Raw genomic sequence first — 57,671 nt, forward strand, 5'->3', positions numbered from 1 at the left:
ACTGATCCTGAAGTGTGAAATCCATTGCTTTTAGTATACGGTCGTGATATTTGGTCAAATTAATCCAAGCATAGAACAACTCATTATTATTCATGATGATAACCCTTTCTAAATCTTATAGTTTGACATCATTATAACATAAATTATATTATATGTATGCACACGCAAATAAATTGAAAAGGAGATTTTATGTGAGTCATTTATTCAAACCTTACACCATTAAAAATCTTTCACTGAAAAATCGTATTGTTATGTCACCGATGTGTCAATATTCCGTCATAAAAAAGGATGGCGCTCCAAATAATTGGCATTTTGTTCATTATGTCTCAAGAGCGGTAGGAGGAACTGGTCTTATTATTATGGAAATGACTAGTGTTACCCCTGAGGGACGTATTACCAATGAAGATCTTGGACTATGGTCAGATGAACAAATACCACATTATCAACAGCTTATTAATGAAATTAAAAAGTACGATACGAAGGTTGGAATTCAAATTGCTCATGCAGGAAGAAAAGCAGAAGATGCCGACCAGCCTGTAGGGCCTTCTGATATACCTGTAGAAGTTTTACCAGAGGAAACGAAGAACGGAGAACTTAAACCGCCAAAAGCTTTGACAAACCAAGAGGTCAAGGAAATCGTTCAGCAATTTAAGCACGCTGCTGAAAGAGCGGTAAAAGCTGGTTTTGATACGATCGAATTGCATGGTGCGCATGGGTATCTCCTGCACCAATTCATGTCACCAAGCATCAACAATCGTACAGATGAATATGGAAAAGACCTGGCACTGTTTGGAGAAGAAATCGTCAAAGAGGTTAAATCAGTAATACCGGCAGATATGCCATTGATCATGCGCATTTCTGCTATGGAGTATATAGATGGTGGTTACGAGTTACCGCACGCTATTAAAATGGCAAAACGTTTTAAAAGCGCGGGTGTAGATATATTGCACGTTTCAAGTGGCGGGGAAGGCCCTCCAGGTGAACGCAAACCGCTAAACACACCAGGTTATCAGGTGCCTTTTGCACGTGCGCTTAAAAATCAATTAGATATTCCAGTTATCGCTGTTGGGAAATTAAGCAATCCTGAACTGGCAGAAGCAACCATTACCAATGGAGATGCAGAACTTGTGGCCATTGCAAGAGGGATGCTTAACGATCCATACTGGAGTCTGCATGCAGAGAAACAATTAACACGTAAGGTCAACCCGCCTGCTCAATATGAAAGGGGAATAAGATAAGAAATAAAAGAGCTGTTGTACAATCGGTTGCCTGATTGTACAACAGCCCCATGTGTATAAATATTTTCGTGGAAGGCGTCTTCTCTTCCTCGTACGTATGAAGTTTCGTTTTATTAAAATTCTTCATATACAGCTGGATCTTGATCTTTCAAACGTCCATCTAGTTTTGTGAGGTTGTTAATAATGGCAACCTCTTCATCACTTAATTCAAAGTCAAAGATAGAGATATTCTCTTTTTGACGGGATGGAGTAGCTGATTTAGGAATAGCAATTGCTCCTAACTGATAATGCCAGCGGAGAATAATTTGTGAAATGGTTCTGTTGTGCTGATCAGCAATTTTTTGTAATGTTTCATCGTGGAGCAAATCACTTGCTCTGGATAAAGGACTCCATGATTCTGTTGCAATCTTGTGCTCTGCATGGAATTTTAACTGCTCTTCCTGATTAAACAGCGGGTGTAATTCAATTTGGTTCACAGTTGGTAAGATCCCTGTTTCTTCTTTAAGACGTTCTAAATGTTCCGGTAAGAAGTTGCATACACCGATGGAACGGACATAGCCAAATTTCTTTGCATCAATTAAGGCTTGCCAAGCTTCGACATAGTTATCTTGAATTGGATTTGGCCAGTGAATGAGATATAGATCGTAATAATCTAAGTTTGCCCGAAGCAATGATTCTTGAATCGTAACAATGGCATCATCATAATGATGGTAACGTCCAGGAAGCTTAGATGTAACAATTAACTCCTCTCGTGGCACAGAGGTTCTGCGTATTGCTTCTCCAACAGTAGCTTCATTTTCATAGTTGTATGCGGAATCCAGCAGACGATAACCGTTAGTAATGGCATGGTTAATTGCCTGCGCACCACTTTCTCCTTTTAACTTATACGTACCAAAGCCGACAGAAGGAATTTGAAGACCGTCATGTAATGTGATTTCTGGAATGTGATTTGTCATCTGTATATACTCTCCTTTCACTTATACTCAAATCCTACCTTTCTGCTGTGGAAAATTCAAACAATTTGATTTTTTAGAGCTGTTCGATTGTTTCTGTATTGTATCCACCACGATTTGGATTAAAGAATCGAATTCAATTCAATTATAATCATGAAAAAACCCATCAAAAATAGAAAAAAAGCAATCCATTCCAGTTTGCGAAAACCTTTTATAGCAACTCTCTTCTCCGGGGATTTCGGGTTAAAATAGACGTTACAATACATGCCCAAATTTTTTCTCGGTATCCCACCATCTGTACCAGTCAATGAATCTATCGAAGTCACATAATACATTTCTTCGTTATATTCTAATAAAATTTTATAATTATAACTAACCATTCCATGGGTTCCTTTAGCACTACGCACATAACCTACGATTTTTCCTTCCACTAATTTTCCATTTAAAATAGTCTTTACCTTGATGATAATAACAAATAGAGCAATAGCACATAATAATAAACCGATAAAAATCAATGTTTTACTCATCCTTTTTCATATATTTCAAAAAAGCCTCCATTTATTATTACATTTTTTAACTATTATAGGCAATATAAGGTTTGTAGTCCTTAGCCAATAAACATTGGAGTTGTAGAGTTTCAAATTCCTTTATTATACAAAACGGACAGTGAATTTTATTTATGTATATAAAAGTATATAACTTGAAATTAATATTTTACCCTCAGACATTCGCTGCGGAAAAACACTCCGCTTTCCATGGGGATGGCTTCAGCTAACTTGAAAAGAAGACCGCTTTTCAAGTGGATCTTCAGCTCGCCCTGTTCCCATAGGAATCTCCGTGTTTTTCCTCCGCTGGTTACTGTGCTTAAACCCAAAATAAATCCCTTGACTTTTTGAACAACCTTTTTAAGCACAAAAATAGGTTTATTAATTCAATTTATATAGATAGGAAAATTCTGTTTTAAATAAAAAACTCTTATCAAATTTCGATAAGAGAGAAATAAGCTATATTTGATTCTATCTTTTTTAAAAGCTGATTTACAGAGGATGTTCAAAAATTCCAATAAAAATGACGCGGCGAATTTCTGCGTTGACTAGCAAATTCCAATGGGGACTGCGATTATTCGCCCCACCAAAACCGTTACTCACGTATCATAGGGCATACGTTCCGTTTGGATTTTGCTAGTCGCCTTGAACTTCTTGGTACTATTTATCGGACTTTTTGAACACGCAATTACATGCATTCCTCCAGGTTCGTTGAGATTTGCCAGGTGATGCCGAATTTATCTTGCACCTGTCCATAAGACAGACTCCAGTGTGTCTCCTGAAGCGGCATAAGCACTTTGCCGCCAGTTTTTAATTTGTCAAAGACATCTTTGGATTTTACAGCATCTTCTAAAGTCACACAGACATTCACTTGTGAACCTGTGTCAAAAGGTTGACCTGGAAAAGTATCAGACAACATAAAATACGTATTTCCTACTTGGATTTGAGCATGCAGTATACGGTCCTTTGCTTCAACTGGAAGAGCAAACTCCGGGTTCTCAGGTAATTCACCAAATGTTTGGACTCCTGAAACTTTAGCTTCTAGTGCATTTTTATAAAAATCGATGGCTTCTTTCCCTGTACCATCCATTGTTATATATGCATATACTCCTGTTGGCATTGTATTCTCCTCCTATTTTGATTGAGTTTGTTTAATCATGTATGCAGTTACATTTTTTAATTTCTCATTCTTGAAAGTATACCAATCATTAAAATAATAGGTTACAAGTCCATCTTCATTAGTAAACTGCATTTCGCCTTCAACAACAGCTGTATCCCCATCGATCAAGGTCCGGTACACTTGATAGACTTCTGCTTTATAACCCCGCATAGGTTCCATTTTTTCCATGAAAGCAGCTTTTCCTTTGGTGATACCATGTCCAACCTCATTCATGACAATATCCTTTGCAGCTAAATCAAAAATAAAATCCATATCCCCCTTTGCGAAGGCAGTATTAATTTTTTCTATCTGTTGTTTAGAAATGGACAACTCATTACACTCCTTTCTTATTTATCAATAGTATAGCAACAGCTATCCACCAAGGTTTCTTCTCGATTGCTTTAATCTTAAAAATTAATGCGAAATAGGTGAACGCTGCAAGAAATGTTTCATTAGTAAAGGAAGAGAAATGAGTATGGGCGGATCTGTAATTTCTGGTTTTCTCATGATAAGGTGAATTTCAGGCAATGGACGTTTTCCATCAATACTAATCGGATAGGGATGGCGTGCCCGTAATGTTTCATGAGGAAGAAGAATTTTTTTGGAATCTGTTTCCCATGTAACAGCAGTTGCCATCAAAAAATAGGTGCCAACAGGAATATTCGTTATGTGAAAAGAAGTAGATTGCATTAATAAGGTACCGCGGATAGGCAGACCTTCAGGAATAGGTTTTGGGAATAAACCTGCGAAAATAATACCGTTAAAGGCTTCTTCTGTATGAATGGATCCGGATAATTGTTGAAAAGAAGCAGAATTTGTTCTTGTATTTTGCTGTCTATCCTGTTTTAAAGTTGTCATATACTCTTCAGGATGCTGTAGAGACGCACGAAATGAGGCTGGTGTCATTCCAATGCTGTTGGTAAAGCGTGTTGTAAAGGTCCCCAGACTTTGCTGACCAACTTCAAGGCCGATATCCCGGATTGGAAATGCTGTGTCTAATAATAATTTTTTGGCAAGCTGCAGACGCATGCTGGAAATGAAATACATTGGAGACACGCCAACTTGGTTTTTGAACATACGGGAAAAATGATACGGGCTGTAAGCTGCTTCATCAGCAAGTACGGTGAGCGAAAGATCTTTGTCCAAATTTTGCTGAATAAATAAAATAGAATCCTGCACTGTTTTACCAGGTGTCATCATTTTTAAAGCCTCCCTCAGTAAAAGTATAGCTGAAAATACGAAAATAACTAACTATAAATTTAGAATTTTAGATTATTTTTTAGGGGTTTTTCTCTTTTTTCCCAATAATTAATATTCCGAGGCAATCATACAAACATCAAACTGGGAAATGTTGCATGAAGCACAAAAATTCTATATAATGAATATAATTTACGGAAGAAATGGAGGTGTAGAGATGTTTTTAGGACTTGGGAAATCGTGCGGAGACTGGATGGAATTCTTATATTACTGCCGTGCGAAATTTGCGGTATTTGCAGCTGACGGGATACGTCTGTCCTTTTTTAGCAATTTAATAGCAAATACGAAAACAAAAAAGCATCTCTGCATCGGATAAAGTACGGCTAACGAAAATAAAGTGAAGTCTGAAAGTACACAGAGAGGTTCGCTCTTTGTGTGCTTTTTGCTGTCTTTATCTTCTGCAGTGGAGATAAAGGAGAATAAAAATGATTTGTCAAATGAATCAGGTAAAGAAAATGTATGGCGGAAATATCATATTTGAAGATATATCACTGGAAGTAAAAGAAAAGGAACGCATCGGTATTGTCGGAAGAAACGGAGGAGGCAAAACGACATTATTACGGTTAATGGCAGGAATCACTAGACCGGACGAAGGAAATATTCATTGGAAGAAAGCTGCGACTATCGGTTATTTAGAACAGATACCTCAGTCGGGAGAAGGAATATCTGTATTTGATGTGCTGAAACAATCTAACGAAGAAATAGTAGCTTTGGAAAAACAAATGAAAAAACTGGAGAGGGCGATGCAAAATCCGGAATCAGAAGATAAAATGACTGTCAATATCAAGGTATATGGAGAAGCGCAGGAGCGTTTCACGGTTCTTGGCGGATATGAATTAGAAGCAAATATTGACCGGATCACGACCGGATTGCAAATTAATGACTTGTTACAGATGCCTTTTGAACAAATTAGTGGAGGAGAAAAAACAAAGGTCGGCTTAGCAAAAATTCTTCTCCAGGGTCCAGATTTACTGCTCTTAGATGAACCAACCAATCATTTAGACCTGCAGGCAGTGGAATGGCTCGGTGAATTTCTAAATAACTATGAGGGAACGGTGGTCCTTATCTCACATGATCGCTATTTTCTGGATGAGGTCGCAGGAAGCATTTTAGATTTAGAAGATGGAGAACTTGCTGTGTATCATACGAATTTTTCTGGCTATGTGAAGGAAAAAGAAGAACGTTTGCTTAGGGAATTTCAAGCCTATGAAGAACAGCAGAAAAAAATAAAGAAGATGAAGGAAGCAATTAAACGTTTGAAAGAATGGGCGAATCGGGCTAATCCACCCAATGAAGGGTTGCATAAGCGGGCAAAAAATATGGAACGTGCTCTGGAGCGGATGGAAAAAATAAATAAACCGCAGTTAAACCGGAAAAAGATGCAAATGGAATTGGACAGCTCGGACCGGAGCGGCAAGGATGTTGTTGTGATGACGAATGTACGGAAGCAATTTGGGCAAAAGCTGCTTTTTGACAATGTAGATATGCATATCCGTTATCAGGATCGTGTTGCCATTATTGGAGAAAATGGAACAGGTAAATCAACGCTGATTCAGTTGATGCTTGGTAATTTAACTCCGGATCAAGGAGAAGTCATGATTGGCAGCAATGTAAAGTTCGGTTACCTGTCACAGCATGTGTTTCATGATAATGACCCGAATCAGATGGTACTTGAAGCGTTTCGTGAAGCGATTTCCGTTACAGAAGGAAAGGCAAGACATATTCTGGCAAAGTTTCTGTTTTACGGAGAGCATGTTTTTCGGAAAGTAACACAGCTGAGCGGCGGTGAAAAAATGCGTCTGCGCTTAGCACAGCTGATGCATCAGGACATCAATACGCTGATTCTTGATGAACCGACCAACCATTTGGATATTGATTCCAGGGAAGTTTTAGAGGAGACGCTGGAAGGATTTGAAGGAAGCTTGATTGCTGTCAGTCACGACCGTTATTTTTTAGATAAACAATTTGATTATCTCTATTGGATAGAAAATAAACAAATATCTACGTACTTGGGAAATTATTCTTGGGCCAAGGAAAAACGGAATGAGCAGTTAGTAGAAAAACAGGAAGCAGTCTCTTCCTCTGATAAAAAACCAGATAAAAAAACGAAAAAATCGTATAGAACCATAGAAAATCCGTCAATAATGATAGAGAAGCTGGAAAAGCAAATTGAAACGTTAGAAGCAGAGATTCATGCTATAGAGTTGAGCATGACCGGGATAGCAGTAATAGAAGAACTGCAAAAGTTACAAGAGCAAAAGGAAAATAAAGAAAATGAAAGACAAAATGCCTATGAAAAGTTGCTAGTTTTAGAGAATAAAGGAAAAAAATGATGAGCTGAGTAGAGATTCCTGGCGTTTTTTGCGATATAATAAAAGTAACTTAGAAATACAAGGAGAAGAGAAGGTGCCGCGTTGAAATCCGTTAACGATAAAATAGACTTATTTAAACGTTTTTTCTTAAATAATCGCTTTGTTGTATTTTTAGTCATCTTATTGTTAATTGGCTTAAATATACTTATTTTCACGCATATTTCGTTTGTGTTTACGCCATTTGTGGTGCTTTTAAAAACGGTATTACTGCCAATTATTTTATCAGCGATTTTATATTATTTGTTGAACCCAATCGTTAATTATCTTGAAAAGAAAAATGTGAAGCGAATCTATTCTATCTTTGGGTTGTACCTGATCATTATCGCAATTTTAACAATCTTAATCAGCTCTGTCTTTCCATTTTTAAGAGATCAGATTACCAGTTTCATAACAAGTCTGCCGCCGTTTATTTCAGATATTGAGACGATGGTAAATGATTTTGTTGGCGGGAATTTTGTTAATCAATTTCAATTAGTGGAGTATATTGATTTGCAAGGGTTTGCGACGCAAATATCAGATCGCTCGCTTGATATTGTGAATAGCGCTTTTTCCAATATTGGCAGTGTCATTGGGGCTGTAACAGAAATTGTCTTAGCGATTGTAACCCTGCCGTTTATCTTGTTTTATTTATTAAAGGACGGGGAGAAGCTGCCAGGATATTTTCTTAAATTTCTTCCAGTGTCTATGAGACAGCCGACGTTTGTTATTTTAAAGGAAATGAACCATCAAATCAGCAGCTTTATTCGCGGACAAATTATTGTTGCCTTTTGTATAGGTGTACTTATGTACATTGGTTTTACCATTATCAGATTGGAATATGCGCCAGTATTAGCGTTAATCGCTGCCTTCACGAATGTTGTGCCTTATCTTGGACCGGCGATTGCAATCACACCAGCTTTAATCATTGCGATTGTAACTTCTCCGTTTATGGTTATCAAGCTAATCATTGTTTGGACCATTGTGCAGCTTATTGAAGGTAAATTTATTTCTCCACAAATAATGGGAAGGAATCTACGTGTACATCCAATCACTATTATTTTTATTATTCTGACAGCAGGAAATTTATTTGGAGTAGTCGGTATTTTATTAGCTGTTCCGGGATATGCACTTCTTAAAGTATTTGTGACACATGCCTTTGAGTTCTTTAAAATCCGCAGTCATTTGTATGAAGAGGATTTGAATTCGGAGAAAGATAAGGAAAATAATGTTCAAAAAGAGTAAGTAACAGCTAGATAGATGGAGAGCTCAGGTGTGCAGCCTTTTATGTGAATTAAAATAAGATTAAAAATGGCCCGTACTTCTGTGAAATGAGGAAGTACAGGCCATTTTTAAAAGTTCTAAAAATAAAGAGCCCTGTTTTACACGAGAACCCCCTCGACTCATATAAAATATGTACGATCATTTATCATAACTTTTTCGCTTATACCTTTTAAATTCTCAAAATGTTGTTTTGTGATAATATTAGGTGTGTCTACTGCTTCTTTTTTTAAGGTTTAATAGAATATGAATGGTTATTAAATAATAGGGCATTCTTATGGAAAGAGCTATTTTATTAAAATTTTGGTATGAAGATAAAAGCCATATCAAAAGCGGTTTACTTAGGAAAATAATGAATGCCCGTAATTAACATGATGTTTCCACTGGTCAAATACCAAAAATTAAATTATTGACAGCGTTTTAATTTTATTATAAGGTATTGATTGACAAGTTAAGGATTGTGTCGGAGATAAAGTTCACACAGTAAATCGTTTTTTCATGAGAGAGGAGACGATTATATCTGTGTGGACTTTTTTTATTTCTGAAACAGGATGTTCATAAGGTTGCTAATGTTCTCGGTGGAGATAAAAACGCAGTACAAGGTTTTATTTTTGCAGGTAAACGCAGTAGTTACAAGATGCTGGAGGCTTTAGAAAATTGTTTCTAGACAGCAGCTTTTTGAACATAAACTGAAAACTTCTTCATGCTTGTTGAAAATCAAAAGAAAATTCTATATAGAAGGGGGAGATAGAACATGTCTGAATTTTTAGCTGAGCTAATTGGCACAATGATTCTTGTGATCCTGGGTGTCGGCGTTGTAGCCGGAGTAGAATTGAAAAAGTCTAAAGCAGAGGGCGCTGGATGGGTGCTGGTATCTTTAGCCTGGGGTTTGGCTGTGACGATGGGAGTTTACGCCTCAGGAAATGTATCAGATGCTCACTTAAATCCAGCAGTCACATTAGGATTTGCTTCCATCGGTGAATTTCCATGGGCTAAGGTTCCGGCATATATATCCGGTCAATTAATCGGGGCAGTCATTGGGGCCGTTATTGTTTTCTTTCAATATCTCCCACATTGGCGAGAAACCAAGGATAAAGCAGCAAAGCTCGGGGTATTTGCGACAGGTCCAGCTGTAAGGAGCTATCCAGCTAATTTAGTGAGTGAGATAATCGGAACGTTCGTACTGGTTATGGGCTTGTTATTTATCGGTGCAAACGAATTCACGGAAGGATTAAATCCAGCTATTGTTGGTTTATTGATCGTTGCTATCGGCATGTCCTTGGGAGGACCGACTGGCTATGCGATTAACCCGGCGAGAGACTTGGGCCCAAGAATTGCGCATGCTATTTTACCGATTATCGGCAAAGGTGATTCGGATTGGCGCTATGCACTGATTCCGATTGCCGGTCCAATTATTGGTGGGGTATATGGTGCTATTTTCTACCATGCTTTTTTTGATGGCAGTATGGGCGCAGGATTTTGGATTGTATCTGCTGTAGTACTAATCATACTGGCAGCAGCATTCATCAATGAGCAACATCGAGATAAGCATGCTATCTCATAAACAAGAATAGAATACAGGATTTTAGGGTATGCAATAAATGGAATAAAACACCTGAACTTTTGGAACGGGTGAATTTAAATGAATAAATGGAGGAAACAGGGATGGCAGAGAAATATATTCTATCAATTGATCAGGGAACAACCAGTTCACGTGCAATTTTATTTGATAATAAAGGGGAAATTATCGACACAGCACAAAAAGAATTTGAGCAGTATTTTGAGAAGCCAGGCTGGGTAGAGCATGATGCTAATGAAATTTGGACATCAGTACTTGGTTGTATTGCAGAAGTATTAAATAAAACAGGTATTGAAGCGAGTCAAATAGAAGGGATTGGCATTACCAACCAGCGCGAAACAGCAATTGTATGGGACAAGAATACTGGCAGACCCATTTATAAAGCTATTGTGTGGCAGTCCCGCCAGACAGAGCCTATTTGTAAGGAGTTAAGAGAACAAGGATACGAGGATACATTCCGCAGTAAGACAGGTCTCTTAATTGATCCGTATTTCTCAGGAACGAAAGTAAAATGGATACTGGATAATGTAGAAGGAGCCAGAGAAAAAGCAGAAGCTGGTGACCTATTATTCGGTACGGTGGACTCATGGCTTATATATAAGTTTTCAGGCGGGCAAACCCATGTTACTGATTATTCCAATGCTGCGAGAACATTAATGTTTAATATTTACGATTTAGAATGGGACGAAGAGCTGTTAGACATTCTGGATGTGCCGAAGTCAATGCTTCCAGAGGTCCGTCCGTCTTCTGAAGAATATACAAAAACGGTATCTTATCATTTCTTTGGCGAAGAAGTTCCAATTGCAGGTATTGCAGGGGACCAGCAGGCCGCTCTATTTGGACAGGCTTGTTTTGAACAAGGAATGGCGAAAAACACATATGGAACAGGCGGTTTCCTATTAATGAATACTGGAGAGAAGCCTGTTGAATCAAAAAATGGTTTATTGACTACGATCGCCTGGGGCGTTGATGGAAAAGTAACCTATGCCCTCGAAGGAAGTATTTTTGTAGCCGGTTCTGCAATTCAATGGCTGCGGGACGGTTTAAGAATGATTGAATCCAGTCCAGAAAGTGAAGATTTTGCAACACGTGTAGAATCAACGGATGGCGTGTACGTTGTACCGGCTTTTGTTGGGCTGGGTACGCCGTATTGGGATAGTGAAGCACGCGGATCTGTATTTGGATTAACAAGAGGAACTAAAAAAGAGCACTTTATCCGTGCGACATTAGAGTCATTAGCTTATCAGACCAGAGATGTCATAGAGTCGATGGCAACAGACTCCGATATGGAATTAAAAACACTTCGTGTAGATGGTGGAGCGGTGAAAAATGATTTCTTAATGCAGTTCCAAAGCGATATTATGGATGTAACCGTGGAACGCCCTGTGATTCAGGAGACAACAGCACTTGGATCTGCTTACCTGGCTGGATTAGCTGTCGGCTTCTGGGAAAGTCAGGAGGAAATCGCAAAGCAATGGAAAATCGAGAAAACATTCCAGGATAAAATGGATAATGAAGAAAGTGAAAAATTATATAAAGGATGGCAAAAAGCTGTCGAGGCAACACGTGTGTTTAAGCTGGAAGAATAGGATGCTAAGTGTACATTGCTTTTTCTCTATCCAGCACCCATATGTGAAAAAGATGATCAAATACAAATAAACAGTTGAAAAGTCATTTCAAAAAGAGTAGACTGAAAACCAATAGTTAAACAGGCAATGAGAAGGAAAAGTAGATTGGGAAACGTTAAAAGAGAGCTTCTGCTGGTGGAAATGAGGCAGCACAACCCAATTGAACAATGACCTTTGAGCTGCGCACTGAACTCCTGCGTGGATAGTAGGCTGCGACGAGAGGCACTCGTTACAACTGCAACTGTATAATCTGCCAGTTTAAAGTAAAGGCTGCCAGACGTACAGACGGAGGCAGACTGTGTGAGCAGTATGTGAACATTAGGTGGTAACACGGGAATACTCGTCCTAGGCTTTCTTTAGTATAGAAAGCTTAGGGCGTTTTTTTTATTGCCTGAAATTCCTATTTCATAACTGTATCTATTAAATCATTTAGAAGGAGTGTCGGATAATGGCTGTATTTATTGGAGGAGCATGGCCGATGGCCGTATGCAAATGGTTCCTTGCATTTAGGTCATATTGCAAGCTTATTGCCGGGAGATATTTTAGCAAGGTATTACCGGTTGAAGGGAGAAGAGGTTTTATATGTTTCGGGAAGTGATTGTAATGGCACACCTATTTCCATACGCGCAGCCCAGGAAGGAACAACCACCGAAGTAATTGCGGAAAAATATCAACAGGAATTTGTAGAGATCTTCAAAAAGCTGGGGTTCTCCTATGATTATTACACAAGAACGGACAGCACTTTCCATCATCAGGCAGTACAGCAGATCTTTTTAGATTTACTTGAAAAAGGTTTTTTAGAAGAAAAATCAACAGAGCAGACATATTGTGAAAGAGATAAGCGTTTTTTGCCGGATCGTTTTGTCGAAGGACGATGTCCAGCCTGTGGAGCAAATGCAAGAGGGGACCAGTGTGACCACTGTTCGGCGGTTCTTGATCCGCTTGAGCTGAAGGGCAAAAAATGTAATCTTTGTGGAGAGAAGCCGGCAATCCGGGAGATAACACATTATTATTTTGCTTTTGATACCTTTTCAAAAGAATTAGAAGCTTATGTAGATGATGCTGCGGATGATAAACGCTGGCGTGATAATGCCATTCAGTTTTCTAAACGATATCTTCGGGAAGGATTACGGGAAAGAGCGATTACGAGAGACCTTCTTAATGGAATTGATGTCCCTGTGGAAGGATTTGAAGGAAAGAAAGTCTATGTCTGGCTGGAAGCTGTAGCGGGATATTTAACTGCGAGTCAGGCATGGGGAGAGAAGCATCAGCAAAGCATTGATGCATGGTGGAAACAAGACTCTTTCACCAAAGCGTATTATGTACATGGGAAAGATAATATTCCTTTCCATAGCATAATTTGGCCGGCGCTTTTATCAAAAAAAGGAGAGACAACTTCCTCTTCAAGCGCGAAGAGGTAAGGGGGAGATGAATCTCCTATGCATAAAAGATTGCTTTTGGGTGTTTCGATTGTCCAATATTAAACCGAACAAATGTTCCAAAATCATCCTTCTTCTGATATAATAGACAGAAGGAGGTAAGAAGCCATGAAAGTAAAAAAAGCCTTTCGTTTTCGTATCTATCCGAACAAAAAACAAATCACCTTCATCCATAAGACAATGGGCTGTGCCCGCTTTGTCTACAACTATTTTACAGGAAAACAAAAAGAAAAAGACCACTATTGGCATACGGTGAATGAAATGGTACAAAACGGACAGCTCCTTCAACATAATTGGAAGGGCGAATTTTTCAATAAAAATAAGGCAATCAAAGCAGTTCGGGAATTAAAGAAGACCTATCCTTTCCTAAAAGAAGTCGATAGTATTGCCCTTCAAAAAGCGGTGGAAAATTTGAATGATTCCTATACGCGCTATTATAAGAAGCAGAATAAGGCACCTCGTTTTAAATCAAAAAAGAATCCTGTTCAATTGTATACCACGAAACATGTCAATGGAAATATTGCTGTATTGGATCAACATATCAAACTGCCTAAGCTCGGATTGGTTCGTTTTGCCAAAAGTCGGGAAGTGGAAGGACGTATTATCAATGCAACAATCCGGCGCAATCCTTCAGGCAAGTACTTTGTTTCGATTGTAGCGGAAACGGAAGTTGAATACGATGAAAAGACAGGTTCCTTTGTAGGCATCGATGTCGGGTTAACCGATTTTGCAACCCTTTCTGATGGAACGGTGTATGAAAATCCAAGATTTTTCCGGAAATTAGAAGAAAAATTAGCAAAAGCGCAAGTGATTCTGTCCAGAAGACAGGCAGGCTCAGCAAATTGGCAGAAACAAAAACGAAAAGTAGCCCGGCTTCACGAAAAAATTGCTAATAAAAGAAAAGACATGTTGGATAAAATCTCCACCGAGATAATCAAAAACCACGATATCATCGGAATAGAAGATTTGTCTGTAAAAAACATGTTAAAAAATCGAAATCTTGCAAAATCAATTAACGATGTATCTTGGTCAACGTTCCGAACAATGCTGGAATATAAAGCGGCCTGGTATGGAAAGCAGGTTGTTACGGTCGCTAAAAATTATCCATCCAGTCAGCTGTGTTCCAATTGTGGACACCAAAACCAAGACGTTAAAAATCTTGCTTTGCGTGCATGGACATGTGATATCTGTCAATGCCATCACCAAAGAGATAGGAACGCAAGTATCAATCTTCGTAAGGAAGCATTGCGATTAACCGCAGGAACTGCGGGGATAGCCTAATCCATAACTGACCGGTAGGTTGGTGTTCATAGGAATCTCCCACTTCAAGCACCTTGAAGGTTGATAAGTGGGGGTAGTTCAAACGGGAAGCCAATAAATATTTTGACTTTCAGGCGCTTTGGAAGCAGGTGAAAGAAAATCCGGCAGAAGCTGACAAGACATTAGCAACCTGTGTATATATAATTGTAAATACTGCGCAGCTGCTTCATCCATTTTTGCCTTATTCTACGAAGCGGGTTCAGGAGATGCTGAGGATTAAGGAATTGAAATGGGAAGAAATCATTGAACTTCCTGAACAGGTTGAGAAAGTTTCTCCGCTATTTGAAAGAATTGATAAAGGGAGGATTGAAGAGGAGGAGCAGAAGCTGGTACGACAATCTGGTTTGAATTAAATGAATCATCCATTGTTAAAAGATCTTGAAAATTATTCAAGGTCTTTTTTTGAAGAAATAAAAAGTATAAAAATAATGTTTTAATGTTGTGTATATCGTGAATATAGTGTATATACAATATTTTATATTGGTCAAAAAGGAGTGTAATAATGTCTAATTTATTGGAAGTAAGAAATGTCAGTAAATCCTTTGGAAAAGAAGAATTTGTTTTGAATAATATCAGTTTGGATGTACCTGAGGGATCAATTGTAGGATTTATTGGTGATAATGGTTCTGGGAAATCAACTACATTTAAGTCTATTCTTGAGCTGATTAGAAAGGATAGTGGCCAAGTCCGAATTTTGGGAAAAGAGAGTTTAAAAAAACATGTTGAACTGAAAGAACAAATAGGAGTCGTGTTTGATGCAATGAATTTACCGGCTAACCTCACTATTAAACAATTAAATAAAGTATTTATAAATATGTTTGATAATTGGAATCAGGAAAGTTTTGAACGATTATTACAATCATTTAATCTGCCCTTAAATAAAAAAGTTGAGGAGTTTTCTCGTGGAATGTCAATGAAATTATCGGTGGCAGTAGCTTTATCTCACAATGCATTATTATTATTGCTGGATGAAGCTACTGGAGGGCTTGATCCATCATCCCGGGAAGCGCTTCTTGATGAGTTGAAGGGATTTGTTGATCAAAATAAAGGGGGAATTTTATTATCGTCGCATATTACGAGTGATGTAGAGAAAATAGCAGACCAGCTTGTTTTTATCAAAGATGGAGAAATTATATTAAATGTTGAGAAAGAAACGATGCTGAGGGAATATGGTGTCGTCGAGGTGGATAAGGAGCAGCTGGCTTCTCTGGAATCAGATATGATTGTCGCTAAAAGAATAATGGGGGAGTTTATCAATGTACTTATTTCTAATAAAGATAAACTTCCGTACGGTATAAAAGAAAGGGAATTTTCATTTGAAGAAATAAGCGTTTTACTTACAAGGAGTGATAAAGAATGAGCGCATTACTGCTGACAAACTATTACTTAGTTTATAAAAGTCTATGGATGTATATTTTGATAGCTTTAGGGGCTGCAGGTATTATTTTAGGATTCGGCGGAGATGCCATGCATCAATTTATTCCTTTGCTGACTATGCTCCTTATTGCTATGCCGGCATTGGAGGTAATCAAACAGGAGGGGAAATCAGGGTATGATAAATTTGTGATTACCTTTCCAATCAGACGCAGTCAAGTTGTACGAAGTCACTATCTATTTTATTTCCTCGTTATTTTATTGGGAGCTTTATTAATTACCGGGATTTTTACTGGGTATAGCCTGTTGACTGAAGCAAGCTTTGGAGAAACAGGGGTACAAATTGGACTAGCTGTTTGTCTCATTTTTGTGATGGGTTCCTTTGTTTACCCATTACTTTATCTTTTAGGACCTGAAAAGTCAGACGGTATATTAATTATAGCAGCAGGAATAGCACTTGTTTCAAGTTTTGGTATAGAAAAATTATTAGTAAGTCTTATTTCTAAACAAACAACGATAGTGAATTTTGAATATATAGACACGAATGTTCTATTCATTTCAGGTGCGTTGTTTATCGGGATAATTCTATTTATCTTATCCTTTTTCTTCTCTGTTGCTATTTATAGTCGTAAAGAATTTTAAAATCACACTTAGAACAAAGAAAGGAAGTAAATCAAATGAGTAGAAAACAAGGTTCTATAATAAAAGATGTTATAACAGATATTTTGCTAATAGGGGCGGTGAATATTGTATTTATAATCATTGACTTCTCTGGATGGGATTGGAATATAAGAGGTGGAGAGAACTATGAACTGTTTGGAATTCCTCTTCAGGATTTCTTTACAAATGTTTTTGCGCCTTACGATATCTGGGTATTTAATTTTGTATTGGTGTCTATGATTGTGGTCTACGTAATAGCAATTATTTATCGAGCGATTCGGAGGAACATTTAGAGCATAAAGGTATGAAATATAAAATTGAAGGCTGGGTTAATATCCTGGTCTTTTTGAACATCCTCTTTAAGTGAGTGAATTTTTGAAGTTGAGATATACACTATTTATGTTCGAATTTTACTGATTTATAATACTTCTATCTCAGCCTCGATTGGAAGCTGGTAGAGCAATCTGCTTTCGATGAAATGACTTAACTGTTATTAAAAGATCTTGAAAATCGTTCAAGGTCTTTTTTTTGGTTGAAAAAAATATAAAAAGATGGTTTAATATGTATATATTGTTTATATAGTATATATACACTATTGGGAGGTTTGTTATGAGGTATGCTTCAAAGTATCGCGCATGGAAAGCTTGGCTGAGCACTGCATGCGTGTTAATAGTAGTGCAAGTCCTGCTTGTTATTTTTGACAGGATAGGCTGGAGTCCGAATCTGCGTGATGATAATTCCCTGTTGATGCGAATCAGGGATAGTGTCATGGAGTCAACATGGTTCAATGACTTTTTCCACTTTCACACATCTGATATTTTTAATTTTATTACTCTTCTTAGCGTGGTTATCATTGTGTTGCAAACGATTTTTTTGCTATTTTCAAATGTTTTCAAAAGAGACTGATCCATCAGTTATTCTAAACCTGACTATCTACCAAAATGGAGGAGGAAGCGGATGAAAGCGTGGTTAATTCAGATTGGATTTTTTATAATTCTCAATTTAATATTGATAATTATTGATGCTACACCTGTTGTTACAGAATTTGAACTCGGTAAATTTGGAAATGAAATGCTACGGAAAGAGATTTTTACGAAATGGTTTAATTTTTACGAAACATCATTTTTTAATGTAGTTTTACTGTTTGCAACCATTCATATAATATTATTTCCTTTTTACCAAGTTATCTTTAAAGTTCGAAAGGATAAATAAGTATCTGTTTGGGCTTTTTTATAAGGAAATTTGCTGGTAAGGTGCATAAGATGTATATGAATTTTATTCAAACCAATCATTAAGAATGGTTAAAACCAGATGGTAAATGAATGATGAATGTCTAAAATAATGAAAAGAATATCAAATATAAAATTTGGAAGATTTTTCATCGCTTTCATTCTGTTTTATTTCCTCTTTATAACTTTAATAATTCTAATTATAGTATGCAGACGATAATTCCTTTTTTCCTTCTCAACTCGATCCGATATTTTTATTTTAGCTTGACGAAATTATCAAATCCTTTTTATACTGTGTATAATGTAGATATACAATCAGAAAAATGAGGTATGGACATGCAAATAATCATATCAAACAGCTCGAAAGAACCGATCTATGAACAGATTTTAAAACAAATTCAAACAGCGATTCTTTCAGGTGAGCTGGCGGAAGGATATGCATTACCTTCCATCAGGCAGCTGGCAAAGGACCTGAAAATAAGTGTTATCACAACAAAGCGGGCCTATGAGGAATTAGAGAAATCAGGGTTTATCTATTCCATTGTTGGGAAGGGCTCATTTGTAGCGGAGCAAAACTTAGATGTAATCCGGGAGAAGAAATTAAGAGTGATTGAAGAACAGCTGAGTGCAGTTATTTCAAATAGTAAGGAAATCGGACTGCCTTATGAAGAACTGCAGGAATTATTAAAGTTGTTGTACGAGGAGTGATGGGAATGGAAAATGTGATAGAGCTCCGTGGTGTGTCTAAAGCGTTGAAAGCATTTACGATAAATGATATGGATTTAGAAATAAAGCAAGGCTATGTAACAGGTTTTATTGGAGTAAATGGTGCCGGAAAATCCACGACAATGAAGCTCATAATGAATCTGCTGCAGCCGGATAATGGAGAAGTAAGTATATTTGGACTGGATTACGCCAGTCATGAAAAAGAAATAAAAGATCGTATCGGCTTTGTTTACGACAGCAATATCTTTTATGAATCCTTGAATCTGAAGGATATTAGCAGAATTGTGGCACCGGCATATAAGCACTGGGATCAGAAGCAATTTAAAGCATATGTAGACCAGTTTGAACTGCCTTTAAATAAGCCAATGAAGAAACTCTCGAAAGGAATGCAAATGAAAGCTTCGATTGCGATGGCGCTCTCACATGATGCGGAATTAATTGTGATGGACGAGCCGACAGCAGGGCTTGATCCGACATCTCGCAGGGAACTTTTAGATATTTTTCAAGAAGTAATGATAGACGGAAAAAGAACAATTCTCTTCTCGACACATATCACAAGCGATCTCGACCGGATTGCCGATTATATTGTTCTGATTGATGAAGGGGAAATTCTTTTTGATAAACCAGTCTATGAGCTGCAGGAGCAGTATGCGGTAGTGAAGGGGAGCATGGAATTGCTTGATGCAGATACGGAAGCATTTTTTATAAAAATAGAACGTTTGCCAAACGGATTTCAAGCGTTGACCAAGGATGCTGCAAAAGTAAAAGAAGTGTTCGGCGAGCATGTTGTCATTGAAGAAGCATCCTTAGAGGAAATCATGTTTTATATGAAAGGAGCGGATCATCCATATGACTAATTTAATCAGGAGAGATTTGATTATACAGAAGTTTCAGCTGTACTTATTTATTCCATGTATTCTTTTTATAATTTTTGCAGGCTCCCATTTACCTGCTTTTTTCATTTTCGTATTTGCGGGATTCTTCATTCCAATAAATGCTTATTCGTATGATGAAAAGGCAGAAACAAATATCTTACTGAATTCACTGCCTTATACGCGTACGCAAATTATTGCGTCCCGGTATATTGGTGCAATTTTTTATATGGCAGTATCCATCGGTATAGCAATTGTTCTTCTCTCTATGTTTAATCGTACATTTACATGGACAGATATTGGAATTGGAGCAGGGATTACACTTACTCTGTTTGCAATTGCTTTTCCGCTGTTCTATTTATTGAAGCCGGGACATATTGGAACGGCAATCGTGATAGGATTTGTTTTGGTGTTTGTTTTAAGCCAGGTGACAATGACATTTCATCTGACTTCGATTGTTCAATTTCTTTCCAGCGTGTCCACTCCTGCACTTTATATAAGTATTGCGGGTATCATTATCGTGTTATATGCAGTTTCCTGGCTGATTAGCCAAATAATTTATCAGCGGAAAGCTTTTTAAAAAATATAGTGAATTTTGAATAGATAGGGATTAGGGATCTTAAGCATCAAGCTGAGGTCTCTTTTTTTTATGGAAAAATTATTTTAACCGTTGAAAAGATAATAAAATAATGGTTTAATTGTGTATATAGTGTTAATATAGTATATATACAATATTAGATTAATGGTATAAGCGTTATATAAAGGAGAATTCGGATGACGGAGAAAACAGGCTTTTTAAGTAATAAGAAACTAAAAGAAACAGTAGTAACTGTAGGCATTCTTATCTTAGTTCAAATTATTTTTATACTTTTGGATGGAACTGGCTGGGAACCTAATGTTCGTGATACAGATTTTATTAATAACATTTTAAACGCAAAGTTGTTTACAGAGTACTTCCATTTTTATAGTTATCCATTTTTTAATTTTGTTACGTTTTTACAATTAGTTGCAGTAATAATATGTGTATTAGCAGAGATCCTGAGCTTTATTTTTAAGAAAAAGAAGTAAAGAAATGACCTTGAAAGCGGAATTTCATGAACAGGAACGAAACGAAGGAAATGAATGAATTTTAAATTAGGGAGTGAAAAATATGGAAAATATAGTAGAATTTAAAGGAGTAACGAAGCACTTTAAAGATTTTTCAATAGAGGATATTCATTTACAAATTAAACAGGGATATGTAACCGGATTTATCGGGGCGAATGGAGCTGGAAAGTCAACAACCATGAAGCTGATGATGAATTTGTTAAAGGCAGATGCAGGAGACATCAATGTATTTGGTCTGAATTATGCCAGTAACGAAAAAGAAATCAAGGAGCGGATGGGTTTTGTCTATGACAGCAATGTATTTTATGAAAGTTTAAATTTAAAAGATATCCGGCGGATCGTTGCACCAGCTTATAAAAATTGGGATGACAAGCAATTTTACGATTATATCAAGAAGTTTGAGCTGCCTTTAAATAAAGGGATAAAAACCTTTTCCAAGGGGATGCAGATGAAAGCTTCTCTGGCAATAGCTCTATCGCATGATGCAGAGTTTATAATGATGGATGAGCCGACAGCAGGATTAGATCCTGTTTTTCGGAGGGAACTGCTGGATATTTTGCAGGAAATCATGGAGGATGGCAATAGAACATTATTCTTTTCTACGCATATTACCAGTGATTTAGAGCGGATCGCTGATTATATTACATTTATTCAAAAAGGGGAAATTCTTTTTAATGATTCAATAGAAGATGTACAGGATCGTTATGCCTTAGTTAAAGGAAGTATGGATGTAATCAATCGTGATGTAGAAAAAATGTTTATCAAGATAGACCGTTCCTCTTATGGTTTTCAAGCGTTAACAAATGATGCAGCAGGAGTAAAAGCATTATTGGGGGATCGGGTTATTATGGAAGAAGCTACTTTAGAAGATATTATGTTTTATGCAAAAGGAGCTGAGAAGCAAAATGTTTAATCTGATAAAAAAAGATTTTTTTATACAGAAAACACAAATAGGCTTTCTTGTTCCCCTTATTATGATTTTTGCTATTTTCATCAAGGATATACATCCTGCATTTATTTTTCTGATGGCTAGTGTCTTTATCCCGCTTAACGCATATATCTTTGATCAGCAATCTAAATCAAATATTCTTCTAAATTCTTTGCCATACACAAGAAAAGAAATTGTTAATGCAAGATATATTGGAGCAATTGTATATATGATTCTATCGATTGCACTGGCAGGGGGGATTTTGTATATATTTCAATTTGATTATATGATAAGGGATATGGCAATTGCAGCTGGTTTATTTTGTCTCATTGCTTCCTTTGCTTTTCCATTATTTTATTTCTTAAAAGCGGAGTATATTTTTATAGCGGCTTTTATCGGATTTATTGCATCAACCATTATTTTGCCGCCAGTTTTTCGATTTTTAGCAGAACATCTTACAACCATTACTGATTTTATTACAAGCTTATCAACGTCAGCACTTTATCTTAGCGGCGCAGCTATAGCGATTGGTTTATATCTCCTATCCTGGGTAGTCAGTCAATTTATTTACCAGCGAAAAGTATTTTGATACCTTGTACATTAGCAATAAACTTGAAAGAATGGAGTCATGAATATGTTTAACTTGATAAAAAAGGATTTAATTATACAGAAATGGGATCTGCTTGTATCTGTTGCGATCATTGTTTTCTATGCCATTTTTGCCAGGCAGCTCAGTCCATTTTTTATATTTTTGGTGGCGAGTATATTTTTGCCGCTCAACGCTTATATAAATGAAGAAAAGACAAAGATAAATATATTATGGAACTCGCTTCCATACACAAGAAAAGAGATTGTAGCTGCGAAATATGTTGGAGCAGTGCTGTTTATGATTTTATCAATGGGGGCAGCCGGGGCAATTCTGTATATTTTTAACTATCACTATACATTGAGGGATATAGCGATTGCTGCGGGAATGTTCTTGATTTTTGCTGCTTTTACTTTTCCATTATTCTATATACTAAAGCCTGGTTATATAGGAATAGCAATTATGATTGGATTTCTCGTATTTTCATTTGCCTTATCTTTTATCGTACCCTTTGTGACCGAAAATTTCACAGCAATCATTCATTTTCTTGCAGGCTTCTCGACATTAACACTTTATCTTAGCGGTGCAGTTATTGCTATTGGGATGTATCTCCTATCCTGGTCAGTCAGCCACTTTGTTTACCAGCGAAAAGTATTTTAAGGTTACGTTTAAAAATGGAGAAGGAGACAGGAGAGAAATGCTTCTATTAGTAGAACAGCTTTTTTTAATATCCATTAGTCCTAAAACCAACAAAGCTTATGGACATGCATCCACTGCATTACCCTATAGTTTAAGCGGTGCTTTAGTTGCTGAACTTATGATGGAAGGGCAGGTAGAGTTGCACTGTTCCAAACTAGTGGTTGTTCATTCAGAAGTGGAAGATCTACTTTTGAAAGAAACACTGGAGATTATGCAGTTAAAAAAGAAGAAAACACCAAAATATTGGATTTCTGCATTGAAACGTTCACATAAAAATATTCTCCTTATTTATTTGGAGGCAGCAGTTTTACGGGGGATTCTCCATGATAAAAAACAGGCTTAAGCTCCTGGCTTAGCCTGCTTTCATTAATATTTAATCGTCCACTTCCACATGCAGCTGTTCTCCAGACTCCGCATCAATATAAACATCTACTTCTTGAGACTCCATATCTTCAAAATTAATTTCATATACAGGGCTGCCGTTTTCAAATTCTAAGGACCAGCCTCTTGCAGTAATGCCCTCAGTTTCGGAAGCTTCCGATGCTGTAGATAGTGCTTCTTCAGCAGTGATATAGTCGCCTAGTACTAATTCATTATATTGTTCATCCGATTCTATTTGTTCCCTTTCTTCTGAGATAACATCACCACTTTGATCGATTTCAGCAGAGTATTCCATCGTGTCATCATAACCATCTATATCATAGACAAGCTCTCCATTTTCTTCATCCAACTGAATAGAAGAAAGACTTGAACCAGGGAAATGTTCAAGGAAGGCGTCCATGGCATCTTCCGCGCTTAAGGACACATTTGTTAAATCTAAATCATCATTATTCTCCATTGTGTCATTGTTGTCGCTCGTATCTGTGTTTTCGTTATCTCCTTCTGTATTTGTATCCTCATTATTATCATCTGCATTCTCACTTGTGTTTGGATCATTTGTTGCATTATTTTCTGTGCTGCTGTCATCACTTGTCCCACAAGCTGCTAAAGTAATGGAAAGAAGCAGTGTCAGGCATAGAAGTAATATTTTTTTCATGGTTGTTCATCCTTTCCAAGCTCTCTTTGAGAGAGTTATTTAAACTCATAATAACCATTTAAAAAAGAACCAAACCAAAAATAAAAAAATAGGTATTACTATTTTCTTGCATTTTAAGAAAGAATTCAAGGAATAAAGTATAAGAGCAACGGTTTTGATGGGACGAGTAATCGCGGTCCCAGTCCCAACTAAGACATTCGCGAAAGGCTTGGAGAATGCCAAGTTTTCATTAAATATATTTATACATTAATTTGTATGAAGACAAATGTTTTATGCATAAAAAAACACCCATTTCTTTTAAAAGAGATGGGTGCGAGAGTAGATGGAAGCATAAATATTATTTTGCTGATGAATTGCGTTTATGCTTTGATATCATACGGTACTCAATTAAGAGCTCTCCAACAATTGCAAATAAGAAAACAGGAAGAGCGTAAAGGATATTCGTCAATATCCAGATAATAAGAAAGATTCCTATCGTTCCAAGCCATAAAGCTCCTGACAGCATTCCGCGTTTTGTGATTTCATCTGTATCCTTATAATAGCCAGCGTAAGCTTCGTGATATTGTTGATGCTCTTGCAATAACCATGGCTTGAATCGCTTTTTCTCAGTAAGGATTAAAAAGGCGATAATCAATACGCCGGGTAATACAAAAGGAATTAATATACCAAGGATAGCTGCAGGATCGCTGTTTTCCATAAAGTATTGTGAACTGGAGATGGAGATTCCAAATAAGATGACACCAACAGCTAGAGCGTAAGCCAGTGCCCGTTTCCAATTCATCGGATATTTCGCGGCTGTTTCTGTTGTTAATCCTAAATAGGTTAAGGCAGCTCCTGCAGGTACAACAAATGGCAAGAAGGAAGAAATAGCAATGAATAAATGATTTTCTGTTGAAAAATAAGTAATCATGGCTGTAATGATGCCAAACAATAGCACTCCGACAGAAAGTGTATATCCAATCGCGTAGCCTGCAGACAGCTTTGGTTTCGTATCAATGTACATTTTGCCAATAATCTCTTTTCGTTTTTCTCTGCTCAAGCCATCAGCGATCGCTGTAATGTCACCTAATTCTGCGACAGCTTCTGCAAATGCCTCGTCAGATGATTTTCCTTCCTTTTCTAAATCCTGTACGCGGTCTTTTAAATTTATTACAATTTCTTCTTTAAAATCTTCAAGCTCTGGTGTGGGTTCATAACCTTGAAATAAATCATCAACATATTTTTTTATCATCATATTAATTATCCTCCTTTTTCAATAACCGGTTTAAGATACGCTGGGTAAATGCCCAATCGGCAATATTCTGTTTGTATTGTGCACGTCCTTTATCGGTAATCCGGTAATACTTTCTTCGGCCTCCTTGACTTTCGTCTCCCCAATAGGCAACGATACATGCTTCTTTTTCCAATCGTTTATAGCTGGAATACAGGGTGGCTTCTTTTAATTGATACAACCCATCTGTTCGATCCATGATGGTTTTATAAATTTGATATCCATAGGCATCGTTTTCCATTAAAATACCCAATACAATTGTGTCTGTATGGCCGCGTAATAAATCTGCTGAAATTCTTCCTTCCAACAAAATCCCTCCTTACCTTACAACGAATTATCCTCAATCTTAATACATATTAATTATAATACTATGACAGACATAGTATTTGTTTATATAAGTATATTACTATGACAGACATAGTATGTCAACGGAAATATTTTAAACATAATGAATATGTAATGCACGCATATACCAATTTTTTACTGCTTAATTCGAAATAATAGATTTTCCTATTTGTGTGGAAACGTTATAATAGGAAAAGAAGGAAGGGAATTGTATGATATTTTTATTCCTGAGAACGATAGCAATTGGTCTCTTAGGAGCTATTATCTTTTCAGTTATCGGTTTGCCGCTGCCCTGGCTGCTTGGATCCATGCTAGTGACATTATTGTTCCAATTAAAATCATCTTGGAAAATTGTATGGGATCCAACCTTTCGAAATATTGGGCTGGTCATTGCCGGATATACGATTGGTTATGCTTTTACATTAGAAGCGCTGCAGGAAATGATAAACTATTTTCCGATGATGATTATCATTAACATTATTTTCTTAATTTTATTTATCGGTGTCAGCTTTGCGGTTTCGAAGTGGGCACGGCTGGATATCGGAACAGCAATGGCTTGTTGTGCCCCGGGTGGATTACAGCAGGTCATCGTCTTTGCAGAAGAACAAAAAACCTTGAACATAACCGTGGTGACTTTTTACCAGGTCATGCGGCTGCTGGCGATTATTACATTGGTTCCGTTTATTGTTTCCGGCAATAATGGCAGTACGTCTTCCGGTAATATAGCAGAAAGCTATTCACTGGTCTTATTCTGTTTATTGATTGTATGCTACATAGTTGGAATGGCCTGCAAGTTAATTAAAGTCCCTACTGCCTATTTATTAGGCCCTGTTTTCTTCATCATGGTGTGTAATCTATTATCGATTCAGGTCCCTGTGATGCCAGAAAATTTACTGCATATTGCTCAACTTTTTATTGGGATTTATGTAGGCTTATTATTGGAACGGGATAAGCTGAAGAAAATGAAATCACATATTGTGTATGCTGTCGGTTCGTGTGTCATATTAATCAGCGTAGCTTTTTTTATCAGTGAATGGATGGCACATTATTTTATGGATTTTGCGACCAGCTTTTTAAGCGTTGTTCCAGGCGGTGTGGATCAAATGGGAATTATTGCAGCTTCGATACAGGCAGAAGTAACGGTGGTAACCTCATTCCAGCTGTTTCGGATTTTATTTTTATCCATTATTATTATTCCATTTGTAAAATATATGGTTCGAAGGGATCAAAGAAAAGTAAGAGGATAAGAGAGGTGTAAAAAGTGATTCAAATTGGTTTGACAGGATGGGGAGACCACGATTCTATTTATGCAGATGATACAAAAGCGCATGAAAAATTACAGGAATACAGCAGTCATTTTCCAGTTGTAGAATTAGACGCTTCCTTCTACGCGGTACAGCCTATTCATAATATGGAAAAATGGGCGAGGGAGACACCGGCGAATTTTCAATTTATCGTGAAAGCTTATCAAGGTATGACAGGGCACGATCGGGAAGGGAAGGAAAACCCTTTTGAAAAGAAAGCAGAAATGTTTCAAGCGTTCCGGGAGTCCATTGAACCGCTTCAGAGAGCAGAAAAGCTGGGATCTGTACTGTTCCAATTTCCGCCGTGGTTTGATTGCAGGAAAGAGAATGTAAAATACATCCGTTATTGTAAACAGCAAATGAACGATATCCCTGTTGCCCTGGAGTTTAGGCAGCAGTCCTGGTATGAGGAAAGATTTCAGCAGCAAACCCTGGATTTTATGAAGCAGGAGGGCTGGATTCATGCGATTGCGGATGAACCGCAGGCTGGTGAAAAATCGGTTCCGTTTGTACCTGTTGTCACTACAAAGGATAAGGTGATTATCCGACTACATGGTCGAAATGTTCATGGCTGGAATTACTCGGGGAATGCAAATTGGCGAAAAGTCCGTTATTTATATGAATATAATGAAAAAGAATTAACTACTTTAGCGGAAGAAGTAAAAAGATTAGAAAAGCAGTGTAAAGAAGTTATTGTTCTATTTAACAATAACTCTGGAAGACATGCGGCTGGTAATGCTAAACAATTTCAGAAGATGTTAGGAATTGAATTTGATGGACTGGCTTCACAGCAGTTGGGATTGTTTTAATAGTAAGAAAAAAATAACCAAAACGTTTGGTGAGTAGTAATGCTGTCAGCGTTTTGGTTATTTTTTAAGCATAAAGTTCTGTTTTAAAATTCAACCATGCTCCTCAAAACAATGTTAACTTACACTACGTAAAAATGGTATAATTTAAAATGAAATGTAAACCATGGTTGTCAAAATGTCATGTTTGATTTACAATTTCTTAGAGGTGATTGTTTTGAAATCAAATTTAAGAATCTTAAGGGCAAAAATGAATATAAGTCAAACAACTTTGTCGAAAGCTACAAATATTTCACGGCAAACCATCAGCTTATTAGAAAAAGGAGAGTATATACCTTCTTTAAAGACAGCTAAAAAATTATCTTTATATTTTGAAGAGCCTATTGACGATATTTTCATTTTAGAGGAGGAAGATTTAATATGAAGAAAACATTTTTTCATTACGCTCTCATAGGAGTGCTTATCTATTCTATTTATGCTTTTTTCACAAATGAATATAATGCTGGTATCCGAACGATTTTAGCCATCAATATCATTGGTTTGGCAATGTTGGTCATCTCATTAATTAAATCTTGGTCGGTTACGGAAAATAAAGAAGAAAGTGATTCTAAACAGAAAAAATTAGAGAAGACGTATTCTTCTATTGTTTTATTACAAAATGTTGCTGCTGTGATGGTTTTTGTTGTTATTCCAATTGGTTTTGTCCTTTATCGTGAAGCGTATCCCATGATCATTCTCAGTTCTTTCCTATTGATGCTTTTAGCGGGGGCATATGGTTTGAATACATATCAAAGATTGTTCAAGACTGCTTTTCCTGAAAAAGAAGTATTGAATGTTACAAAAACATCTTATAATAATGAAATTGTCGAACAATTGGATGGAACAGAAAAATCAATTTTAGTAAAAAGAATGTATAAAGCAATTCATGGTTTGGCATTCGGTCTTGTTTTGATTGAGTTCACCCTTATGTTCTATTCAGTGATTACCGCTAATTATCAAATTATCAGTATGATTTTAATCGGTTTATTACTTGTAGTTATTACCTTCGTTTATAGTTATATGTTTACATTAAGCAGTAATTGATTAACAAAAAAATTTTTATAGCTCGTTATCGATAATTAACTATATCTTTAAATTTTCAGAAAATAATTATATAATACCATTAACGGCAATTAGAATGGAGGAAAAACATATGATTCGTTATATGGTATGAACCTCTTAACTGATTTCCTTTTTTTAAACCATAACGAAAAATACAAAAGGATTTCAGGAGGGGACAAAATGAATACAGAAAACAAACGGAACAAACTGATGGAAGTACAAAAGGAACTATCTTTTTCAGGAGCTTTCTATGCAGTAAAGCAGGATGAAGTTATAACGGGAAGCAATGGATTCCGAAATCGTGCTGAAAAACTCAGAAATCAAGTAGATACACGATTTGGTATTGCTTCAGGATGTAAGTTGTTTACCGCAATTGCCGTTGCTAAGCTTGTAGAAATGGGGAAAATTGCTTTTGATACAAAATTAAAGGATTGTGTGACAGAGGAATTCCCTCACTTTGATAAGAATATCACTATTCATCATCTATTAACGCATACTTCTGGTGTGCCTGATTATTTTGATGAGGAAGAAATGGATGATTATGAACAGTTGTGGGAGTCTTTTCCGATGTATAGTGTCAGGACGCCAAAAGATTTTTTGCCGCTTTTTCAGCATAGGAAAATGGAAGAACGCCCAGGCAATACTTTTCAATATAATAATTCAGGTTATATTTTACTGGGATTGATTGTAGAACAGGTTGCAAAATGCAGTTTCACGTCATTTGTGGAAAAACATATTTTCGACTCAGCTGGGATGAGCGGCTCGGGATATTTTGAAATGGATGATTTACCTGAACGGACCGCAATTGGTTATATAGAAGAGCCAGGTGATAAATGGAAAACAAATATTTATTCTCTTCCCGCTAAAGGCGGACCAGATGGAGGCGCATACGTTACTGTTGCAGACATGGCTAAGTTTTGGAAGGCTTTGATGAGCTATCAACTGCTGTCAGAGGAAATGACAAAAGAAGTATTGAAATCGCGCGAGTGTGTAGATGCAGAGGAAAATATCTACTACGGATATTCAGGTTATATGGAATTAGATGACAATAAAGATATCATAAAATATATTCAGATGGGCTATGACCCGGGGGTTAATTTCCGGACAGTTCATTATCCGTCCAGTGAAAGGACGATCATTGTTTGTTCGAATGAATCAGAGGGTGCTTATGAGCTGTTAAGAGTGATAGAGCGTATCCTGTAAAACGAAACTTCACTTAGTGGGAGTTTTACGGCCGCTTCTCCGTGATAAAAAGAAAAAGGGATTAACCAGAAGGCGTTAGTCCCTTTTTTATTGAAACAACTTATGTCGAATCTTTTTCGCGTATTTATGAAAAATATTGCTTTTATCAAGTTTCCGTTCTTTAGTTAATGTACGAAAAGCTTCTTGTTTTTCAGATTGATCCGCTTGCTTTTTTCCATCTGTGGCAATGTGCATTAAATCACGATAGGAAATATACTGTTTTTGATTTTCCTGTTCATCAGAAAGATAGCCTGCCCGTTTTAAAATACGGAAAGATTGCTTCACTTCTTCAGGTAATCCTGCAAATTCATCCCGCAGATCCAACTGCTCTCCTTTGCCTGGCAAATCATCAAAATCTCCATCATCCACAGCTTTTTTAATTTGCTCTTCTACAAAGTGATACATAGCGTACCTCCTTATGCATTCTATCTTTAAGTATGCGGGATGAAAGGGGAAAGTTCAACTAAAGATTGTTATCGATATGATTAATAATCTGCTGCACAGCTTGTTCTCCCTTAAGTTTCCAATCATAAAAATCTGGTTTATGAAGATAGGCTTGAAATGAATAGAAATGCCGGTTGTCAGCGTGATGGATAATTTGAGGATTTCCAAATTCAATTTGAACAGATGGCTGGTTATGTTCTTCTTGCAGCACTTGGTAGGGAAGATACAAATATAGTTTTCTCTCTTCCTGACTGGAAAGTAGCCCATTAAAATATCCGTGGTAGTTACTATTTTCTACTATCGTAAACCCAAGCTCTTTTAAATGCAGCTTTAATTTTAGGAAAACCCCTTGCTTACCCGACAAATTAGTATGTAATGCTATCATTTTTAGTTTCTCCTTTTCCATTTTGTTATGACTAGTTTTGCCTTTGGTAAAGCGAAACATACGTTAATAAGAGATCATTCCATCTGTGGAAATTAAATAAATAATGACTTGATTAGAGAATATTTGTTCGGTATACTAGGTTTAGAGAGTCATCTTAGAAACTCACCTTATTATTATAAAAGGATGTGTTTTTATGCCCCAAATATGTCTTCGAAAAGTATACTCCTCATCCGAAATAACCACTTTGCATGTATAAGAAGAATCCAAGTCATACAACAAATATCAAAGAAGAAAAGAACGTACCAAGAAGGCGCTGCATCGTATCCCTGATGTGCAATTAATGGATTTAAAAGTGGACTATGCATTTAAACAACTATTTGGAAACGAAAAGAATAAGGATATCACCGTCGTTTTTCTCAATGCCATTTTAGCCAAATCTGGAAGAAGTCCGATTCAGCAGCTTTACTTTCAAAATATCGAAATCGGCGGCGAATATGAAGAGGACAAAAAATCCAGATTAGATCTCTTAATCAGGACGGAGAATAAAGAATGGGTCAACATAGAAATTCAAATCAATAATGAGTATAATATGATAAAAAGATCCCTGTATTATTGGTCGAGACTTTTTTCAGAACAGCTGAAAAAAGAGCAGAGCTATAAAGAATTGTACCCCGTCATTAGTATTAATATCATGCATTTTAACCTGCTGGATGAAACGGACGCCTTTCATAATATTTTTCACCTGCATGAGATAAAGCAGAAATATCCATTAACCGATATGATTGAATTTCATTTTGTGGAAATTCCTAAACTGATTACTGCCTGGAAGAATAATCAGCTGGATCCATGGGAAGACGTCTTAACGCGCTGGCTGCTGCTGTTAGGAACGGTCGATAGACAAAGAAATCATTTCTCGCAGTGTAACTGGCTGGGACTGCGATTACTCGCCCCATCGAAGGGCTTTTGTAAGACTCCCACATTAAGAATAAAGAAGTCATGAAAATTCTAAATGGGAGATCTAACAGCCAGTAACGGCCCGATTGGTTCAACTAATTGTTCAGCAGGGCGTAAAGAACCCTACTGAACAAAGTTTCACTTTATATGAAGACATCTATCAAGAACTGGAGGAGATTGCGCTGGTGGATAAAACGTTAAATGTTGCGATGCGGGTCTGGGAAGATTTAAGCCGTACAGAAGAAGAACGCCGGGAATATGAAATCCGTTTGAAGCAAATTTTAGATGAGCAATCCAAAAAGCGGGACAGAGAGTTGTTGGAACAGGAAATGGAAGAAGTGAAAGAGCAGAAAGAAGAAATGAAAATAGAGAAAGAAGAGGTTGAAAAACAGAGAGAAGAAATGAAAATGGAGAAAGAAGAAGCAGAACGCAAAAAGCTTGAAGCTGAGTCCGCGCTAAAGGAATCCACAAAACAAACGGCACTCAAAATGTTAGAGCAGGGGATAAGCCAAACGGCTATTTTACAGGTGACGGGTTTAACTCTACAGCAATTTGAGGTTATTCAGCAGGAATTGGGAAATAAGAATAAATAGATTATAACGTACTAGTATAAAACAAGAAGGCACATGCTGATAATGAAGAGACAGCATGTGCCTTTATGCTAAAAATGAAATCGCCGCACAATCTCATTTTTCATTGTTTTTTCCGAAAATAATACCATACCAATTAGTGTCAGCAGAGCGTATAAAGCAGTTGCAGCACTTGGCCATAATACAGTGGACCACGAACTTAAGAATAGAATAACAGGAAGGAATCCGAGAATAACCATTGTAGTCATATAACCGATGTATTCACGCCACTTCATAGGTTTCCGCAATACAATAATCGTTACAAGCAGCGTTGCCAGTGTGACAAGAAACGGAATAACATAGTGAATGGACCATTTAGAACTTCCGGATGCTGCATCTAAAATAAACAGCATAACTGAAAGTGCAATAACTTGAAGTACCACCTTTGAGCCGATGTGTGCTCTGGAAAGAATGGTATGGTTTATGGTTAATAAACTGTATAGTACAGGGCTTAACACATATAAAAACCATAATTCTTCCGGATTAGTCAGTAAATTAATTAATAAACTGGTACTGACAGTGAAGATGGCAATAAATAAGACAAGACGCTGTGCAAAGCGACGTCTTTTGACCCTGGTTTCATAAATAGGATAATATTCATTGTCTCCAGTTTTCTTAGAAAGCTTTTGCTTACATAAAGGACAATATTGCTGTTTTGTATAGGTATTGCAATTACTGCAATAATGTTGCATTGTTTTCACCTGCTGTCATTGGAATATACTTCTATCTCCAAATTATATTTCTTTGAAAGCTCTCTGAAAAAAGTACGGATAATATCCGCTTCTTTAATCATTCTGGAGAATGTAATTACCAGCTCATCACCAACTGCAATCATCGCCCCATTTATTGGACTTTTCTTGGTTGGATATAAAATGAGTTCCATATGTGATATATGTGCTTGCATAGATTCAGGAATTTGTACCTTGCCTACATTTGTCATCGTCATTGTTTTAGTACGTTCACTAAAGCTTCTATATCCATAACGGATCGCACGGTATTTTAGCGGAAGCGGGATGAATCTTGCTGTCAGTCTTGTCTGCCATTTGACCCGATCATTAATGCTTTGCTGTAAACTTTCTTTCCGTACTTTTTCCCGTAATTGCTTCGATATTTCTGAGATAATTTCTTCTAAAGTTGTTTTCTCCGTTACCGCCATACCAATATTAACCACACCAAAAAAATTACGGAGTGTATTGGAAGGAAAAAGGTTTCGTAAATTAACAGGGATAGCAATTTTTATTTCTTCCTGATAAGCTCGAAATTTTAACCTTTCTTTATATATAGCTGCAATAAGAAGTGCTGAAATAAAAGCAGTTATGGTTGTTCCATGTGCTTTAGCAAGCTGGTGTACCTTCTCAGCACTCATCTTTCCATGGACGACAACGGTCTGATCAATTGCACCGCCGCGAATTTGGTAGGAAGAAGCTTCTTTATATTTTTCCGGTTTTTCATCTGTGACATAGTTTTGATAACTATCATCTCTTTCATAATAGCTGGGTTCATCATGAATATTAATGAGTGGACTTTCGTAATTTACATCTTTCCCCAAGTAAACAAGGTAATGATAAATAAGTGCTTTAATAAACTCCAAAGCGCCTGTACCATCCGTTACAGAATGAAAAAATTCTACCGCAATCCTTTTTTTATAATACGTCACACGCATTAAGAATCCATTCGTTTCGATAGGATCAATGGGTGCGCACGGATATTGATTTTCGTATTGTACAAAAAGCTTTTCATTATTTTCTACAAGGAAATCCCAGAATACGCCCTTATTCAGCTTCACTGCAAACATTGGTAACCGTTTGATTACATCGTCCAGTGCAAGCTGGAGCTTATCGGGCTGTACAGTTTCCTTCATAACTGCAGCCATCCGAAAGACGGAAGAATTTGTCTGTTCAGATACAGCGTGAAACATTTTCCCGGCATTATCAAGTTTGTACCATTCATTCATCTTTCGAACACCTCTTGCACATATTTTTGCTCGTATATGGTTAATGTGAGTAAAACGAGATTCTTTTATAAGCTTTATTTTTTACTTTAACAGATGATGTTCTTTAATTATACTATGAAAAATATCAATTTTGAAAATAGGTATATATTTTAAAATAGAAAGGTCTGTTTAATTCTGTTGTGATGGTTAGGAGATAAAAAAGAAAAGGAGTAACGACCATGTAATACATGATCATACTCCTTACCTAAATAAAGAAAATAATATAAACAGAAAAGGCTGCAAACACGATAATATAGAAAAGAATTCTGCCAAGTGTCGACTTTTTGTAACTATCGTATATGGCTGTCCCAACAATAATAACTAATGAAATAATCAGGGTAGCAGTATTTAAGAAAAAAGTCACTAAAATAATTGAAATAATAAATAAGATACTTATTATTATACTCTCTTTTCTGCTCATAACTAATCCCCCGCTTAAACCAATGTTATGTTAACACTGCCAATGTTACTGTAGCTGGCAAGATACTCTCCAGCTTCCGCCTTAAACGGTGAAATAAAAGTTCCTGAAGAAACAATCATTCCTTTTTGAAGATATTGGTTATGCTCAGCTAATTTTTTTACGAGCCATTTCACAGCATAAACAGGATTACCTAATACTGCGTCGGCGCATGCAGTATGCGTTGTTGTACCGTTAAATTTTAAATCCAACCTAATTGCTTCAAGCTTCTCCAAGGAGGGAGCAGCTACAGGGTTACCAACAACAATTCTGCCGGTTGCTGTATTATCAGAAAGTAAATCGATCAATGAAAAATTGGGGAACCAGTCGATATATCTTGCATCCGGAATCTCAATCCCAGGAGCAACAGAGGATTTTTCGATGATTTCTTGCGTATCTGCATCACCAGAAATATCTTCATTAATGAAAAACATCAGTTCAGGTTCAATCAAGGGAGAGAACAAGTTGGATAAGGCGTATTCAGAACCTTCCTGCAACACTTGAGATGTCAGGATCGTTCCATAAGCAGGTTCATTTGTATCAGCAATTGCCTGGGTCTCTTTACTGGTCATACTGATTTTATAGCCGGCAACTGCTTCACCTTCCTGAACACGCTTCTTAATAAAAGCATGCTGCACCTGATATGCTTCTTCTGCGCTGATTGTATAATTTTCACGAATAAATGAAACGGGCTGATGGGTTCGGTAAGCTGCTTCAATATGTGTTAAAATTTCGGGAATAACACTCATAATCAAAATCTCCTTTTAATTTCTTCCATGATTTTACAAAATATAATATGAGTACATAATGAAAGAAAAGAGCGGCTCCGTCAAGAGCCCACTCTTTATATTGGTTAATTATCAGCAACTTTTAATGTAAGCTGCTTCACTTCTTCAATTGTTTTAGCTCCAGATAAAGCCATGGATACAGCAACTTCCTGAGCAAGGTTTGCAAATACCTTCTGGACACCCTCCTCACCTTGAAGTGCCAGCGCATAGGTATAAGGACGTCCGAATAAAATGGCATCTGCGCCAAGCGCCAGAGCTTTGATGACATCTGCTCCCCGGCGGACACCGCTGTCAAATAGCAGAGGGAAGTCTGGGCCGACTGCTTTACGTACAGCTGATAAAGCTTCTAGGCTGGAGATTACGCCGTCCATTTGTCTGCCGCCATGGTTCGATACAATAATACCGTCGATTCCCACATTTATCGCTTGCTTTGCGTCTTCAGGGTGAAGAATGCCTTTTAAAAAGATAGGCAGCTTCGTGTGTTTGCGTAATTCAGCTATATTGTCCCAATGAAGCGATGGATGATGCAGATTTTCAATAATGGAGTCAATCTCATCCTGACCGTCCTTTAAGCTTTTTTGAAACGCCGGATCCTGAACATAGTTTGCTTTTCCATATCCTTTTTTTAAAGGAGAGTATTGATAACGCATATCATCTTCACGCCATCCAAGAATCATAGTATCTACGGTGACAACGATCGCTTCATACCCGGCTTTTTCTGCACGCTCAGCCATACTGTAAGAAATGGCATCATTATTGGACCAATATAGCTGAAACCATTTTGGTCCTTGAGGAACGGCTTCTGAAATTTCTTCGATCGATCTTGCTGTAACGGTACTTTGGATGTACGGAATATTCATTGAAGCAGCAACATTCGCAATCGAAAAATCTGGCTCTTCATGAACCATTTTTAAATGCCCTATTGGAGCAACCATCAATGGATAAGCATATTCTTTTCCTAAAATACGAATGGACGTATCTACCTCTGAGACATTGCGTAAAAACCTGGGAATAATAGAATACTTTTCAAAAGCTGCTCTATTTTTTCTTAATGTTTCTTCCCCGCCGGCACCAGAGTGGATGTGGCCAAATATTTCTTCAGGGAGAACTTGCTTTGCTGCAGCTTCAAGTTGAGCAGCTCCAATTGGAAAGGAATCTTGTATCGTTATATGCTCTAAGAACGAGCCTTCCTTTGATGGTGACATGTTTCTACCTCCGTTTTAATCTTTTTTCAATCGTTCAGCGAGCCGGTTTCCAAGAGACTGAAGCGCCTGTACGATAATTACTAAGAAAATGACAGTTACATACATTACATCTGTTTCATAATATAGGTGTCCATACTTGTAAGCAAGATCACCCAAGCCTCCTGCACCAACTAGGCCAGCCATAGCTGTTGCTCCAATAAGACTGATTGTAGCAATGGTTAAGGCTAACACAATTGCTGGTCTTGCTTCACGAAGCATAACATTCCAAATAATTTGATGTGTTTTTATCCCCATCGCACGATACGCTTCGATAACTCCTTGATTAACATCCAGCAAGGAAGATTCAATCAATCTGGCAATATAAGGGGCAGCATTAACAACGAGTGGTAGAATAACCCCTTTTACACCGATGGTTACGCCTACTACAAATTTGGTGAATGGAAGCATAAAGAATAAAAGAATAATAAATGGAATGGACCGGATAATGTTAATTAACAAGTTTAGAAATTGATAAACAAATCTATTTTGTAAAGGTTGTCCTGGACGCGTCAAAATGAGCAGGATAGCTAAAATAACTCCAATAATGACAGAGAAAAATAACGAGATAGTGACCATTAGAAATGTTTCTTCTATTGCTTTATAAAAAATTGAACCCCATTGATCTATAAATCCCTGCATCTTAATTTACCCCCAATTCTTCTACCTCTACGCCTTGTTCTTGTAAAAAGGAGAGGGAATGTTGCACCTGATGTTCGCTGCCGATTAAATGAACGACAAGGTTGCCGATGATTCCATTCTTTAATTCAATAATATTTGCACTTAGGATGTTTGGTTCTACATAGAACTGCTGGGTAACTTTGGATAACAGCGGTTGTCCAGTACTTTCACCTAAGAAGGTTAAACGAATTACCTTACCTTCTAAATTTAAGTCGTCGATTAAGCGGTCAGATAATTTTCGTTGTGAGATGGTATTTAGAAATTTTTTAGTCGTCGGTTGCTTCGGTTTTGTAAATAAATCGATTGTGGACCCTTGTTCAATGAGGTCTCCATTTTCAATAACATATACATAATCACATATTTTTTGAATCACATTCATTTCATGTGTGATTAATAGAATTGTAATTCCAAGCTCTGCATTAATTTTTAATAATAGTTCGAGAATGGAATTGGTTGTTTCTGGATCCAATGCGCTTGTTGCTTCATCGCTTAAAAGTACTTGTGGTTCTTGAGATAGCGCTCTGGCGATAGCTACACGTTGTTTTTGACCTCCTGAAAGTTGTGAAGGATAAGCATCTTTTTTTTCAGCTAAATCAACAATTTCCAAGTATTTAATGACCCGTTCAGCGATCTCAGATTTGGATATACCGAGTAATTTTAAAGGAATCGCAATATTGTCATAAACAGTAGCCGTTTTTAATAAATTAAAATGCTGAAAAATCATGCCGACTTTTTGTCTTGTTTTCCGGAGCTTTTCCTTTGATAATTTGGTTAATTCAATTCCATCGATCCATACCTCCCCTTGAGAAGGGGTCTCCAATAAATTGGCACAACGGATTAATGTACTTTTTCCTGCGCCACTGTAGCCGATAACGCCATGGATTTCTCCTTTATTGACAGAAATCGTCACATTGTCTAATGCGGTAACATTTTTTCCTTTTTTAGATGGGAAAATCTTCGTGACATTCTCTAACTTAATCATCTGTTATTCTTCCTGCCTTTCTATCTTTAAGCTGCAGCTTTTCTCTCAATATCTAATTCATAAAACGAAACTTCACTCAGTGGGAGTTTTCGACACACAGCTCTTTACGATGGGGTGAGTAATCGCAACCCCAGAAAAACACTACGCTTTCCGTGGGCTTGAGCTCAGCCTCCTCAAAAAAAAGAAGTTCGCTTTTTTTCTGCGGGGTCTTCCCTCCACGCTTTCCCACAGGAGTCTCCGTGTTTTTCCTCCGCTAGTTAACCTTATTGCTATCTACCAGTATCAAACATAATCTTAATGAAATTCACTAACCTGACAACATTGGTAACCGCAGTCCCAGCCCCTGGACGTCGCGAACTTAGTTTGCTGTTCTTTTCCCACTGCATTAGCCTAAGTGATTCAGGGAGTTAGCTCACCTGACCTGCCGTCTAAATAAATTTATTTTACGCTTTATTTTGAGGCGGGAGTTTTACGGACGGTTCTCCGTGATAAAAAGAGCCTCCCTAGTAAAAGAGAGGCTCGAAAATATAATTTTATTTTCTGCTCTCATCTTTCAAGGCATATGCCTTGCTGGAATTAGCACCTTGTTAAGGTTGCCGAGCTTCAACGGGCCAGTCCCTCAGCTACTCTGGATAAGAGGTGTTTCTTTTATAGAATTGTATTACTTAAAAATATCTTATTTTACACGTTTCGTCAATGCTATTTTTGAAAGAGCTGAAGTTTTTCAATACGTTGAATGGCTTCACGGATACGGTCGTCGTCCACGAGTAATCCAACCCGTACATAGCCTTCCCCTGACTTTCCAAAACCATTCCCCGCTGCAACAGCTACATCTGCTTCTTTTAATAAATAATCCGCAAATTCTTCACTTGTATATGTTTTTGGTACAGGGAGCCAGGCAAAGAAAGAGCCTTTTGGTGCAGTGACTTCCCAACCTATGCGTCTGCATTCTTTCATTAAGATATTTCTCCGTTGTTCATAGCGTTCTACAAGAGAGGTGACACAGCCTTGGTCTCCTAATAAAGCCTCTTCTGCAGCTTTTTGAACAGCAGGGAAAAGGCTGACAAATAAGTGATCCTGCAAAATATTAATGGCTTCAATCATATCTTGATTCCCAGCAGCAAAGCCGACGCGCCACCCTGCCATATTATAGGTTTTGGAGAGGGTGTATAGCTCAACACCAACATCTTTCGCTCCTTTTGTTTGCAGGAAGCTTACGGGCTGATACCCATCGAAACCGATCGCTCCATATGCAAAATCATGAACAATGCCAATATTATTTTCTTCCGCTAATGCAACAGTTTCTTCAAAAAATTCTTTTGTTGCTACTGCTCCAGTCGGGTTATTCGGATAATTCAAATATAATAGCTTCGCAAGCTTTTTTTGCTCAGCTGTTAATGCCGAATAGTCCGGTAAAAAGTTATTTTCTTCTAATAAGGCAAAAGTTTCATAAGTCACATTTGCTAACGGAACACTGGACAGATAATCTGGATATCCAGGGTCTGGTAAAAGCATTAATTCTCCTTCGTTCATTACAGCTAAAGGCAATTCTACTAAACCGATTTTACTGCCAAATAAAATAGCAATTTCTGAAGCTGGGTCTAAATCGACATTATATTCTCTTTTATAAAATTGGGCAGCAGCTTGTTTTAATTCATCAGTGCCACGGAAAGGAGAGTATTTATGTGTAATAGGATCCTCAGCGCTTTCCTGAAGGGCACGGATAATATGTGGCGGTGTTGGCTGATCAGGATTTCCTTGTCCTAAGTTAATTATATCTCTTCCTTCTTTGACAGCAGCAGTTACTTTAGCTGCAAGTGATGCAAAAAATTGGGAAGGAAGCTTTTCTACACGGCGGGATAACTTCATCATCTATCGACCTCTTTACACTAGATTGTGAATGTAAATGTGTTTCTATTCCCTCTGAGGAATGGGAAGACCTTAGAGAGAATGAAGTTTCACTTTATAATTATATACAATAGTATAAGTTTATTGAGTAATTGTCTATCATAAAAAAATAGAACAAGGCAGCAAAATAGAAATGTATGGGAATTTTTTCCATGATTCTTATTCGTCCTTTTTTCCGTTGCAATTCATATTTGAAAGTAGTAACATAGAAGTCGTGTCAAATTATGTTAAATAATTAGATAATTCCAAGAATTATAGGTTTGGAGGTAGGAGGAATAAAATGAATACCAAACTGCGTATAGGAAATTATTTAGCAATTGCATTTATGTTATTTGCTTTATTTTTTGGAGCGGGGAATCTGATTTTTCCAGCTCAACTGGGACAGTTATCAGGAGATAACATTACCCCGGCTACGATTGGCTTTTTAATAACTGGAGTAGGGTTGCCATTCCTTGGTATTATGGCAATGGGCTTCTCTGGAAAAAATAATCTGCAGGAGCTTGCAAGCCGTGTTCATCCTATTTACGGTTTAGGATTTACAGCATTACTTTACTTAACGATTGGCCCATTCTTTGCAGCTCCAAGAACAGGGACGGTTGCTTATGAAGTTGGTATTGGACCATATGTAAGTGAAGGATCTCAATCAACGGTTCTCTTGATTTTTACAGGGGTCTTTTTCTTAATTGCCCTGCTTATCTCGTTATTCCCATCCAAAATTGTTGATAATATTGGGAAATTTTTAGCGCCGGCACTGGTTGTCTTATTGCTTATTTTATTAGCAGTTGCACTATTTAATCCGATGGGAGCTATTCAATCTCCGGATGAGACGTATCAGTCTTCTGCTTTTTTTATTGGATTTTTAGAAGGTTACAATACGATGGACGCCTTAGCTGCGCTGGTATTTGGGATTATTATCATTAATGTTATCAAAGGGTTTGGGATTACAGATAATAATCAAATTCTCTCCGCTGTGACAAAGATAGGTTTAACATCAACAGCATTGTTGGTTATTATCTATGTAGGAATCTCTTACTTAGGTGCAACAAGTGTGACAGAATTAGGTGTATTGGATAATGGAGGACCTGTGTTAAGCGGTGCGGCATCGTATTACTTTGGTACACTCGGGTCAATTTTGCTGGCTGCTATTATTATATTAGCTTGTTTGACGACTGCGATTGGTCTGATTACAGCAAATGCAGAGTATTTCCATACCTTGATCCCTGCGATTGCCTATAAGCCGTGGGTATTCTTCTTTTCCATTTTAACATTTGTTATAGCTAACTTTGGATTAGAAAATATAATCGCTTTTTCTACGCCGGTGCTCATGTTCTTATATCCACTGGCAATGGTATTAGTTTTACTGACGTTTGTGTCACCATTTTTCAATCATTCACGTCTTGTCTACATTCCGACCATTGCAGTTACGTTCGTTTTTAGTATTATAGACGGACTTGTAGCGCTTTATGAGTCATTAGAGTTAGGACTGCCCGGATGGCTGGATACGCTTATTGAGACACTTAGTGATGCCCTTCCGCTTTATGCAGAAGGCTTAGGCTGGCTCTTGCCGGCAGCCGTTGTTGCAGTAGTTATGATTATTGTAAAGAAAGTGAAAGAATAACATGAAATAAAACCTGGCTGTTGGATTGCTTTATCTAACAACCAGGTTTTTTAATTGTCATTTTTTCCTGCAATACCATAGAAAAATAACTTCATTAATTCTTCTGTCAGTGGAACGAGCTGTTCGATAGCATCTCCTTTTTGTAAATAATCGCTAAACATCTGCAGGTAGACGAAGATGGCTGTATCGCTGATAGCAGGATCAATGAAGCCTTCATCCCTGCCTTGTTGAACGAGCTGCATCATTGCCGGCAGAGCTTTTTCCTGATAGAGGCGCTCGATAAAATTACCTGGTATTTTATATTGCCCCATCATATAACTGGAAAATTCCTCGTGTACATCATTTACGATTTGTGCTTCAGAGAATATAAGCTGTTTCATCTTCTCTTCATATGATATCGGCTCTTCAATTAGTTTATGATATTTTTCCCACATTTGATTCGTATAGTAGACAAGCACTTCATGTAATAATTTTTCCTTGCTTTCAAAATAATTATAAATGGTTACCTGCGACACATTTGCTTCTTTTGCTATCTTCGAGATGGAAACCTTTTTGATGCCATCTTTTTGAAATAGTGCTGCACTGGTATTTAAAATCTTTTCTTTTTTGATTGATGTTCTGCGTTCAAATCCATCCATAGCTTGCCACCCCCTTAATCATCATATCATATTTAGAAATGAAATATAAATATAATAATATTTCAAAACTTATTGACGGAAGATTGTTTTATCTATATTATGAAATATATAAGGTTGAATATTTCAAAACTTTTGGGGAGGATTTCTTATGACTGTACTACAGCTTGATCAGATATCAAAAAAGTTTGGCAATTTTCAAGCGCTGGACCAAGTATCCATGGAATTAAAAGAAGGAGAAATTTATGGATTTATTGGACCGAACGGAGCGGGGAAATCAACAACGATACGTATTTTATTAGGAATGTTAAAGGCAACAGAGGGACGCGCAACTTTATTTGGGAAGGATGCATGGAAGGACGCTGCAGACATTCATAAACGCTGTGCCTATGTACCGGGAGATGTGTATGTATGGCCCAATTTAACAGGCGGAGAAGTGATTGATGTTTTACTGAAAATGAACGGGAGCTATTCTGAGAAAAAGCGTGATGAATGGATAGAACGATTTCAATTTGACCCGAAGAAGAAAGCAAGGTCTTATTCGAAGGGGAACCGGCAAAAAATTGCTCTAATTGCTGCCTTTGCTTCAGAAGCTGATTTATTTATCCTGGATGAGCCGACCTCGGGACTGGATCCTTTGATGGAGCATACTTTTCAGCAGGGTGTGAGAGAAGTAAAAGAAGCTGGAAAGACGGTACTTTTATCCAGTCATATTTTATCGGAGGTCGAGAAGCTTTGTGATCGTGTTGCTATTATTCGCAAAGGAAAAATCATTGAAAGAGGAACACTGGACGATTTACGTCATTTAACAAGGATGCAAATGCAGGTGGAAACCAGAGAAACTCCTGAAGGATTCGTAAAGCTGTCCGGGGTGCATCAACTGGAAGAAGCCGGACGACAATTTTCTTTCCAGGCAGATACAGATCATATGGAGGAGATTATCAACTATTTAAATAAATATGGGGTTCGGAAGATGGAAAGCACCCCGCCGACATTGGAAGATTTATTTATGCGTCATTATGAGGAACGCAGCGGTGAGGAGAATAACCAATGAGGAAACATATTAAAGGAACGGGGATTCTTTTCCCAATTTTAATGAGACAGCACAGACTGCGGCTGTTGCTGTGGCTGGCAGGGCTTGTTCTGGTGACTTGCTCCGTAGCTTATGCTTATCCAGATATGTATCCGGATCAGGCGTCCAGAGAAGCGTATGCGATGACGATGGAAAATCCGGCAATGGTTGCCATGCTTGGAATAGGGTATGAACATTATCAGGAAATCGGCAGTTTATTTGCGCTGGAGATGCTTTTGTTTTCTGCGATTGCTGTAGCTATCATGAATATTTTGCTAATGTCTAAGTTAACAAGAGATGACGAAGAAAATGGGATTTTAGAGCTTGTTCAGTCCAGGTCAGTCGGACGCTTAAGCTATTTAACGGCTTCTTTTATGGTAATGCTGTCGGCAAATATTTTACTCGTCATTTTGCATATAACAGCAATGGCAATCATGCAAATAGAAGGTTTTGGTTTTTCAGGGGTTGTTCTTTATAGCAGCTTACTGGGAAGCTTTGGGCTTCTGTTTGGCACATTGACAGCGTTCTTTGCCCATTTTGTTGCCTCTTCAAGGGGAGCTAGTTTATTTAGTTTTAGCGCGTTATTTTTCTTCTATCTTTTACGTGCTGTTGGGGATGTAGAAACGGCGTTTTTATCTTGGGTTAGTCCACTTGGCTGGTTATCAAGAGCATATGTTTTTGTGGAAGATAATTGGCTTCCAGTAGGATTATTACTTGTAAGCAGTATTGGATTTGGAATCATTGCATATATTCTGCAGGCAAAACGTGATATAGGTGATGGCTTACTGCCGGAACGTGCGGGGACGGTGCATGCTTCTGCCTTTTTAAAAACAAGGGCAGGGCTGGTTATCCGTTTGCAAAAAACAATGATTGTTATGTGGACGATTGGAATTTTGCTGCTTAATATTGTTTTTGCGCTTATATTAGGAGATTTAGAAACCTTCTTTTTAGAGAATGAAGCGATGCAAGCCTTTTTAACAGAGGAAGGCAATGTCATGGAACAATTTATTGTTTTATTGATGGGTATTATGGCATTATTTATCACGGCGCCGGTAGTTATTAGCTTTTTGAGACTTCGCGGGGAAGAGAAAGCGAATCGAACCGAACTTGTATTCAGCAGGGCAGTATCACGAATGCAGCTGCTGCGGGCTTATCTCATTCCTGCTATTCTAATTGCGGTTCTGTTGCCGATATTGCAGGCGATAGCATTATGGAGTGCTGGAGCAGTCATCAGTGAGGATATGATGTCATTTACAGATGTACTAGGAGCTTCTATAGTATATATTCCAGCTTTGTTACTTGTGCTTGGTGTAGCTGTTTTATTAATTGGCTGGCTACCGAGAATTACTTCACTCGTATGGCTGTTCCTCATTTATGGGTTTATCGTAATCTATTTAGGAGATATTTTAGAACTTCCGGATTGGGTAAGAAATCTATCAGTCTATGAACATGTTCCGGTTTATCCTAGTGAGGAATTGTCTTTTGCAGCGTTACTGATTCTATGCGGAATAAGTGTATTATTGATATTCATTGGTGCATGGGGATATAAGCGGCGTGATGTAGAAGGATAATAGATGGAAAAAATCATGTCTATAGAAATTTCAAACAAATATTTAAATTCTTGTTTGTGAAGAAGACCGGTATATAATTTAATTGAAAGTAATCTCTTTTACCTGATTGTCGTAAGAGATTACTTTTTTATTTGTAAAATAATAGAGTGGAAAGAAATAAATCAGTATGCATTTTGAATGATGCATGGTGTTACGAAAGTGAAAAGCAATGCCGTGGTGTATAAGTTCCGATGGCTCAGAAAAAAGGTTGAGGATGCCTGCGGACGAAATTAGAGATAAGAATGGAAATGGATTTGCAATCAATGATTGGAGAAATGCAGTTAAGATTATACAATGATGGTATATTTATTGAAAAAGTGACATACATATCTCTTTCCCTTTATAATAGAATGACAGAAAAGATTAGAAAAACTTGAGACAGTGGGATTTGGATCAGGCTGCCGTTACATAATCCTTCTTACGAGTTTTGCATAATGAGGAGATCAACAATATGTTTTATTTTCATAAATCAAATAAAAAAGAAAATTTTGAATCTAAAGCAACATTGAGTTTAAAAAGCAAGATGATTATCCTGATTAGCCTGCTGATTTTTGGTATTTTTATTCTTTTTACTTGGTTTCTCTACTCGTTTATTACCAACACCATTGAAGACCAGGTCGGGAAACGTGCATTAAGTGTAGCCCAAAGTGTTGCCAATACACCAGAAATAAGTTTAGCCTTCGAGTTAAATGATCCTGCTTCGGTCATTCAGGAAATTGTAACTCCAATTCAGGAAGAAACTGGTGCTGAATTTATTGTTATAGGAAACAAAGACGGAACTCGCTATTCCCATCCAGATCCAGAAAGGATTGGGGAAAAAATGATTGGCGGAGACAATACTCGTGCTTTACAAGATGGAGAATCTTATGTATCTCAGAGTGAGGGGTCACTTGGATTGTCCATACGCGGAAAAGTACCAGTAAGAGATGAAGCAGGAAATATTATCGGTGTCGTATCGGTAGGTTTTCTAAGTGAGGATGTCCAAAGCATTATAGCGAATCAGAGTAAGTCTTTGTGGCTTACCATGATAGGAGTTGTTATATTAGGAATTGCAGGTGCCATTTTTATTGCACACCATATAAAAAAATTATTGTTCAATATGGAACCAAAGGATATTTCTTATTTACTATTGCAAAAGGAAGCGATATTACAGTCTACTCATGAAGGAATGATAGCGGTTGATCATAATGGAATGATAATCATGATGAACAAAGCCGCAAAACAGATTTTGTTTCGGGAGAATCAGCAGTTTAATTATTCTTCCGGAAAATCGATTGATCAACTCATTCCCCATACTGGTTTGTTTGAAGTACTGGAAAGCGGGAAGAGCCAGTATGACAAGGAAATGATATTTGGTGAATCCATTGTCTTAGTAAATCAAGTACCTGTTTATTTAGAAGGGAAAATAGCTGGAGCAGTTTCTACTTTCCGGAAAAAAACAGAAATAGAGCATGTGACCCAGGAACTTCAACAAATCAAACAGTACGCAAATGCTCAACGTGCTCAAACACATGAATTTTCCAATAGTTTATATACCATTCTCGGTTTGCTTCAGTTAGGAGAACACAAAGAAGCCATCGATTTTATTAAAAAGAAACGAAATATCCAAGAGAAGCAATCGCAAGTCTTAACGCAACATGCAGCCGATCCAGTAATTCAGGGGCTTTTGCAAGGGAAAATCAATCAGGCGAATGAGCTAGGGGTCACTATTTCCATTCACCCGGACAGCCAGCTTAACCATGCTTACTATGGGGATAAGCAGGAGGCATTAATTACTGGAATTGGAAATATGCTAGAAAATGCGTTGGAATCCGTGAAAGGTAATCAGGAGAGGGAGCGGCAAATCAGTCTCTTTTTCACGGACATTGGGGACGACATCGTGGTAGAGGTGGATGATTCTGGTCAGGGTATATCAGAAGAGGCGGCAGCCCGTATCTTTGAACAGGGGTACTCCACAAAAGGAGAGAAAAACCGCGGAATAGGGTTGGCGTTGACACGACACGCCGTCCATAAGCAAGGCGGTCAAATCATGCTGGAAGAGGGAGAAATGGGCGGTGCCTGTTTTGTGATGATTATACCTAAAAATGGAGGAGACTCAGATGAATGATAGCATACAAACTCTTATTATCGAAGACGATTTTCGAATTGCTGAAATCAACCGGAGATATGTAGAGAGGGTAGAAGGGTACGCGGTGCAGGGAGTGGTAAAAACAGGGGAAGAAGCACTTGCCTATCTTAAAGAGTGCACTTCTCTTCCACAGCTGATTCTGCTTGATGTTTACATTCCTGATGTAAAAGGATTGGAGCTGCTTTGGCAAATACGTCATCTCTATCATGAAATCGATTTGATTCCTGTTACTGCTGCTAACGAGACAGTAACCATTGAAGAAGCATTTAGGGGAGGAGCTTTTGATTATATTGTAAAACCTGTTGATACGGATCGTTTTGCGCAGTCCTTGGAACGTTATAAAGAATACCGAAAAATTTTTTCTGCTAAAGAGACGTTAGAACAAACGGAAATTGACGCTTTTACAGGTGTGACAGACGGCAGTTATCCATCTCGCTCCAGTAGTACAAATACGAATTTGCCTAAAGGAATTGATCCGATTACGTTGAATGATATCACACAGCTATTGGGGGCAGATAAAGGGAAAGGGGTTACTGCTGTGGAACTGAGTAAGAAAATTGGGACGAGCAGGTCTACGGCACGCCGCTACCTGGAATACCTGGTGTCTGCGAAAAAGGTTCATACGATTTTAAAATACGGAACTGTCGGCAGACCAGAGCGTGAGTATATACTTCGTGAAACTTATGAACAAAATGATTAATATAAGTAATAAACAACTTATGAGAAGAAGGTTCCGCCTTCTTTTTTTTCATGCTATTTTATTTATTAATCGAAAATATTGTTAACGCTTTCAACGATAGATAGAACTAGCTATTAATCTTGAGGGGTAATAAATAGTATGAAATAAGGAGAGATAGAGATGTTAAGTTTAATAGGATTTTTAACAATACTGACAATTGTTATTTTATTGATTCGAGGTAAGGTTCAACCGATTATTGCTATGGTATTAATACCTATTTTAGGTGCATTTATTGCTGGTTTTGGCTTAGGAGAAATTGGAGATTTTTTTAATGAAGGAATAGATACTGTAATCGATGTTGCTATTATGTTCATTTTTGCTATTCTATTCTTCGGGGTAATGTCGGATGCCGGACTGTTTGATCCATTAATTAATAAAATGGTTGCGCTTTCCCGCGGGAATGTTATTGCTGTAAGTGTAGCTACTGTTTTTATTGCAGCTGTTGCACAATTGGATGGTTCTGGAGCATCGACTTTTCTCATTACGATTCCAGCAATGCTTCCGCTGTATAAACGATTGAACATGAATCCATATTTGCTGCTTCTTTTGATTGCAGGGAGTGCGGCCATCATGAACATGGTTCCGTGGGGAGGACCTTTAGGGCGCTCAGCTTCTGTTTTAGATGTGGATATTACGGAATTATGGTATCCTCTCATACCAGTCCAAATCATTGGAATGGTATTAATGATTGGTATAGCTATATTTCTTGGATTTAGGGAAAAACAGAAAATTGAACGACGCTTTGGAAAAGTAGAGGCTGCTGCTGCACTGGAGAATACTGCAGAGGATATAGATGCTGACAGCACTTATGATGAGAAGAGTTCCTTCAATAAAAATCCAAACGCACGACCGAAATTACTTTGGTTAAATACGATTATTGCAATAGGTGTTATCGTACTGTTAGTAATTGGGATCATCCCGGCTGGTCTTGCATTTATGATTGGACTTGGTTTTGCGTTGCCAATCAATTATCCAAAAATGGAAGATCAAACGGAAAGAATTAAAGCACATGCATCAAGTGCGCTGACGATGGCAACTATCATTTTGGCCGCTGGAACATTTTTAGGAATTTTAACAGGAACAGGGATGATGGATGCTATAGCGGAAGATGGTGTGTCAATCATGCCTGAAGCTGTCGGTCCATATTTACATCTGATTATCGGTTTCTTAGGAGTCCCTCTTGACTTGCTGACGAGTACAGATGCGTATTATTTCGGAGTGCTTCCAGTTGTAGAACAGATTGCATCAGGTTTTGGCGTGGAATCAGTATCTACCGCATATGCGATGATCATTGGAAACATCGTAGGAACTTTTGTTAGTCCGCTTGCACCAGCAGTTTGGCTGGCGCTTGGTTTATCTGGTTTAGAAATGGGGCGTCATATCAAATATTCTCTTCCTTGGTTGTGGGGATTAAGTATTGTATTAGTAATCATTGCAGTATTTCTTGGAGTTATTTAAGAAGATCTGTTTGCTGCTGGGCACTGCTGGTCCTTCCGTCCTACAAATCAATATTTGTAAGAGAGACAATCGCTGCTAGGAGAGATTGTCTCTTTTTTCTATAGAGAAGCATACGTGTCTAATTCTCAGGTAAAACTGTCGAAACCAAATGATGGTAAATTTTATTTCAATAAAAATTTCTTTTGTCATTTTATCACAGAGAACCGCCCGTAAAACTCCCGCCGCAAAATAAAGAGCGAAAATAAATTTATTTAGGCGGGAGATAACGGGCGCTAACTCCCACTGAATGAAGTTTCGTTTTATTACATATCCTGTCAAAATAATTTAGTATATAAATTTCTTAATATAAGTAGTAAAATAGTAAAATTAGAATGTTTACGGACGGTTCTCCGTGATAAATCTGCTTTGAAGTTTTTTAGATGAAACACGTGTCTGAGGCATTCAAGAACAAGCAGCACAGAGGCTTGGTCCTCTAATTGCTGCACTTTTAGTAAAAATCTTAGGAAGAAGGTATGGAAAGTGGCAGAACTGCGCAGCGATATGATTAAAAAAGGTGTGGATCGTGCACCGCACCGAAGCCTGCTACATGCTGCAGGAGTAAAAACAAGGGACTTAGGAAAACCATTTATTCTGGTGGTTAACTCTTATATAGATATTGTTCCTGGACATATTCATTTACAAGAATTCGGAAAAATTGTAAAAGAAGCAATTCGTGAAGCTGGCGGTATACCGTTTGAGATGAATACAATTGGCGTAGATGATGGTATTGCAATGGGCCATATTGGAATGAGATATTCCTTGCCAAGCAGAGAGCTTATAGCTGACTCTGTGGAAACAGTGGCAAATGCGCATTGGTTTGATGGCATGGTTTGTATTCCGAACTGTGACAAAATTACACCGGGAATGCTGATGGCTTCTTTACGTGTTAATATTCCATCTATCTTTGTCAGTGGTGGACCAATGAAAGCTGGTACAGACAGCGCTGGTAATCCACTTTCACTTACTTCTGTTTTTGAAGGAGTAGGGGCATATCAATCTGGTCAAATTGATGAAGCGAGATTACTAGAGTTAGAACAAAATGCATGTCCAACATGTGGATCTTGCTCTGGGATGTTTACAGCTAACTCGATGAACTGCTTAGCAGAAGGGATTGGACTCGCTCTTCCTGGAAACGGGACCATTCTTGCTGTTGCCGAAGAACGGAAAGAATTTGTAAAGCGTTCTGCAAAACAATTGATGGAATTAATCAAAAAAGATATTAAACCGCGTGATATTGTAACGAAAGAAGCAATTGATAATGCTTTTGCATTGGATATGGCAATGGGCGGATCTACGAATACAGTATTACATACGTTAGCTTTAGCACATGAAGCTGGAGTAGATTATCCACTCGAACGTATCAATGAAATTGCAAACCTTGTTCCCCATTTGTCAAAAGTTGCGCCAGCATCCAATTATCATATTGAAGATGTTGATAGAGCTGGTGGAATCAGTGCAATTATTAATGAATTACTGAAAAAACCGGGGGCTTTTCATGGAGATAATCTAAGTGTGTCTGCGAAAACCATCCGGGAAAATGTACAAGATGCAGAAATTCTGGATAAGGATGTTATTCACACATTGGATAATGCACATTCTGAACGAGGCGGACTGGCCGTATTATTTGGAAACCTGGCACCGAACGGTTCTATTGTCAAAGTAGGAGCGATTGATCCGGAGGTCGGCGGATATTTTAAAGGACCTGCTATTTGCTTCGATTCGCAGGAAGAAGCTCTAGAAGGAATCGAATCCGGCAAAGTAGAAGAAGGACATGTTGTTGTTATCCGTTATGAAGGGCCTAAAGGGGGGCCGGGAATGCCGGAAATGCTTGCGCCGACCTCCCAGATTGTAGGCAGGGGCCTGGGTGCAAAGGTTGGTTTAATCACAGACGGGCGTTTCTCCGGTGCATCCAGAGGGATCTCTATCGGGCATATCTCACCAGAAGCTGCGGAAGGTGGTCCCATTGCATTTGTAGAGGACGGAGATTTCATTGAGTTAGACCTTGAAAACCGTGAAATGAATCTGTTGGTTTTGGATGAGGAATTTGAAAAACGCAAAGCAAATTGGAAAGGCTTTGAGTCAAAAGTGAAAAAAGGCTGGCTTGGCCGTTATTCAAAACTTGTCACTTCTGCGAATACTGGTGGAGTGATGGAGATTTAATAAAAAAGGATAAAAAACTTTAGATCGTGTTAATTGAATATCTCGATATTTTTTACGTCACAGTTTACCTTTGTGGCGTTTTTTTTATTCTGTAATAGTGTTAACGATAAACGTCTAATTTGAATAATATAAATAACTTAATATGATTTGTATCGAGAGGTTGAGGGTAAATGGATGAAAAAAAGAATAATCATTCTATCCATTCAGAACAAGAGGTGCAAGTTTCTTACAGCTTAAAATTAGCTTTAATTGGCGGGCTATTAGCTACTTTAGGAGACGCTATAAGCGCCTATGCAGCAGGTTTAGCAATTGATGAATTTTTACAAGAAACTGAAGAGCAAAATGATAAGGACCGGAAGTTGGAAGAAAGAGTTGAGGCGATAGAAAGAAAATTAGATGCTTTTCAAAATGGAACGGAATAAACATAAATGAGTTGTTTAGGATTCTGGATAAACGGAAATTTATTACACAATAGGAAAGTGTGCAAGCATGATCAAAATATGTTCAAGTGGAGATATGAAGGCAATATAGCTGACGGCATCATGACTCTCTCGGATATTCTTTGTTTGTCGTCCGAATTAAAGCAGATTAATCGCAAGGCAGGGCATTTATATGGATAATAATCTAAAGGCGTTGTTTGGCTCGTGGGATGCAGCCATAGGTACACTTCTTTCCGCTATAGCCAGTACCCCTTTCTTTAAATTGAATGAAACCCAGCAAAAGCATTTAGATTTATTAGGAAATATTATGCAAGCTACAGGCAGCGCTTTAGCAGCTGATAGTGAAAAAAAGCTTAGTTTAAATAAAATCGGTAACCAAGTGCAAGCAATAGGAAACTCAACAGTAGTCAGCGGAATATTAATTCCATTAAATGAGGAAACAAAGAGTGAAGTAACAATAAAAGGAAATTTATTTCAAGCTGTTGGAAGTAGTATGGCCCTTCCTGATTTATTGAATGCAAATAAGATATCAATGAATACGTTGTATGAAATCTATGGCGCCTTGCTTCAAGTAATCGGAAATGCCTTGCAGGGTTTATCAGGTATTATGGAGCTGCAAGGAAAACAGGGAGAAAATATTGATTTTACCGGCAGTTGGATACAAACGATGGGTGCCTTTATTCAAGCTTTGGAACAAAGCAACAATCCATAATCAAAACATCATGTATCGATTATGGAAAGCCGTTTTCGAGCATTCACTCCTGCCCGGTTAGTCTAAATACTTGTTAAAGATTACTGTCTGAATTCGTTTACCTTTCAACAAATGAAGCCATAATAGTATGATTAATGAAAATGATTAGAGATATATGTTTTTTCTTGTTATAGTGAATAAAAGGCGTGCCAAAAATGGCTCATGCACAGGTGAAGTATGGAATAGTATGTAATCAGAAAGTTAAGGTAAAGAGGACTAAAGAATGATTACTTCAGGTATTTTTAGCCTTATTATCAATAATTCTGTATAAATGATGTGGAAAGCTAGTATGCTAATAGAAGAAATAAATGTAAATCGATTTCTTACACGATAGAACAGTATAAGAAAAAAGGATGATGACAATGATTCCAGCACAACCAGCTATCACCCGAAAAAGTATTGGTATGTTATTACGTCTTGTTGCAGTCGTGTTTTCCAGTGTAGCAGCTATTTTATCTACAGTCTTGCCGCTTTTATTTTATACGGATTTATCAGCAGGTGCTGTAATGGCCGTTGCTTCTGTATTATTGATTGGCGCGGTGTGTATTCACGGCATGCTGACTCATACCTTAAATGATATTGCAGATTTTCAATCAGGAACAGATCAATATAGTCCCGGTATTCTTTCCGGAGGCAGCAAAGTATTACAGACTGGTGCAATGTCTGTAGGAATGTTGAAACAATTAGGAATCTGGATGACGGTAACCTTATTAGTGATCGCTATCGTATTTGCTTTTCTAGGGCTTACAGAATTTGCCGTATTGACCGTTGTTGGGATTTGGGGAGCAGTATCGTATTCATTAAAGCCATTTCAGTTCGCTTATTATCCGTTTGTAGGCGAATGGCTCAGTTTATTTCCAACGATGCTGATACTGGGAATTGCTGCTCCTTGGATCTTACTTGGACAAGTTCCCGTCTGGACATGGCAAAATGCACTTATTAATGCAATTTGGTGTATGGCTTGGGTTATGGTTCATCATATTCCTGACCGGCATGCAGACCGAAAAGCAGTGCCTTTAAAGCAAACTTCAGTTGTTTGGGGAGAAAATATTTTTGGTGCAAGAGGTGCCAAATTACCTGCTATGCTTTATTTTATATTAATTGGCTTGTTACTTCTATGGACTGCTGTGACACGTCCAGTTGGAGCAATTGGGGCTGGTATTCTCTTGGTCTATGCAATTTATCTTGTTATTAAAATGGATATTGATGATGTGGAGAGCGTAACAAATGATGAGAAAAAACTGCTTATCCTTGCTTTTGCCACGGCAGTGTGGCTTGGGATATTTGTTTAAAAGAAGCGCATGTATAACCGCATCTTAAAAGGTAGAAGAAAAATTCGGCTTTTAAGATGCGTTTTTTGATTTATCATTCTTGAAGCCGGGTATATGAGATTACTTCACTTCCGCTTTCCGAAAGAGAAAAAAACTGGCCAGATAGAAAATAAAAATAAATAGGAAGCTGATTATCACACTCTTTATGATAAATTCACCGCTCATTACTAGCGTTAACCGGGATAAATCAATCCCATAAGGAGTATAAGCCATCACAGAATGAACCGTTTCATTCAGACTTGAGATTGGCCCGAGAATTAAGCTGGTCATATACGTGGCTGCAATGACAAGAACAGCCTTTTTAAATAGGAACATGTAGAAAATGCCGACCATCAGCTGACTGATAAAAATGAGTAAGGACACACTGCTGGTTATTAGGATGTTACCGAATAATCCTGCTGTGAATTCTTGAGTCGCTGCTTCTGATAAAATATTTAAAGTAGATGTCGGAATAAAATTGCTAAATACAGTATCCGTAGAAGAAAAAATCATCGTGATGATTACGTAAGGTAAATACAACAATGCGATGAGAATAAAAAAGGAAACCATTTTGTTTATTATAATTGCGTTTCTGCTATATCCGCCAGACACTGCGTTTTCAATGACTTTATTTTCAAAGTCAGTCGTCAGGCAAATGCCTGCAGCGATACTTCCTAATAAAGCCATCATCTGCGTTTCAGAAAATAAAGACAAGCTGCCCGACGCAGTTTCGAAGCCTAAACGGCCTGTCGCTACATAATGGGAGCAAGCTGCAAAAATAATCGCGCTGACCATAGCTAAAATAAACAGTACCCATGGTGAAATTGATTTGCTTAATTTAAAGAAATCGGCTTTTAATAGTTGCATCAGCTTACACCTCCTATTAACTGAAGGTAATAGTTTTCTAAGGTTTCTTCCTGTGTTGCGAAAGTGGTCACAATAATATCATGTTCTATTAAAGTTCTTGATAATTCCTCTTTTTTATCGATGAAGTCGTATAATTTAACGCTTTGATCAGGCTGCACAATAAAGTTTTCTGTATGAAGGCATTCTCTCAGCACCTCCTGCAGCTTTTCCGGTTCGTTACAATGAATCAGAATATGCTTATCAATTTGTTGGTCTAATGTGTCATGGCTCAGTGTTTTCAGGATTTTTCCTTCATTCACAATAATAAATTCATCCGCAGTTTGATGAAGCTCCGCTAAATGATGGCTGGATAATAAAATTGTCATGTGATAGTTGGCAGCTAATTTCTTTATTAACTGTCTCATTTCCGCAATACCACTGGGATCGAGACCGTTAACAGGTTCATCAAGCATCAATATTTCCGGATTGCCAAGCAGAGTAATTGCAATGCCTAAGCGCTGGCGCATTCCTAAGGAGAAATCTTTTGCTTTCTTTTTACCGGTATGCCCTAATCCAACGATCTCGAGTACTCGCTGCTCCACATTTTCTTCTTTTATCCCTTTCAGGATTTTATGGACGTGGAGGTTATCTTGTGCGTTCATATTACCGAGGATACTTGGATTTTCAATCATACTGCCCATTTGTTTTCTGCCGGCTTGCAATGCTTTTTGACCAGATTGATGAAATAAATATAGCTCTCCGGAAGTGGGGAAGGATAAGCCGGCAATGATACGCATAAACGTTGTTTTACCGGCTCCATTTTGACCAATCAAACCATAGACTTTTCCTTTTTCCAAGGATATCGATACGTTTTCCAATGCTTGAAAACCATGATAGGATTTGGAGATATTTTTTGCTTCCAGTACATATGTCGTCATTTTTTAACGTCCTTTGTATAATTCAAGATACCCTGTGCCATTGTGGTAAAAAATTCTGCCGGAACCAAGGCGATACCAATACTTTCCGGATTCTCGTCACCCAACACCATGAATTGGTCACCTTCTTGCATTTGGACTAAATTCAAAGCCTTTTTCGGCAATTTAACATAACCATCCTTCTCTAATGGAGTTGTGTTAAACATATGCTTTCCTTTTGGAGGGATTGGAAAACCGCTGTCTTTTTGATCGTAATGAATGAAATTGTCTAAAGAAACGTCAAATAAGGCGGCGAGAGCATCACAATTGATAATGTCTGGTAAGGACTCACCATTTTCCCACTTTGCAATGGACTGTCTAGTAACGCCAATTTTTTCAGCTAATTCTTCTTGAGAGTAGTTATTTTCTCTTCTTAAAAAAGAAAGATTCCGCGATAAAGTAATTTTATTCATCTCATGCATCCCTTTCGTTCGGATATACTTCTATTTTACCCGTTAATGAAAAGGAAACAACCAAGTCCAGGTAACCACTTATGTTAACTTTAGTTGCATATAAGATAAACCGATCTTCTTTTTAAAGGAGTTTTTCAGTAATTCTCTGTCATAAAAAATTTACTCTTGCGCCTGACGTTACGTGAGGTGGTATCATAAAGCTATCAATCGAGAGAGGATTTGAGTGAAAATGAAAAACGAAACATTCTCCATCAGTGAATTTGCCAAAGCGACAGGCGTATCTGTACGAACACTGCATTATTATGATGAGAAAAATATATTGAAGCCAAAACGAGATGAACATACGGGACATCGTATTTATGAAAAAGAAGATATGATTCAGCTGCATAAGATCATGACAATGAAATTTTTAGGAATGAGCTTAGATGATATCAAGGACTATATGCAGCCGGATACGTTTGATTTAAGCTTTATTGATACGTTGAGATTGCAGGAATCGAAACTGGTTAAGGATAGGGAACAGATTGATATTGCTTTAGAAGCAATCCAGCGTACGGTGCATCTTCTGGAAAATGAAAAAGAAGTGGATCAGGCCGTTCTCATCAGCTTACTGGCAAGTATGCAAAATGAGAAGAAACAGGAGGAACTATCTAAAGGAATCATTAAGGATGAAGTCATGAAGAAGATGTTTCCGCAGACAGCTAAGGAAAAGATGGTTGTTGAACAGGGGCTGCTGACATTTTATAAGCAGGTGAGAGAGCATTGTGGAAAGCCGGCAGATGATCCAGAGGTGAAACAAATGCTGGCTGACTTTTATCATCTGATATTAGGAATATTTGATATGGATTCTTTAGAAGAATTAGGAGAAATATTTTCCCTGGATTTGGAGGATACTGCAAATGAAGAACGTTTAGATGCGTATGTGGAGGAAATAGAACGTCTTATCCCGACACCAATCACTGCAGAGGAAGAAGCATGGCTTGA

Annotated in this window: 61 protein-coding genes, 2 pseudogenes, 1 riboswitch and 1 other annotated feature (2 of these 65 running past the window's edge); of the genes and pseudogenes, 40 read left to right on the top strand and 23 right to left on the bottom strand. The window is 37.7% G+C overall.

Features of this window, described 5'->3' with window-relative positions; translation table 11 throughout:
* Nucleotides 1–94, bottom strand: the start of a protein-coding gene (locus BN986_RS19175) for a MarR family winged helix-turn-helix transcriptional regulator (protein WP_052400945.1). Its footprint begins 320 nt before the window's first position; 94 of the gene's 414 nt are visible here — the first part of the coding sequence; the start codon lies at nt 92–94; its stop codon lies beyond the left edge, outside the window.
* A gap of 97 nt (nt 95–191) precedes the next feature.
* Here BN986_RS19175 and BN986_RS19180 point away from each other — a divergent pair, with 97 nt between their 5' ends.
* Nucleotides 192–1,238: an NADH:flavin oxidoreductase/NADH oxidase gene (locus BN986_RS19180; protein ID WP_040983165.1), complete on the top strand. Its 1,047-nt coding sequence runs from the start codon at nt 192–194 to the stop codon at nt 1,236–1,238.
* 113 nt (nt 1,239–1,351) lie between these two features.
* Here the strand turns inward: BN986_RS19180 and BN986_RS19185 are convergent, their stop codons facing one another.
* The 5 genes from BN986_RS19185 to BN986_RS19205 all read right to left on the bottom strand — a co-directional run bounded on the left by BN986_RS19185 (nt 1,352) and on the right by BN986_RS19205 (nt 5,095).
* On the bottom strand, nt 1,352–2,194 hold the full coding sequence (locus BN986_RS19185; protein ID WP_040983167.1) for an aldo/keto reductase: 843 nt from the start codon (nt 2,192–2,194) through the stop codon (nt 1,352–1,354).
* Between the two features lie 119 nt (nt 2,195–2,313).
* Entirely contained in the window at nt 2,314–2,718 is a 405-nt protein-coding gene (locus BN986_RS19190) for a DUF3592 domain-containing protein (protein WP_040983168.1), read from the bottom strand.
* Between the two features lie 706 nt (nt 2,719–3,424).
* Nucleotides 3,425–3,856 carry a VOC family protein gene (locus BN986_RS19195; protein ID WP_040983170.1) on the bottom strand — a complete coding sequence of 144 codons (432 nt, stop codon included), beginning with the start codon at nt 3,854–3,856 and terminating at the stop codon, nt 3,425–3,427.
* 12 nt (nt 3,857–3,868) lie between these two features.
* Nucleotides 3,869–4,225, bottom strand: coding sequence for a nuclear transport factor 2 family protein (locus tag BN986_RS19200; RefSeq protein ID WP_040983172.1), 357 nt, complete (start codon nt 4,223–4,225; stop codon nt 3,869–3,871).
* Between the two features lie 84 nt (nt 4,226–4,309).
* Nucleotides 4,310–5,095, bottom strand: coding sequence for a helix-turn-helix transcriptional regulator (locus BN986_RS19205; protein ID WP_052400947.1), 786 nt, complete (start codon nt 5,093–5,095; stop codon nt 4,310–4,312).
* A gap of 178 nt (nt 5,096–5,273) precedes the next feature.
* Between BN986_RS19205 and BN986_RS27160 the strand changes: the two genes are divergently transcribed.
* From BN986_RS27160 to BN986_RS19305, 21 genes and pseudogenes are all read left to right on the top strand, one after another.
* Entirely contained in the window at nt 5,274–5,468 is a 195-nt protein-coding gene (locus BN986_RS27160) for an RAxF-45 family protein (RefSeq protein WP_148417174.1), read from the top strand.
* Between the two features lie 109 nt (nt 5,469–5,577).
* Nucleotides 5,578–7,485: a ribosomal protection-like ABC-F family protein gene (abc-f, locus tag BN986_RS19210; protein WP_040983174.1), complete on the top strand. Its 1,908-nt coding sequence runs from the start codon at nt 5,578–5,580 to the stop codon at nt 7,483–7,485.
* Nucleotides 7,486–7,566: 81 nt separating this feature from the next.
* Complete coding sequence (locus BN986_RS19215; protein ID WP_040983176.1) at nt 7,567–8,745, top strand: AI-2E family transporter; 1,179 nt, start codon at nt 7,567–7,569, stop codon at nt 8,743–8,745.
* Between the two features lie 790 nt (nt 8,746–9,535).
* Nucleotides 9,536–10,345: an MIP/aquaporin family protein gene (locus BN986_RS19220; RefSeq protein WP_040983178.1), complete on the top strand. Its 810-nt coding sequence runs from the start codon at nt 9,536–9,538 to the stop codon at nt 10,343–10,345.
* A 101-nt stretch (nt 10,346–10,446) separates the two neighbouring features.
* Complete coding sequence (glpK, locus tag BN986_RS19225) at nt 10,447–11,949, top strand: glycerol kinase GlpK (protein ID WP_040983180.1); 1,503 nt, start codon at nt 10,447–10,449, stop codon at nt 11,947–11,949.
* A 117-nt stretch (nt 11,950–12,066) separates the two neighbouring features.
* Nucleotides 12,067–12,339: a binding site (T-box leader), on the top strand.
* Nucleotides 12,340–12,449: 110 nt separating this feature from the next.
* Nucleotides 12,450–13,379: pseudogene (locus BN986_RS19230) on the top strand (methionine--tRNA ligase); the annotation flags it as partial.
* 156 nt (nt 13,380–13,535) lie between these two features.
* Nucleotides 13,536–14,708 carry an IS200/IS605 family element RNA-guided endonuclease TnpB gene (tnpB, locus tag BN986_RS19235; RefSeq protein WP_040983182.1) on the top strand — a complete coding sequence of 391 codons (1,173 nt, stop codon included), beginning with the start codon at nt 13,536–13,538 and terminating at the stop codon, nt 14,706–14,708.
* A 101-nt stretch (nt 14,709–14,809) separates the two neighbouring features.
* Nucleotides 14,810–15,100 (top strand): annotated as a pseudogene (locus BN986_RS19240) (methionine--tRNA ligase); the annotation flags it as partial.
* 149 nt (nt 15,101–15,249) lie between these two features.
* Nucleotides 15,250–16,107, top strand: a complete 858-nt coding sequence (locus BN986_RS19245; RefSeq protein WP_040983186.1) for an ABC transporter ATP-binding protein — start codon at nt 15,250–15,252, stop codon at nt 16,105–16,107.
* Nucleotides 16,104–16,763, top strand: coding sequence for an ABC-2 transporter permease (locus tag BN986_RS19250; protein ID WP_040983188.1), 660 nt, complete (start codon nt 16,104–16,106; stop codon nt 16,761–16,763). Before BN986_RS19245 ends, BN986_RS19250 begins: the two co-directional genes overlap by 4 nt.
* 35 nt (nt 16,764–16,798) lie before the next feature.
* A complete protein-coding gene (locus BN986_RS19255) occupies nt 16,799–17,074 on the top strand; it encodes a YfzA family protein (RefSeq protein ID WP_040983190.1) in 276 nt (91 codons plus the stop codon).
* Between the two features lie 316 nt (nt 17,075–17,390).
* Complete coding sequence (locus BN986_RS28125; protein WP_040983192.1) at nt 17,391–17,687, top strand: YfzA family protein; 297 nt, start codon at nt 17,391–17,393, stop codon at nt 17,685–17,687.
* Between the two features lie 51 nt (nt 17,688–17,738).
* Nucleotides 17,739–17,993, top strand: coding sequence for a YfzA family protein (locus BN986_RS19265; RefSeq protein WP_040983194.1), 255 nt, complete (start codon nt 17,739–17,741; stop codon nt 17,991–17,993).
* A gap of 353 nt (nt 17,994–18,346) precedes the next feature.
* A complete protein-coding gene (locus BN986_RS19270; RefSeq protein WP_040983196.1) occupies nt 18,347–18,718 on the top strand; it encodes a GntR family transcriptional regulator in 372 nt (123 codons plus the stop codon).
* 5 nt (nt 18,719–18,723) lie between these two features.
* Complete coding sequence (locus BN986_RS19275; protein ID WP_040983198.1) at nt 18,724–19,593, top strand: ABC transporter ATP-binding protein; 870 nt, start codon at nt 18,724–18,726, stop codon at nt 19,591–19,593.
* Nucleotides 19,586–20,188 (top strand): ABC-2 transporter permease, encoded by a 603-nt coding sequence (locus tag BN986_RS19280; RefSeq protein WP_040983200.1) that lies wholly within the window; start codon nt 19,586–19,588, stop codon nt 20,186–20,188. The genes BN986_RS19275 and BN986_RS19280 overlap by 8 nt, the downstream gene beginning before the upstream one ends.
* Nucleotides 20,189–20,382: 194 nt before the next feature.
* On the top strand, nt 20,383–20,676 hold the full coding sequence (locus BN986_RS19285) for a YfzA family protein (protein ID WP_040983202.1): 294 nt from the start codon (nt 20,383–20,385) through the stop codon (nt 20,674–20,676).
* Between the two features lie 82 nt (nt 20,677–20,758).
* On the top strand, nt 20,759–21,628 hold the full coding sequence (locus BN986_RS19290; RefSeq protein WP_040983204.1) for an ABC transporter ATP-binding protein: 870 nt from the start codon (nt 20,759–20,761) through the stop codon (nt 21,626–21,628).
* The gene (locus tag BN986_RS19295; protein ID WP_040983206.1) at nt 21,621–22,232 is read left to right on the top strand and encodes an ABC-2 transporter permease; all 612 of its coding nucleotides are present in this window, start codon (nt 21,621–21,623) and stop codon (nt 22,230–22,232) included. The genes BN986_RS19290 and BN986_RS19295 overlap by 8 nt, the downstream gene beginning before the upstream one ends.
* A 45-nt stretch (nt 22,233–22,277) precedes the next feature.
* Nucleotides 22,278–22,889 carry an ABC-2 transporter permease gene (locus tag BN986_RS19300; protein ID WP_040983209.1) on the top strand — a complete coding sequence of 204 codons (612 nt, stop codon included), beginning with the start codon at nt 22,278–22,280 and terminating at the stop codon, nt 22,887–22,889.
* 37 nt (nt 22,890–22,926) lie between these two features.
* On the top strand, nt 22,927–23,271 hold the full coding sequence (locus tag BN986_RS19305; protein ID WP_040983211.1) for a GPP34 family phosphoprotein: 345 nt from the start codon (nt 22,927–22,929) through the stop codon (nt 23,269–23,271).
* A gap of 30 nt (nt 23,272–23,301) precedes the next feature.
* Here the strand turns inward: BN986_RS19305 and BN986_RS19310 are convergent, their stop codons facing one another.
* From BN986_RS19310 to BN986_RS19320, 3 genes are all read right to left on the bottom strand, one after another.
* A complete protein-coding gene (locus BN986_RS19310) occupies nt 23,302–23,964 on the bottom strand; it encodes a PepSY domain-containing protein (protein WP_040983213.1) in 663 nt (220 codons plus the stop codon).
* Nucleotides 23,965–24,301: 337 nt separating this feature from the next.
* Nucleotides 24,302–25,198 (bottom strand): permease prefix domain 1-containing protein, encoded by an 897-nt coding sequence (locus BN986_RS19315; protein ID WP_244445052.1) that lies wholly within the window; start codon nt 25,196–25,198, stop codon nt 24,302–24,304.
* Nucleotide 25,199: 1 nt separating this feature from the next.
* Entirely contained in the window at nt 25,200–25,544 is a 345-nt protein-coding gene (locus BN986_RS19320) for a PadR family transcriptional regulator (protein WP_379556156.1), read from the bottom strand.
* Between the two features lie 247 nt (nt 25,545–25,791).
* On the opposite strand from BN986_RS19320, the gene BN986_RS19325 reads away from it, so the two are divergent.
* From BN986_RS19325 to BN986_RS19345, 5 genes are all read left to right on the top strand, one after another.
* Nucleotides 25,792–26,826: an AbrB family transcriptional regulator gene (locus BN986_RS19325; protein ID WP_052400951.1), complete on the top strand. Its 1,035-nt coding sequence runs from the start codon at nt 25,792–25,794 to the stop codon at nt 26,824–26,826.
* Between the two features lie 14 nt (nt 26,827–26,840).
* Nucleotides 26,841–27,692 (top strand): DUF72 domain-containing protein, encoded by an 852-nt coding sequence (locus tag BN986_RS19330; protein ID WP_040983219.1) that lies wholly within the window; start codon nt 26,841–26,843, stop codon nt 27,690–27,692.
* Between the two features lie 205 nt (nt 27,693–27,897).
* The gene (locus tag BN986_RS19335) at nt 27,898–28,113 is read left to right on the top strand and encodes a helix-turn-helix transcriptional regulator (RefSeq protein WP_316244936.1); all 216 of its coding nucleotides are present in this window, start codon (nt 27,898–27,900) and stop codon (nt 28,111–28,113) included.
* Nucleotides 28,110–28,772, top strand: coding sequence for a DUF3169 family protein (locus tag BN986_RS19340; protein WP_040983224.1), 663 nt, complete (start codon nt 28,110–28,112; stop codon nt 28,770–28,772). The genes BN986_RS19335 and BN986_RS19340 overlap by 4 nt, the downstream gene beginning before the upstream one ends.
* A gap of 198 nt (nt 28,773–28,970) precedes the next feature.
* On the top strand, nt 28,971–29,993 hold the full coding sequence (locus BN986_RS19345) for a serine hydrolase domain-containing protein (protein WP_040983226.1): 1,023 nt from the start codon (nt 28,971–28,973) through the stop codon (nt 29,991–29,993).
* Nucleotides 29,994–30,080: 87 nt separating this feature from the next.
* Here BN986_RS19345 and BN986_RS19350 read toward each other — a convergent pair whose 3' ends face one another.
* Nucleotides 30,081–30,437: a DnaJ family domain-containing protein gene (locus BN986_RS19350; protein WP_040983228.1), complete on the bottom strand. Its 357-nt coding sequence runs from the start codon at nt 30,435–30,437 to the stop codon at nt 30,081–30,083.
* A 58-nt stretch (nt 30,438–30,495) separates the two neighbouring features.
* Nucleotides 30,496–30,861, bottom strand: coding sequence for a YugN family protein (locus BN986_RS19355; RefSeq protein WP_040983230.1), 366 nt, complete (start codon nt 30,859–30,861; stop codon nt 30,496–30,498).
* A gap of 340 nt (nt 30,862–31,201) precedes the next feature.
* Here BN986_RS19355 and BN986_RS19360 point away from each other — a divergent pair, with 340 nt between their 5' ends.
* A complete protein-coding gene (locus BN986_RS19360) occupies nt 31,202–31,861 on the top strand; it encodes an Rpn family recombination-promoting nuclease/putative transposase (protein WP_052400953.1) in 660 nt (219 codons plus the stop codon).
* Nucleotides 31,862–31,901: 40 nt separating this feature from the next.
* Complete coding sequence (locus tag BN986_RS19365) at nt 31,902–32,408, top strand: hypothetical protein (RefSeq protein WP_040983232.1); 507 nt, start codon at nt 31,902–31,904, stop codon at nt 32,406–32,408.
* A gap of 68 nt (nt 32,409–32,476) precedes the next feature.
* Here BN986_RS19365 and BN986_RS19370 read toward each other — a convergent pair whose 3' ends face one another.
* The 8 genes from BN986_RS19370 to BN986_RS19405 form a co-directional block, all read right to left on the bottom strand.
* Nucleotides 32,477–33,136: a DUF6320 domain-containing protein gene (locus BN986_RS19370; protein WP_040983234.1), complete on the bottom strand. Its 660-nt coding sequence runs from the start codon at nt 33,134–33,136 to the stop codon at nt 32,477–32,479.
* A 5-nt stretch (nt 33,137–33,141) separates the two neighbouring features.
* Complete coding sequence (locus tag BN986_RS19375; RefSeq protein WP_040983236.1) at nt 33,142–34,398, bottom strand: phthiocerol/phthiodiolone dimycocerosyl transferase family protein; 1,257 nt, start codon at nt 34,396–34,398, stop codon at nt 33,142–33,144.
* A 244-nt stretch (nt 34,399–34,642) separates the two neighbouring features.
* Nucleotides 34,643–34,858, bottom strand: coding sequence for a hypothetical protein (locus tag BN986_RS19380; protein WP_040983238.1), 216 nt, complete (start codon nt 34,856–34,858; stop codon nt 34,643–34,645).
* Nucleotides 34,859–34,872: 14 nt separating this feature from the next.
* The gene (locus BN986_RS19385) at nt 34,873–35,643 is read right to left on the bottom strand and encodes a 2-keto-4-pentenoate hydratase (RefSeq protein ID WP_052400956.1); all 771 of its coding nucleotides are present in this window, start codon (nt 35,641–35,643) and stop codon (nt 34,873–34,875) included.
* 104 nt (nt 35,644–35,747) lie between these two features.
* Entirely contained in the window at nt 35,748–36,887 is a 1,140-nt protein-coding gene (locus tag BN986_RS19390; RefSeq protein ID WP_040983240.1) for an alpha-hydroxy-acid oxidizing protein, read from the bottom strand.
* A gap of 15 nt (nt 36,888–36,902) precedes the next feature.
* Entirely contained in the window at nt 36,903–37,571 is a 669-nt protein-coding gene (locus tag BN986_RS19395; RefSeq protein WP_148417175.1) for a methionine ABC transporter permease, read from the bottom strand.
* Nucleotides 37,567–38,586 (bottom strand): methionine ABC transporter ATP-binding protein, encoded by a 1,020-nt coding sequence (locus BN986_RS19400; protein WP_040983243.1) that lies wholly within the window; start codon nt 38,584–38,586, stop codon nt 37,567–37,569. Before BN986_RS19400 ends, BN986_RS19395 begins: the two co-directional genes overlap by 5 nt.
* A 543-nt stretch (nt 38,587–39,129) precedes the next feature.
* Nucleotides 39,130–39,225: riboswitch (SAM riboswitch) on the bottom strand.
* 60 nt (nt 39,226–39,285) lie between these two features.
* Complete coding sequence (locus BN986_RS19405) at nt 39,286–40,455, bottom strand: pyridoxal phosphate-dependent aminotransferase (protein WP_157037096.1); 1,170 nt, start codon at nt 40,453–40,455, stop codon at nt 39,286–39,288.
* Between the two features lie 319 nt (nt 40,456–40,774).
* On the opposite strand from BN986_RS19405, the gene brnQ reads away from it, so the two are divergent.
* Nucleotides 40,775–42,112, top strand: coding sequence for a branched-chain amino acid transport system II carrier protein (brnQ, locus tag BN986_RS19410; RefSeq protein WP_040983247.1), 1,338 nt, complete (start codon nt 40,775–40,777; stop codon nt 42,110–42,112).
* Nucleotides 42,113–42,162: 50 nt separating this feature from the next.
* Here the strand turns inward: brnQ and BN986_RS19415 are convergent, their stop codons facing one another.
* Nucleotides 42,163–42,750 carry a TetR/AcrR family transcriptional regulator gene (locus tag BN986_RS19415; RefSeq protein ID WP_040983249.1) on the bottom strand — a complete coding sequence of 196 codons (588 nt, stop codon included), beginning with the start codon at nt 42,748–42,750 and terminating at the stop codon, nt 42,163–42,165.
* Nucleotides 42,751–42,898: 148 nt separating this feature from the next.
* Here BN986_RS19415 and BN986_RS19420 point away from each other — a divergent pair, with 148 nt between their 5' ends.
* The 9 genes from BN986_RS19420 (at nt 42,899) to BN986_RS19460 (ending at nt 54,436) form a co-directional block, all read left to right on the top strand.
* Nucleotides 42,899–43,801, top strand: coding sequence for an ABC transporter ATP-binding protein (locus tag BN986_RS19420; protein ID WP_040983251.1), 903 nt, complete (start codon nt 42,899–42,901; stop codon nt 43,799–43,801).
* Nucleotides 43,798–45,390, top strand: coding sequence for an ABC transporter permease (locus tag BN986_RS19425; RefSeq protein ID WP_040983253.1), 1,593 nt, complete (start codon nt 43,798–43,800; stop codon nt 45,388–45,390). Before BN986_RS19420 ends, BN986_RS19425 begins: the two co-directional genes overlap by 4 nt.
* Nucleotides 45,391–45,880: 490 nt before the next feature.
* Nucleotides 45,881–47,536 carry an ATP-binding protein gene (locus BN986_RS19430; RefSeq protein WP_040983255.1) on the top strand — a complete coding sequence of 552 codons (1,656 nt, stop codon included), beginning with the start codon at nt 45,881–45,883 and terminating at the stop codon, nt 47,534–47,536.
* Nucleotides 47,529–48,257, top strand: a complete 729-nt coding sequence (locus BN986_RS19435) for a response regulator (RefSeq protein WP_040983257.1) — start codon at nt 47,529–47,531, stop codon at nt 48,255–48,257. The genes BN986_RS19430 and BN986_RS19435 overlap by 8 nt, the downstream gene beginning before the upstream one ends.
* 159 nt (nt 48,258–48,416) lie before the next feature.
* Entirely contained in the window at nt 48,417–49,754 is a 1,338-nt protein-coding gene (locus BN986_RS19440) for a CitMHS family transporter (RefSeq protein ID WP_040983259.1), read from the top strand.
* A 528-nt stretch (nt 49,755–50,282) separates the two neighbouring features.
* Nucleotides 50,283–51,953: a dihydroxy-acid dehydratase gene (gene ilvD, locus BN986_RS19445; RefSeq protein WP_040983767.1), complete on the top strand. Its 1,671-nt coding sequence runs from the start codon at nt 50,283–50,285 to the stop codon at nt 51,951–51,953.
* A 170-nt stretch (nt 51,954–52,123) separates the two neighbouring features.
* Nucleotides 52,124–52,375: a hypothetical protein gene (locus BN986_RS19450; RefSeq protein WP_040983261.1), complete on the top strand. Its 252-nt coding sequence runs from the start codon at nt 52,124–52,126 to the stop codon at nt 52,373–52,375.
* A 190-nt stretch (nt 52,376–52,565) separates the two neighbouring features.
* Nucleotides 52,566–53,105 carry a DUF6944 family repetitive protein gene (locus BN986_RS19455; RefSeq protein WP_052400958.1) on the top strand — a complete coding sequence of 180 codons (540 nt, stop codon included), beginning with the start codon at nt 52,566–52,568 and terminating at the stop codon, nt 53,103–53,105.
* Between the two features lie 401 nt (nt 53,106–53,506).
* The gene (locus tag BN986_RS19460; protein ID WP_148417176.1) at nt 53,507–54,436 is read left to right on the top strand and encodes a prenyltransferase; all 930 of its coding nucleotides are present in this window, start codon (nt 53,507–53,509) and stop codon (nt 54,434–54,436) included.
* A gap of 99 nt (nt 54,437–54,535) precedes the next feature.
* Here BN986_RS19460 and BN986_RS19465 read toward each other — a convergent pair whose 3' ends face one another.
* Genes BN986_RS19465 through BN986_RS19475 form a run of 3 tightly spaced genes read right to left on the bottom strand, consistent with a single transcriptional unit; the run spans nt 54,536 to nt 56,687 of the window.
* Nucleotides 54,536–55,321 (bottom strand): ABC transporter permease, encoded by a 786-nt coding sequence (locus tag BN986_RS19465; protein WP_040983265.1) that lies wholly within the window; start codon nt 55,319–55,321, stop codon nt 54,536–54,538.
* Nucleotides 55,321–56,238: an ATP-binding cassette domain-containing protein gene (locus BN986_RS19470; RefSeq protein WP_040983267.1), complete on the bottom strand. Its 918-nt coding sequence runs from the start codon at nt 56,236–56,238 to the stop codon at nt 55,321–55,323. The genes BN986_RS19465 and BN986_RS19470 overlap by 1 nt, the downstream gene beginning before the upstream one ends.
* On the bottom strand, nt 56,235–56,687 hold the full coding sequence (locus BN986_RS19475; protein WP_198136800.1) for a helix-turn-helix transcriptional regulator: 453 nt from the start codon (nt 56,685–56,687) through the stop codon (nt 56,235–56,237). The genes BN986_RS19470 and BN986_RS19475 overlap by 4 nt, the downstream gene beginning before the upstream one ends.
* 229 nt (nt 56,688–56,916) lie before the next feature.
* Here BN986_RS19475 and BN986_RS19480 point away from each other — a divergent pair, with 229 nt between their 5' ends.
* Nucleotides 56,917–57,671 carry the 5' portion of a MerR family transcriptional regulator gene (locus tag BN986_RS19480; RefSeq protein WP_040983771.1) on the top strand. The gene runs 58 nt beyond the window's last position, so 755 of the gene's 813 nt are visible here — the first part of the coding sequence; it begins with the start codon at nt 56,917–56,919; its stop codon lies beyond the right edge, outside the window.

This window comes from Oceanobacillus jeddahensis (assembly GCF_000750635.1).
In the GTDB taxonomy this organism is placed as follows: domain Bacteria; phylum Bacillota; class Bacilli; order Bacillales; family Amphibacillaceae; genus Oceanobacillus; species Oceanobacillus jeddahense.

What these genes read in the sequence shown, in the direction of transcription:
- BN986_RS19185 (WP_040983167.1), bottom strand. Translation starts at nt 2,194, where the DNA reads ATGACAAATCACATTCCAGAAATCACATTACATGACGGTCTTCAAATT.
- BN986_RS19190 (WP_040983168.1), bottom strand. Translation starts at nt 2,718, where the DNA reads ATGAGTAAAACATTGATTTTTATCGGTTTATTATTATGTGCTATTGCT.
- BN986_RS19195 (WP_040983170.1), bottom strand. Translation starts at nt 3,856, where the DNA reads ATGCCAACAGGAGTATATGCATATATAACAATGGATGGTACAGGGAAA.
- BN986_RS19205 (WP_052400947.1), bottom strand. Translation starts at nt 5,095, where the DNA reads ATGATGACACCTGGTAAAACAGTGCAGGATTCTATTTTATTTATTCAG.
- BN986_RS27160 (WP_148417174.1), top strand. Translation starts at nt 5,274, where the DNA reads ATGAATATAATTTACGGAAGAAATGGAGGTGTAGAGATGTTTTTAGGA.
- abc-f (WP_040983174.1), top strand. Translation starts at nt 5,578, where the DNA reads ATGATTTGTCAAATGAATCAGGTAAAGAAAATGTATGGCGGAAATATC.
- BN986_RS19220 (WP_040983178.1), top strand. Translation starts at nt 9,536, where the DNA reads ATGTCTGAATTTTTAGCTGAGCTAATTGGCACAATGATTCTTGTGATC.
- glpK (WP_040983180.1), top strand. Translation starts at nt 10,447, where the DNA reads ATGGCAGAGAAATATATTCTATCAATTGATCAGGGAACAACCAGTTCA.
- tnpB (WP_040983182.1), top strand. Translation starts at nt 13,536, where the DNA reads ATGAAAGTAAAAAAAGCCTTTCGTTTTCGTATCTATCCGAACAAAAAA.
- BN986_RS19245 (WP_040983186.1), top strand. Translation starts at nt 15,250, where the DNA reads ATGTCTAATTTATTGGAAGTAAGAAATGTCAGTAAATCCTTTGGAAAA.
- BN986_RS19250 (WP_040983188.1), top strand. Translation starts at nt 16,104, where the DNA reads ATGAGCGCATTACTGCTGACAAACTATTACTTAGTTTATAAAAGTCTA.
- BN986_RS19255 (WP_040983190.1), top strand. Translation starts at nt 16,799, where the DNA reads ATGAGTAGAAAACAAGGTTCTATAATAAAAGATGTTATAACAGATATT.
- BN986_RS28125 (WP_040983192.1), top strand. Translation starts at nt 17,391, where the DNA reads ATGAGGTATGCTTCAAAGTATCGCGCATGGAAAGCTTGGCTGAGCACT.
- BN986_RS19265 (WP_040983194.1), top strand. Translation starts at nt 17,739, where the DNA reads ATGAAAGCGTGGTTAATTCAGATTGGATTTTTTATAATTCTCAATTTA.
- BN986_RS19270 (WP_040983196.1), top strand. Translation starts at nt 18,347, where the DNA reads ATGCAAATAATCATATCAAACAGCTCGAAAGAACCGATCTATGAACAG.
- BN986_RS19275 (WP_040983198.1), top strand. Translation starts at nt 18,724, where the DNA reads ATGGAAAATGTGATAGAGCTCCGTGGTGTGTCTAAAGCGTTGAAAGCA.
- BN986_RS19280 (WP_040983200.1), top strand. Translation starts at nt 19,586, where the DNA reads ATGACTAATTTAATCAGGAGAGATTTGATTATACAGAAGTTTCAGCTG.
- BN986_RS19285 (WP_040983202.1), top strand. Translation starts at nt 20,383, where the DNA reads ATGACGGAGAAAACAGGCTTTTTAAGTAATAAGAAACTAAAAGAAACA.
- BN986_RS19290 (WP_040983204.1), top strand. Translation starts at nt 20,759, where the DNA reads ATGGAAAATATAGTAGAATTTAAAGGAGTAACGAAGCACTTTAAAGAT.
- BN986_RS19295 (WP_040983206.1), top strand. Translation starts at nt 21,621, where the DNA reads ATGTTTAATCTGATAAAAAAAGATTTTTTTATACAGAAAACACAAATA.
- BN986_RS19300 (WP_040983209.1), top strand. Translation starts at nt 22,278, where the DNA reads ATGTTTAACTTGATAAAAAAGGATTTAATTATACAGAAATGGGATCTG.
- BN986_RS19305 (WP_040983211.1), top strand. Translation starts at nt 22,927, where the DNA reads ATGCTTCTATTAGTAGAACAGCTTTTTTTAATATCCATTAGTCCTAAA.
- BN986_RS19310 (WP_040983213.1), bottom strand. Translation starts at nt 23,964, where the DNA reads ATGAAAAAAATATTACTTCTATGCCTGACACTGCTTCTTTCCATTACT.
- BN986_RS19315 (WP_244445052.1), bottom strand. Translation starts at nt 25,198, where the DNA reads ATGATGATAAAAAAATATGTTGATGATTTATTTCAAGGTTATGAACCC.
- BN986_RS19325 (WP_052400951.1), top strand. Translation starts at nt 25,792, where the DNA reads ATGATATTTTTATTCCTGAGAACGATAGCAATTGGTCTCTTAGGAGCT.
- BN986_RS19340 (WP_040983224.1), top strand. Translation starts at nt 28,110, where the DNA reads ATGAAGAAAACATTTTTTCATTACGCTCTCATAGGAGTGCTTATCTAT.
- BN986_RS19345 (WP_040983226.1), top strand. Translation starts at nt 28,971, where the DNA reads ATGAATACAGAAAACAAACGGAACAAACTGATGGAAGTACAAAAGGAA.
- BN986_RS19350 (WP_040983228.1), bottom strand. Translation starts at nt 30,437, where the DNA reads ATGTATCACTTTGTAGAAGAGCAAATTAAAAAAGCTGTGGATGATGGA.
- BN986_RS19355 (WP_040983230.1), bottom strand. Translation starts at nt 30,861, where the DNA reads ATGATAGCATTACATACTAATTTGTCGGGTAAGCAAGGGGTTTTCCTA.
- BN986_RS19360 (WP_052400953.1), top strand. Translation starts at nt 31,202, where the DNA reads ATGGATTTAAAAGTGGACTATGCATTTAAACAACTATTTGGAAACGAA.
- BN986_RS19370 (WP_040983234.1), bottom strand. Translation starts at nt 33,136, where the DNA reads ATGCAACATTATTGCAGTAATTGCAATACCTATACAAAACAGCAATAT.
- BN986_RS19375 (WP_040983236.1), bottom strand. Translation starts at nt 34,398, where the DNA reads ATGAATGAATGGTACAAACTTGATAATGCCGGGAAAATGTTTCACGCT.
- BN986_RS19380 (WP_040983238.1), bottom strand. Translation starts at nt 34,858, where the DNA reads ATGAGCAGAAAAGAGAGTATAATAATAAGTATCTTATTTATTATTTCA.
- BN986_RS19385 (WP_052400956.1), bottom strand. Translation starts at nt 35,643, where the DNA reads ATGAGTGTTATTCCCGAAATTTTAACACATATTGAAGCAGCTTACCGA.
- BN986_RS19390 (WP_040983240.1), bottom strand. Translation starts at nt 36,887, where the DNA reads ATGTCACCATCAAAGGAAGGCTCGTTCTTAGAGCATATAACGATACAA.
- BN986_RS19400 (WP_040983243.1), bottom strand. Translation starts at nt 38,586, where the DNA reads ATGATTAAGTTAGAGAATGTCACGAAGATTTTCCCATCTAAAAAAGGA.
- BN986_RS19405 (WP_157037096.1), bottom strand. Translation starts at nt 40,455, where the DNA reads ATGAAGTTATCCCGCCGTGTAGAAAAGCTTCCTTCCCAATTTTTTGCA.
- brnQ (WP_040983247.1), top strand. Translation starts at nt 40,775, where the DNA reads ATGAATACCAAACTGCGTATAGGAAATTATTTAGCAATTGCATTTATG.
- BN986_RS19415 (WP_040983249.1), bottom strand. Translation starts at nt 42,750, where the DNA reads ATGGATGGATTTGAACGCAGAACATCAATCAAAAAAGAAAAGATTTTA.
- BN986_RS19420 (WP_040983251.1), top strand. Translation starts at nt 42,899, where the DNA reads ATGACTGTACTACAGCTTGATCAGATATCAAAAAAGTTTGGCAATTTT.
- BN986_RS19425 (WP_040983253.1), top strand. Translation starts at nt 43,798, where the DNA reads ATGAGGAAACATATTAAAGGAACGGGGATTCTTTTCCCAATTTTAATG.
- BN986_RS19430 (WP_040983255.1), top strand. Translation starts at nt 45,881, where the DNA reads ATGTTTTATTTTCATAAATCAAATAAAAAAGAAAATTTTGAATCTAAA.
- BN986_RS19435 (WP_040983257.1), top strand. Translation starts at nt 47,529, where the DNA reads ATGAATGATAGCATACAAACTCTTATTATCGAAGACGATTTTCGAATT.
- BN986_RS19440 (WP_040983259.1), top strand. Translation starts at nt 48,417, where the DNA reads ATGTTAAGTTTAATAGGATTTTTAACAATACTGACAATTGTTATTTTA.
- BN986_RS19450 (WP_040983261.1), top strand. Translation starts at nt 52,124, where the DNA reads ATGGATGAAAAAAAGAATAATCATTCTATCCATTCAGAACAAGAGGTG.
- BN986_RS19455 (WP_052400958.1), top strand. Translation starts at nt 52,566, where the DNA reads ATGGATAATAATCTAAAGGCGTTGTTTGGCTCGTGGGATGCAGCCATA.
- BN986_RS19460 (WP_148417176.1), top strand. Translation starts at nt 53,507, where the DNA reads ATGATTCCAGCACAACCAGCTATCACCCGAAAAAGTATTGGTATGTTA.
- BN986_RS19465 (WP_040983265.1), bottom strand. Translation starts at nt 55,321, where the DNA reads ATGCAACTATTAAAAGCCGATTTCTTTAAATTAAGCAAATCAATTTCA.
- BN986_RS19470 (WP_040983267.1), bottom strand. Translation starts at nt 56,238, where the DNA reads ATGACGACATATGTACTGGAAGCAAAAAATATCTCCAAATCCTATCAT.
- BN986_RS19475 (WP_198136800.1), bottom strand. Translation starts at nt 56,687, where the DNA reads ATGAATAAAATTACTTTATCGCGGAATCTTTCTTTTTTAAGAAGAGAA.